This is a genomic window from Mediterraneibacter sp. (genome assembly GCF_030825015.1).
GTDB lineage: Bacteria > Bacillota > Clostridia > Lachnospirales > Lachnospiraceae > Mediterraneibacter.
Genome location: NZ_JAPJQP010000005.1, coordinates 74,263 through 131,933 on the forward strand (window position 1 = coordinate 74,263; position 57,671 = coordinate 131,933).

Below are 57,671 nucleotides of genomic sequence, written 5' to 3' on the forward strand. Positions count from 1 at the left end.
TCTGCTCCTGTGCTGCTGTCTGCACATCCGCCACCTTTTGTTCCTCTGCTTCCGTCTGCACATCCATCGTCTCTGCACTTACCGGAAGTCCTGCCGGAACGATCATAGCCGCTGTGGTCAGAACAACCAGCCATTTCTTAATAAATTTGTTTTTCATTTTAATCTCCTTTCCCACTTTGCACAATCGTCATACAGAAAGTGTTTTTTTCTTTAATAATACGATAATTTCCCCGCTTCTTCAATATATTTTCAGTAAATTTCCGCCGTATTCTCCCGACATATTTATATGTTTGTATTTGTTTTACCTTTTCTCAAAAATAACTTTATTTTTTCTTGACAAATCCAACATAAACAGGTATGATATACAAGTGACTTGCGATAAGCAGTCAAACATACATAGGGGATTGGTCAAATGGTATGATAGGGGTCTCCAAAACCTTTGGTGGGAGTTCGATTCTCTCATCCCCTGCTGTTGAAAAGTCTTGGAAATGGCGTAAAATCGCTATTTTTCAAGACTTTTGTTTTTATCAAAATACAGAAGGTAATCAAACATACATTTGGCAGAAAATTCTTTACAGATAATTTAATTAATACAGAAAGTTTCCGCCAAAATGCAGAGAAGAAAATATTTTATTTACCAAAATTAAGGATTGCAGCTTTTACACGGACTATATCCCTCTTCAAGAAGCTCCGACCGTTTTCCTTTATATGTTTTTCTATTTTTTGCTTTCATATCTTTCACACCTGCACAATCCGGTTTGTGAAATTTATGCGTATTCGTATTCAGAACATACTCCTTCTTTGCTTCTTTTTCATCCGAATCGGCAGACTCCGTCCGGTCTTTCTTTTCAGTTTCTTCTGCCCGATTATCCCCTGTTTCATAATCTATAACAATGTCCGGCTGAATATTATAGACATAGACGTTAAACTTAACTCCTTTTCCGTTATCTTCTACAGATTCTGCTTCCATCTGCACTCCTGAAGCAACAAGATTATCATTTTCAAACACCGGAGTGACGCGATACATCACATGATGATCCGTTTCATGGACATATTCTGCCACGAGATTCTCAAACGGAAGCATCCCTTCTGTATTCATATACCGTGTTCCGGTGATCAGATTTTCTTCATTCGCATTTTCTCCCGAAAGCTGATATGCGATCAAATGACAGCGGTTATAAAGAGAGCCGCCTTCCACATTTTCATAACGGGCAGACTGCCATCCCGTCGGCTTCACACTGCTGATATCACCACGTTTCTCATCAGGCATCAGCTCTTCTCCAACGCAGGCTTCCGCTGTTCCGCATCGCCCGTAACGATCCAATGGACTGTACTCTTCATAGGCAGTCGTCGTCATCTCCTCCTCTGTAAACGACGGTTCGTTTCCGTCCAATATAACATACGGTTCTCCTTCATATTCCGGCACTTCGGCAACAGAGACATAACTTTCTTTACTGCCTGTATCTCCTCCGATCACCACTTCGGCAATCACTGCCGCTCCTACCAATAACGAACATATACTTGTAATGATAACCCCTTTTTTCTTCTTCGCCATATTTATAACTCCCTTATCTTTTTATAGAGAATCATTGTACCACAGAAGCTTCTTTCCTGCAAAAACCGTCTTAAACCTCCGCTTCCTTATACCCTGTCATAAATTCTTTCCCGCCTAATGTGTGAATGCGTTCTTCCCAAACATATAATACGTTCCAAGCATATGCACACTTTCTTTCCAGACATGTGCATACTGCATCTTGAAAATCTTTCAGACAATCGTTATTATTGAAGTACACACTATTTATGGAAAGCAGGAACAAATTTATGCCTAATGAATGTTTTGACGAAAAGCAAGAACCGATAGAACCTAAAAAAGAAACTTCTTCCAATAGCGAATTTTTTCAATGGATACTGACATTTGCCATTGCAGTTGTGATCGCTCTTTGTGTCAATCACTTTGTCCTCGTAAACGCCGAGATTCCTTCCGGTTCTATGGAAAATACGATCATGACCGGAGACCGGGTTTTCGGCAATCGGCTATCCTACACTTTCAGTGAACCAGAACGTTTTGATATCATTATTTTCCGCTATCCCGATGACGAAAGTCAGCTTTTTATCAAACGTATCATCGGTCTTCCCGGGGAAACAGTAGAGATCCATAACGGGCAGATCTTCATCGATGGTTCTGCCACTCCCCTTGAAGATGTAGAGACAAAAGAATTTATGCAAGGTTCTTTCGGTCCATACACTGTACCTGACAACTGCTATTTTGTCATGGGAGATAACAGAAACAACTCGAAAGACTCCCGTTACTGGGAACACACTTTTGTCACGAAAGACGAAATCATAGGAAAAGCATTCCTTCGTTATTGGCCGTTAAACAAACTGAAGTTTCTTGAATAAAAACAGTTTCACTCAACTGGATGTGCTTCTTCAATTAGAAGTCCATCCAGTTTTTTCATATCCTCTGAGCGGATCTCATAACTTCCCCCTCGCTCTTTTTCGATATGAAGCGTCACATCCTCTGCCCTTCCATACAGCATTCCGGCCTCAATCTGCTGCTTTAGCACTTCATAATAAATACCGTAAATTTCTTTCTGCATCTCTTCATCTGTTGGCATCTGCGCTCCCTTTGTCACGCGGTCTGTCACTTCTTTTGCATACTCTTCGGCACGAGTCAGAAATGTCTCATATGTATCTGTAAAAAGTGTAACAGGCTTTACTTTTACCTGTACAGTATACGTTCCATCTTTCTCCTTCTGCGCTTCACCCACTGTATAATTTACATTTTTCGCAATTTCCCCAAACAGTTCTCGATATTGTTCCCTCAAAGATTCCGGCATATCAGACGTTTCAAATCCCTCCATCGTAGCGTCAAGATTTTCTTGAAATACCGCTTTTGCTTCTTTCTCGGACACATCTGCCACTTCCTCATACAACTCCGTTTTATTTTTGTAAGACACATCGAGCACTGCCTGTACATATTCTGACGCATCAAATCTGTTTACATACAAATACATCCCCACCGTCACAACTATCAAAAGTATGCTTATTGCTGCGATCGGCATCCATTTTTTATTGTGTTCTTTTTTCTCCATTCCATGCCTCCTGTTTGTTATTTCGCCACAGTATAGCACTTCCGAAGTAAAAAAAAAGAAGAATTCTGTCGCCCCGGACAAAATCCTCCTTTCAAAATCTTGTTTTCTTACAATTTCAAAATACACTTTACTTTTACATAAGACGCTGTTTCCTCATCACATACGACCGCCTCTGCGTTTCGAGACCGATCCATCGGACAGAGCACCTGCTGGACATCAAAAACTTTCGGGAACAATCTATCCTTCCACTGATCTACCTCCTCAGGTTCTTCATAGAAATGTACATAACTCCCTCCGCTTACGCCTGCCGGAACTGCGGAAGTTTCTTTTATTTCCACAGATTCAACAGGATAATCTTTTAGCTGTTTTTTCAGATCGATCCCGTTGTTTTCAAGAAACTCACATGTTCTTTCAAAAAACGGATAGATGATCAATTCGGTTTCTCCGCCATCTAACGAAGACGAAACCTCAAGAATCCCACAAGGAAGCGCTTCCGTAAGCTGCTCCATCCGAAATTCGAAAACGTCTTCCTTATACCGCTTTAAAAGTTCCTCTTTTTCCTCTGCTTTTATTTTCATAATTTGCGAAAAAATGCCGTCGTTCCAACTCAGCTTATCTGCTCCCACCTTCTCAAGTAAAACGCCCTCATAAGCAAGCGTCTTATACTCTTTTGTTTCATAAACAAGAGAAAACTGCCGAAGCTTTTCTTCCGTCACCGGATAGGTACGATAATGCCTGCTCCCGCTTTTTGTCTCATAGCAAACAGTCGCTTGCGTCACCTCTGATTTTCCTTCCGGCTTCTTTCTGCCGCCCATAGTATCCGTCAAACCTTTCGCCCATTGAAGCGCCGTAGCCTTCCCTTCTCCGGTCATCCGGTAATGATACAAATATTTCTCTGTCACTGTGTTTTCCCGCCCGTCAAGCAGTCCATACTCATCGTGGCTCATCCCCACTCCCTCGATCACAACGCTTACTGCTTCCGCCTCTTTCGGAAAATATCCGTCATAAGAACGTGCGCCAAACATCATAGCCGGACCTATACATGCCGCAGCAATGCTTACTGCCGCTAACTGCCCTTTCCTTCGGAACATATGAATTCCCTGCCTCTTTACAGAAAGCTCTATCAGACAAGATACAAAAAGAGCTGCCGCCGCCCCGCACAGGCTTTCTGCAAGCCCGAAAAACAAACCTTTTGTTTTCATCAGCTCCGCCACAAATGCCGCAAACCACGCTCCTGCCAAAAAAGAAAGCAAAATTTCTGTAAGCCGCTGCACCGCGCGAAACATGAAAAATGTTCCTACATATTCCGGTTTGCGCTTCTTTTGAGCAAAGAAAAACAATACGAACAGCGCTGCCGCCCACACAACCGCTGCTATTACAGAAGTTACCGGAAGCGGATACTGCAAAGCGACCCTCTTTTCATACACTCCGATTCCTGTAAGCTGTCTTGCCACTCCAAAAGGAGATAGTATATTAATTAATTTCTTAAATAATTCTATTTTATAATAAGTAACAAAATAATTTTTTGCAAATACTGTGATCACATTCTCAATAAACAGGGACGAATAAACGATAAGCGAAACACAGAGCAAAACCGCACATATAAAATTACCGCATACCGAAATACACAAAATCCCGATATGATAAAAAATCAAAAAAGTCAGTCCGAATGCAAGAATACTTTTTGACGTATAGCTTCCGACAACGGGTGCAAATTCCGGATCGATCATCGCCTGCCATATTCCGCATATTGAGATCATAAGCAGAAACGGCAGAAAGAAATGAATCATCCCATGCACATATCTCGACCAAAAAATCATCTCTTTTTTCACCGGAAGACTGTAATAAAAATCCTGTTTCTTCTGCTGCAGCAAATAAAAGAACTCCAAAAAAGAAAAAAGCAATCCCAAACCAACGCTCATCCAAAGCAGAACAATATTCCCGATCCCGAAAAATGTATAAGACGTATCAAGGCTCAAACGCATCACAAGAAGAACGGCATAAATAAAAAATGCCATCCAGCCAAACAAAGCGGTAAGGTGTCCTCTCCCGGCTTCTTTCAACCAATTACTGAAGCACTTTACGGATGTCATAGTCTTTCCCCTCCATTTCCGCTATAAAGATTTCTTCTAACGTCATCGGAACTTCTTGCATAAAAACAGGCGAAAAGCTGTTTAAACGCGAAATTGTTTCCGGCTGCATGCGAACGATGACCGTCACAAAATATCCGTCCACATGAAAACGGATCAGATCGACTGCCCTTTTTACTTCTTCTAAATCTGTCTGATCCGGAAATACGCACTGATATTTGCATATATTTCCTGCCCGGCGCTTCATATCTCCCGAAGTAAGAACTCCGCCCTTATGAAGGATTGCTATACTCTGACAGATATCTTCCAGTTCCTGAAGTTTATGAGACGCCACGATCACAGTAAGCTTCCGCTCTCTCATCTCCTGACGGAACAGATTTTTCATTACCTCTGCCACGATCGGATCAAGTCCGTCAAACACCTCGTCACATAGAAGATATTTTGTTCCGGCACAAAGTGCAAGAATAAGGAATGCCTGACGCTTCATTCCTTTTGAGAATGTGCGAAGAGGACGTTTCATTTCCAAATCCAGTTTTTCCGCCATATATGCCGCCGCTTCAACATCCATGCAACGATAATGTTTCTTATAAAACGAAGCCATTTCTTCCATGGAAGCATTTGGAAAAAAATAAGGATCATCAGGAAGATAAAAGATCTCTTCAGACACCTGCCCTGACGTGATTTCAGTGTCATCGACAACAATCTTGCCGTCATCTGCTTCCAACACGCCTGCAATCATACGAAGAAGCGTCGTCTTTCCGGCTCCATTCGTTCCGAGAATACCAAACATCTCTCCTTCAGGAATAGTAAGAGTCACCTTGTTTACCGCACATACATCATCAAAATTTTTCAAAAGTTTCTCCACACGGATCATATGACTCCTCTTTTCTTAAACAACCTTCCACGGATCTTCCTTGCCCTGTTCCTGAAAGATACAGCTTTCTATCGAATGTTTTACCATATCGCTCACTGCCTGATCCGTATAAAACGCCATATGCGGCGTTACGATCACATTCGGAAATCCGCGCAGAATATATAGATCACGCTTCGAAAGGACGTCTGATTTTCTGTCATAATAATACATACCGAACTCATCTTCAATGACATCCAGTCCTGCTGCGCCGACTTTTCCAGATTCCAAAGCCTCGATCAGCGCTTTCGTATCGATCAGACTTCCCCGTGCCGTATTGATAAGAACAACTCCGTCTTTCATCTGCTCCATTGCCGATGCATCCAGAAGATGGAAATTCTCTTCCGAAAGAGGCATATGCAAAGTGATCAGGTCACATTTTTCATAGATCGTCTGAAGTTTTGTATACTGTGCATACTGCTTCACCGACTCGTTCTCATACTTATCATACGCATAAATCTTACATCCAAATCCTGACAGATCACGGATTACCGCCTGTCCGATCCGTCCTGTACCAAGAACACCTACTGTAAAATTCGGAAGTTCACGCCCTTGAATTCCGGGAAGGGAGAAATCATTCAGCTCTTCCCTTTGCATGATCCGCTTCATCTTTCTGACAGACATCAAAATGAGCATCATCGTATAATCTGCCACGCACTCCGGCGAATACGAAACATTGCTCACGCGGATTCCAAGCTGCCGTGCAGCCTCTATGTCCACATGATCATATCCGATCGTCCTTGTCGATATCATTTTCACTCCCAGTTCCTGAAACTTCTCCAAAAGCGGTCTGTCGATCTTTGTCGTAAGAATACTTACATATTCATATCCTTTTGCCAGACATGCATTGTCAAGTGACGGAGCTTCTGTGCAAATACCAAGCTCCACATGATACTCCCTGGAAAACTTTTCAAAATACTCTGCCTCGTCAAACTCTCTGTAACTATATACAAAAATCTTCATTTTCATCACCTCTTACGCTATATATTTGCCTCATTTTACTCCCCTTTCCTTAAAATGTCCACCTCTCTTTTCTCATATTCTTTCCAAATCATTCATATAAATATGACAAAACTTAAGGGGTTTATATACTGATGCATTCTAAATTTTCTAAAAAAAGTTTTTTCTTTCTCCTGGCTCTTTTTCTATCATCCTATGTGATCGGCGCCGGAGCAGGAAGCCTCACTTCTGCCGCTTCGGACGGAAACTGGGGGCTGAGTTTCCACGAAGAAAATACTCCGCCGACTGCCAACGCCTCCGCCGAAGAACTTGCAAAATATGACGCTTATTATATGCAGGAAACCGAAGAAAAAGTTCTTTATCTTACTTTTGACGCCGGATACGAAAACGGAAATACCGGAAAAATTTTAGACGCATTAAAAAAGCATAACGCATCTGCCACCTTTTTCGTTGTCGGAACTTATATCGAATCAAATCCTGAACTGGTCAAAAGAATGCAAAAGGAAGGACATATCGTAGGAAACCATACGTGGCATCATCCCGATATGTCCCAAATCTCAACACTTGAAACCTTTCAAAAAGAACTGACAGATGTGGAGAATATATATAAAGAAACAACCGGAAAAGAAATGGTTCGTTTCTACCGTCCACCGCAAGGAAAATATAGCGAAAAAAATTTAAAAATGGCGCAGGAGCTCGGATATAAGACCTTTTTCTGGAGTCTTGCCTATGTTGACTGGTATGATACCGATCAGCCGACCAAAGAAGAAGCTTTTGATAAACTGCTGAAACGCATTCATCCCGGCGCCATCGTCCTGCTTCACAGCACTTCAAGAACAAATGCCGAAATACTGGATGAGTTATTAACAAAATGGGAAGAAATGGGATATCAGATCAAACCTTTAACTCAACTTCCCTGAACTTACGCTTACCCTAACGCTACATCAAGCACCATCATTAACACAAAGCCTGCCGCTACTCCGATCGTCCCGATATTAGAATGTTCTCCGCTCTGTGATTCCGGGATCAATTCTTCTACGACAACATAAATCATCGCACCTGCCGCAAAAGACAAAAGATAAGGAAGGAGAGGCACTGCAATCCCCGTCAGGAAGATTGTTATTATCGCCGCAACCGGCTCTACAATACCGGACATTGCCCCATAGAAAAATGCCTTTCCTTTTGACAGTCCCTGCCCTTTCAAAGGCATCGATATGATCGCCCCTTCCGGGAAATTCTGGATTGCAATCCCGATTGAAAGCGCCAGCGCTCCGGCAAGAGAGATTACAGTGTTTTCAGTCATCACGCCTGCAAATGTCACTCCGACCGCCATTCCTTCCGGAATATTATGAAGCGTCACCGCCAGGACAAGCATCGTCGTTTTTTTTAACTGTGCCGGAACACCTTCCGGCTTTTCTTCTGTAAAATGAAGATGCGGAATTAATGTATCCAAAAGAAGAAGGAAACCCATTCCAAATAAAAATCCGACCGCCGGAGGCAGCCATGAGATCCCGCCCGATTGTTCGGACATATCGATTGCCGGAATCAAAAGCGACCAAACAGATGCTGCAATCATCACTCCTGACGCAAATCCAAGAAGCATCTTCTGAAGCCGAACGTTCATCTCTTTTTTCATGCAAAGCACCATCGCAGAACCAAGTGCTGTTCCAAGAAACGGAATCATGATTCCGAATAAAATATTACTGTTCATTTTCATCCCTCCGATTTCTATACTGCAGACATCCTTTTTTCTCTTCCCTTTTCCGCAGCCTTTAGTTATAAAATTTCACCGATACTTTATCATATGCATCTGCCAGGAATCTGCTCACTTTATATACCGGATCATAACACACATCATTTTATATTTCAAGAAATTTGATATCAATTCTCATTATCCCTTTCATCATTTTTCTTTTATGGTAATATTGTTTAATTTTTTTTAGTTTTTTATCCTTTTTTTAGTTGTTTCACACATAGAATTAGTGTATAATGGATTTATCACATTTGAGAGGTGAGATTCTCAAACAATACTTACATAAAGGAGAGATTCGCCATGGTATATTTAGTAACAGGCCCAAGAGGCAGCGGAAAAACCCAGCAGATGATCGATCTTGCTAACGAGAAAGTAAAAACATCCAACGGTAATGTAGTATTTATCAAAAAAAGTCATAAAGATACTTACACGGTTGACTTCAACATCCGTGTAATCCGTATGGCAGATTATCCGGACATTCTGACACTCGAAGAATTCGTAGGTTTTCTCTATGGCATGGCAGCCGGAAACCACGATATCGAAGCAGTCTTTATTGACAGCGTTTTAAAACAGGCAAACATCACTCTTGAAAGTCTTGCCGCTTTCCTTCACAAATTAAACAAAATTTCAACAGAAAATAATATTGATTTTTATCTCAGCATCAGCGCAGATAAGAAAGATATTCCGGGGATTGATTCCTCTGATTGTACAGTTGTCAGCTAACTTATAAAACTTAATTTGTATCGATACCGCTAAGCACCGGAAGTGCCAAAAGGCACATTTGGGGATTGCAAGCGGTCGCCATTGCAAAAAACGAGTGAAGTCCGCTTTTCGGATCTCACTCGTTTTTTAAGATTATTCATTCGCCGTATCGCTATTTTGCAGATCTGCTTTATTTTTCACTCCGTTCAACGACATAACTGTATTGCTCTTTTCGCCTTCTTTATATTCGATCGTCACTTCATCTCCTACGTTATAACGAATAATGTCTATGAAATCGACAACAGATACATCGAAAATAGCATCTGAACCTTCCACCATAACATAATAATGGGAATTTCCGTCTACAACACCTTGTGCGATCTTTGTGATCGGAGCTGTGATCGTCTGCACTTCCCTCGTATCTTTCTCTTTTTCCTTGATGCCGTTTTCATACATTAAGTCTGTATAAACGCTTTCACACTCACTTACCGTATCTCCGATGGCAACGATCTGATATTTCTGAACATTAACCATCGCATATTTTTTCACAAGTCCGGCATCATCTTTCAACGCAATAAAATAAGTCGGCTCCCCTGAAATATTGAGCAAGAGCGGGAATGTAGCGACGTACTTCAGGTTCTGCACCTGACCTTCCGCAGAAGACATCGCCGATGCCTCGGTCGCTCCCTCAACTCCGTAAAACTTGGTCTCCATCGTCCGCTGGTTCATCAGCACAAATCCAACGTTCGACTGGTCGCCTGTGATCGATGTAACTCCTGTATAAACCCATACGTCGTCGTTGATTGCCAAATAATTGTATCCGTCTGTTGTTGCCAGACAATCTTTCTGTCCGAGCACACTGTTAAAATATCCATGTTTCAGTGTTCCATAATAATCATACAACTGAACGAGCAAATCTGCCGAATATACCCGGTCAACCCACTGAGGAACATCTTTCACTTTATAATCGATCGTTTCTCCGGTCACCGCGTTACAGAGCACGACTCTGTCTACCGTCACGCCGCCGAACAGCCCGATATTATATTTCTTTACAGGACATACCCAATAAGGAGTACCTTCTTCATCCACCTCAAAACTAAGATTGTCAAAAATATACGTCGGATATTTAAACCTCAGGTGACGATAAATATTTCTGTTAAAGTGGTCGCTTGTCGTATACTTCATTCCTTTTTCGAGTTTCACAAGTTCTGTATTCTGTGTTGCCATATCGATTTTGATATACGCCGGAATTCCCTCATCCTGATTCGTAAACCACTTGATAACGCTGGCGTACTTCAAAGGAGAAACACGCACCGGGCGATCCTGATAATTGATCTGAGAATAAAGTTCATCCACTTCAAACTGTGAAACCATATCAACCATACTTCCCATCTTCCTGTTTCCGAGAAGTGTTGCCGAATCCCGATCAAGAAGCGGAATCTGATCAAAGGAAAGTTCCTCAATATCCTTCGTAAACTCCCCTGTCTCCACATTCATAAGCTGCTGATATTTCTTTGCATTTACGATCGGGGATGACAAAAGAGAGCCCAACAGATAAACAACAATAATCAGCACAAGAACCCCAAGGATCGACTTCAGTCCTTTTGATTCCTTCATTTCATACCGGTTTAATTTTTTCTTTCTGATGTAGATCAACGCCGCCGCTGCTGCAAGGATCACTAAAAAGATCCAAAATTCTGTTGAATGAATATTAATTGCCGGAAGCGCCGCATAGTAATAAATGCCAAGCAGCACGATTACTGCCAGCACAGCCAAGATCTTTTTGCTTACTTTCTTCATATTTTTATTACCTTTCTAAAATCTTTTTCTCCAAAGATCCGGTGATAAGATCAGAAGATACGGGAATATTTCCAACCTTCCGAACAACATATCGAAACTAAATACAATCTTTGACAACGCAGAAAATGCATGGAAGTTATCCGTCGGACCGACTTGAGAAATTCCGGGTCCTACATTATTTATTGTTGTCAAAACTCCGCTGAATGATGTAGCAAAATCAAAATTATCAAGTGAAACGATCAATACCGAAACAATCAGAATAAATATATATGCCGAAAAATAAATATTAATACTTCTCATCGTATCTGCGCCCACTTTTTTGCCGTTCATCCGCACCATCGTCACCGCATTCGGATGAAGCATCTTGTGGACTTCCTGACGGATTGATTTGCAAAGGATCATAAAACGGCTTACTTTGATACCGCCGCCTGTCGATCCGCCGCATGCCCCAATCACCATAAGCATCAATAGGATCGTCTTAGAAAGTTCGGGCCAATATTCAAAATCTGCCGTACAAAATCCCGTTGTCGTGATGATTGCCGCCACCTGGAAGGAAGCATAACGGAACGCATGGGCAATCGTTTCATACATATTCAATATATTGATCGTAATCGTCACAATCGCAGCCGCAATTACTCCAAGATATACTCTGAGTTCTTCATTTTTCAATACGCTCTTCCAATCTTTAAGTAATAGAAGGAAATAAAGATTGAAATTAATTCCGAACAAGATCATGAACACCGTGATCACACCGTCAATATAGGCGCTGTCATAAAATGCAACGCTTGCATTTCTATTCGAGAATCCTCCTGTTCCCGCCGTACTGAACGAATGGACAATCGCATCGTACAAGTTCATTCCGCCAAACATCAGGAAGATCACTTCTGCAATCGTCAAAACAAAGTACATCTGATACAGCAGTTTTGCAGTATGACGCACCTTCGGTACAAGTTTATCCGTCTCCGGTCCCGGTACTTCGGCACGCATAAGAGACATGGAATTATCCGTATCAAGCGAAGTGATCATCATAACGAATACAAGCACTCCCATTCCGCCGATCCAGTGTGTAAAGCACCGCCAAAAATTAATTCCTTTCGGCAGCGCTTCTATGTTCTGCAAAATTGTAGAACCGGTCGTTGTAAAACCTGATACCGTCTCAAAAACAGCGTCAATATAATTCGGAATGCAATCCGAAAGGAAAAACGGAAGCGCCCCGAAAAGCGACCATAAAACCCACGCAAGACCGACAATCACGAATCCTTCTTTTCCATAGATCCGCTTGTTTTCCGGCTTTTTCCGCCCAAAGCAAAGATAGAACGCCATAAGCACCGCCGCCACTATCAGAAAATAGATAAACGTCTTTTCCTTATAAAGCAATGAAACGATCGCAGGTATGAGCAGCAAAAGGCCTTCTGTCCCGAGCATTTTCCCGAGAATATATAAGATCATTTTTTTATTCATGGCACTACACCCGCTTTATAATATCCGAAAGATCTTCCAGATGTTTTTCCATCGTTACAACAATCACGCTGTCTCCGACTTGTATACTGTCATCACCGTTCGGTATAATGATCTGACGTTTTCTTACAATACACGCGATCAGATTATTCGGTTTTACCTGCAGATCTTTCAGTGTAATGCCTGTATAATTCGTTTCATTTTTCACGATAAATTCCAACGCTTCCACTTTCTCGTCCACAAGCTGGTACATTGTTTCAACATTAGCGCTCTTCTGCGAATTTTTTCTCGCCCTGACATAGCTTAAGATCGCATCTGCCGTCGCCGTTTTCGCCGAAACGATACTGTCGATTCCAAAATCATCTACCATTCTCGCCCGTCTGTCTTCATTCACTTTTGCAATAATCTTTCCTGCGCCCTGACTTTTGGCATAAAGAGCAAGAATAATATTCTCTTCATCGATTCCGGTCAGCGCGACAAAGGCATCTACGTTCTCCACTCCTTCTTCATTCAGAAGATCATGGTCAGTCGCATCCCCATGAATCACAGTCACTTTCGGGAGACAGTCGCATAACTCTTCACAGCGATTCTCATCTTTCTCGATAATCTTTACATTCATTCCCATTTTGCAAAGTTTTGCCGCAAGATAATATGCAACACGACCGCCGCCGCAAATGAGAACTTTTTTAATCTTCGTCTGCATCTGACGATTTCCATGCATTTTGAAAAATACTTCTGTTGCCTCATGAGAACCTGTCACATGAAGCCGGTCTCCTGCCCGCAGCACATAATCTCCGTCAGGAATAAACACCTGTTCCTCGTGCTCAACAGCACAGACAAGAGTCTTAATCTGAAATTTTCTATAGATTGCAGCAAGAGACATTCCTACAAGACGGTTGTCCTCTGCAACGGTAAACTCTACCAATTCTACCCTGCCTTTTACAAATGTTTCAATCTTACTTGCGGCCGGGAACAGCAGCAGACGGCTAATGTCGTTTGCCACGATCAATTCCGGATTAACAGCCATACTAAGATGGAGTTCTTCTTTTAAAAAACCAATCTGCTTATAATAGATCGGATTACGCACACGCGCGATCGTGTGACGCGCTCCAAGTTTTCTTGCGATGAGGCAGCTCAGCATATTACATTCATCTGCTGATGTACAGGCTATTACAAGATCCGCATGCGGCACATCTGCCGCAATCTGTACATCTGCATCCACTCCGTTGCCCTGAACACAGATAATATCAAGCCGGTCGATGGCAAACCGAAGTTTCTTCTCATTGCTGTCGATCATCACTATGTCATAATCATCCGCCGAAAGCTGACGAGCCAGTTTATAACCAACTTTCCCGTCGCCTATAATCACAATTTTCATTCTCTTTCCCTCTAAATAATTTTTTTAAACATTCTTGATTTTCAGGTTTTTTATCTTTACCTTTCTTAACAGCAGAGCAATTATAGCACCTTTACACATAAAGTACAATGACCTTTGTGAATTCTTAGCATAAACAGAGCAATACCGCACACTTTAAGAAGTGTGCGGTATCTGATCTTCATTTTCTTTTCTATCTTACTCTTCCGCTCTTGCCGCAATCTCTCTTTCCTGCACATCAGACGGAGCCTGCTCATATCTTGCAAATTCATACGCATAAGTTCCTCTTCCGCCTGTCATAGAACGAAGGACTGTACAATATCCGAATAATCCTGTCATCGGAATATCTGCCTCGATCACCTGCTTGCCGCCTGCAATCGGATTCATTCCGAGTACGCGTCCGCGTCTCTTATTCAGATCACCCATTACATCGCCTGTATAATCATCTGGAACAGTTACTTTCAAAGAAGCAATCGGCTCAAGAAGTACCGGGGACGCTTCAAGGAAACCTTTCTTAAACGCCTGTACTGTAGCAGTCTTAAATGCCATCTCCGATGAATCCACCGGATGATAAGATCCGTCATATAATGTAGCCTTCACACCGACTACCGGATATCCTGCCAAAGGTCCTTTGAGAACAGACTCCTGCAGACCTTTTTCCACAGCCGGGAAATAGTTCTTCGGAACTGCTCCGCCAACTACGCACTCTTCAAATACATACGGTGTATCAAGATCATGTGAAGGTTCAAATTTCATTTTAACGTGTCCATACTGTCCGTGACCTCCGGTCTGTTTCTTATATTTCATATCCACATCCGAATTCTTACGGATCGTCTCACGGAACGCAACTTTCGGAGTCTCAAGTGTAATCTCTACTTTATATCTTGCTGCAAGTTTACTTGCCGCAATCTCAAGATGCTGATCTCCCATTCCGTAAAGAAGCGTCTGTCGATTCTCACTGTCATTTACTGATTTCAGAGTAACATCTTCTGCCGTCATCTTCGCAAGCGCCTGTGAAACCTTATCTTCATCGCCTTTTGTTTTCACCGTATATTTCATATAAGTATACGGAACAGAGTAATCTGTCTTCGCATAGGACACCGGATTTGCCTTTGTAGATAATGTATCGCCTGTGCGTGTATTGCCCAGTTTTGCAATCGCGCCGATATCTCCTGCAAAAAGTTCGGATACTTCCGCCGGTTTATTTCCGCACATTGTATAAAGTTTTCCGGGTTTCTCCTCTACATCTGTATCTGCGTTGTACAGCACATCGTCACCTTTGAGCACTCCGGAGCACACTTTAATGAAAGAATACTTTCCGATAAACGGATCGACCATTGTCTTAAACACATATGCCGTCTTTGCCTTTGAGAATTCATAATTTCCTTCAAAAATCTCATTTGTTCTGCGGTTGATGCCCGCACAGTTTCTCTTATCCGGGCTCGGGAAGAATCTTACGATATCAGAAAGCAGGTTTGCAACACCCTGCGCCTGCACGTTCGATCCCATAGCAACCGGAACAATATCTCCATCCATTACTTCCGTACGCATCGCCGCACGAATCTCTTCTACAGAGAATTCCTCGCCGTTAAAATAGCGCTCCATAAACTCTTCACTTGTCTCGGCAACAGCTTCCATAAGGGAATCTCTCAAGATCTCAAGGTTCGGTTTACAATAATCAGGAATCTCACACTCTTCTCTCTGTCCGATCTCCGTATATCTTCTTCCTGCGTTCTTAATGACGTTAATATAACCTACAAGCTTTTCATTCTCGCGGATCGGCTGGAAATGAGGCGCAATCTTTTTGCCGTAACGTGCAGTCAGATCCTCAACTACCTGACGAAAACTTGCATCGTCAACATCCATCTCTGTCACATAGATCATTCTCGGAAGGTTATACTTATCACACAGCTCCCACGCTTTCTCTGTACCTACCTGAACTCCTGCCTTACCGGAAACAACGATGACCGCCGCATCTGCCGCGCTTACCGCCTCTTCCACTTCTCCTACGAAATCAAAATATCCCGGCGTGTCAAGAATATTGATCTTCGCCTTTTCCCACTCGATCGGAACAAGACTTGTGCTGATGGAAAAACCACGTTTCTGCTCTTCTTTATCAAAATCACTAACCGTGTTAGATTCTGTCACTTTCCCCATTCGGTTCGTAGCGCCTGATACATACAGCATTGCCTCAACAAGACTGGTCTTTCCGCTTCCGCCATGTCCGAGCAATACCACATTTCTAATTTCGTCCGTTCTGTAAACTTTCATGCTGCTGCCTCCTTGATATGTAGTTATTTTGCATGTAAATATTTTCTCTTGTCATGCACATCATAGGTATATTGTACTAAAATTTTTCATAAATTACAACTATTTTATGTATTTTTCACATATGACTTGTAACAATTCAGCCATAACATCCAGCATTAACTGTTTCACAGTCTTTTTCTATGTTATTGCACTCAAATTCTCTCTTATAGCAGAACATCATATGCAAAATTATAAAATTCCTTCTTTATAGACAAGTTTATGCTCCGTTTTTTTCAACTTTGTGTATAGACAACCTATTACGATCACTTTGTTTGTTTACTCTTTCGAGTCAACGTGTTAAAATACACCTATATTATTATAAGGAAAGGATTTTACTTTTATGATTTCAGACAGCACTCCTGCAAAAATCGGCTTTATCGGACTCGGACTCATCGGCGGATCTGTCGCAAAGGCGATCCGGACATACTATCCAGACTATGAGCTGATTGCATTTGACAAAAATAAAGAAACACTTGCACTGGCAGTTCAGGAAGGCATCATTGATATCTCCTGCTCTGCGATTGACGACAATTTTAAGGGATGCAGCTATATTTTCTTATGCGCTCCTGTTTCATACAACACAGCCTATCTTACCCAACTGAAAAGTTTACTTAATCCCAACTGCATTTTAACAGATGTTGGAAGTGTCAAAACTTCAATCCACGAAGAAGTAATCGCTCTTGGTCTGGAAGCAAACTTTATAGGCGGTCATCCGATGGCAGGTTCAGAGAAAAACGGATTTGCTAATTCAAAAGCACATTTGATTGAAAACGCTTACTATATCCTTACACCTTCCGCTAAGGTTTCCGCCGAAAAGGTCGATGCCTACCGCGATTTTATTTCTTCTTTAAAAGCGCTCCCTATCGTCCTGGACTACAGGCAGCACGACTGTATAACCGGAACGATCAGTCATCTGCCGCATATCATTGCGTCTACACTTGTGAACTTCGTGCGCGATACGGATACAAAAGACGAACTAATGAAAGCTCTTGCCGCAGGCGGATTTAAAGACATTACAAGGATTGCATCTTCCTCTCCTGTTATGTGGCAGCAGATCTGCCTGAAAAACAAAGGAAATATATCTCACATTTTAGGGCAATATATCGAAGCGCTCACACAAGCCAAAGCTTCCGTAGATGCAGAAGACGAAAACGCGCTTTATACTTTGTTTGAATCTTCCCGCGACTACCGCAATTCCATGCCGAACACTTCGGCAGGCCCGATCAAGAAACAATTCGCCGTATACTGTGATATCATTGACGAAGCCGGAGGAATCGCAACAATCGCAACCATACTGGCAAGCAACAATATCAGCATCAAAAACATCGGCATTATCCACAACCGGGAATTCGAAGAAGGGGTGCTCCGAATTGAATTTTATGATGAATCTTCCTCTTCCAAAGCTTCTGCGCTGCTGAAAAAATACCGATATATCGTATATGAGATCTAACAGAGAGGAAAAGTCAAACAGGAGGAAAAGAAAAATGGAATTAGCCAGTATTCAAGGATTAAAAGGAAAGGTTTCCGTCCCCGGAGATAAATCAATCTCCCATCGATGCATCATGTTCGGATCGATCGCAAACGGAACGACTGAGATCCACAATTTTCTGAAAGGAGCAGACTGTCTCGCCACGATCCGCTGCTTTCAGGCAATGGGCATTAATATAGAAGAAACAGATCACACAATTACAGTTCACGGAAACGGACTGCACGGATTATCTGCTCCGTCCAACATTCTTGATGTCGGAAACAGCGGCACTACGACCCGCCTTTTATCAGGCATTCTCGCAGGACAGAAGTTTGAATCAAAGTTATCAGGCGACGAGTCTTTGAACTCCCGTCCTATGAAACGGATCATTGAACCGCTTACAATGATGGGGGCAAACATCTCAAGTGTTCTCAGAAACGGCTGCGCTCCGCTGTACATCACTCCTGGAGATCTGCACGGAATACACTATAACTCTCCTGTCTCTTCCGCACAGGTAAAATCATGTGTTCTTCTTGCCGGATTGTACGCAGACGGAGAAACTTCAGTTACAGAGCCGTCCCTTTCCAGAAACCATACTGAATTAATGCTCAGAGAATTTGGAGCCGATATCCGAACACTCCACTCCTTATCGGGTACAGAAGCAACTGCATATATAAAACCATGCCCCGAATTATACGGGCAGAAAATTACTGTTCCGGGAGATATTTCCTCCGCAGCATATTTTATCGCAGCAGGTCTGATCGTTCCCGACTCAGAAATTTTGATCGAAAATGCAGGAATCAATCCGACCCGCTCCGGCATCTTAAAAGTATGCGAAGATATGGGCGGAGATATCACTCTTCTTAACGAACGCTGCGAAGGCGGCGAAAAAATTGCCGATATCCTCGTCCGCACAAGCAGTCTGCATGGAATCACGATCGAGGGCGATATCATCCCGACATTGATCGATGAAATTCCGATCATCGCAGTCATGGCTGCCGTCGCAGACGGAACGACTGTCATTAAAGATGCCGCCGAACTGAAAGTAAAAGAAACTGACCGCATTGAAACTGTGACAGATAATTTAAAAGCAATGGGATGCAGCGTCACCCCTACAGAAGACGGAATGATCATCACAGGCGGAACACTTCACGGGGCATCGATCCATACTCTTCTCGATCACAGAATCGCAATGGCGTTCAGCATCGCGGCTCTTGTCGCTGACGGAACAACAAAAATCCTTGACAGCAAATGTGTGGACGTATCGTATCCTGCCTTTTATGATACATTTGAACAATTATTGTAACTTTTGAGAAGATCCTAAGTTTTAATGGTAAGTTGAAAATCATCTGAATTTTGTTACATATCCTTTAGAATTTCACGATTTTTAAGAGAAAAAAGCGAGGGAAGTTTATGATTAAAAAACTAATAAAAAAAGAAAAGAAGCAGCTTATCGCCTTATTCATATCACTTATATCTCTTATTATATTTTCTTTGATGGACAATAAAATAGATAAACTTTTTCTGTTTTTCTTTATTGGGGATTTAATTATTATATTTATCGACGTTTGTTTGGAACTTAAAAGGTATTGGAAAGATAAAAAGTAGCATTTTAAAAGAGACATCCATCGATCGCACAGTTTTCATTCGATTAGAAACCGTAAGATCATCTGATGTCTCTTTTTTGTGACGGCGATTGCTTTTTACAGCATCTCTTTTCTTAATTCTTCTCCGCTTTTTGCGCTTAAATATGCCGGTGCGATATCGAATACTGTCTTGCATCCGCTCTGACCTTCCGCAGCAAGTCTGTAGGCTGCGCGGGCATATGCAACGATCACGGAAGACGTAAACTCAGGATTGGAGTCTAATTTCAAGCTGTACTCGATCAAATGACTGTTTTCTCCATCCCAGCCTGTCTTTCCGCTTCTGAGTACGAAACCGCCGTGCGGGATTCCGCTGTGATCGCGTTTCAACTCTTCTTCGCTTATAAAATGAACTGTCGTATCATAATCGGCAAAATAGTTCGGCATTGATTTGATCTCTGCTTCTACTTTTGCCGCATCTGCGCCTTCTTCAAGGACAACAAAGCACTCTCTTGTATGTTTCTGCCGTGTCGTAAGATCCGGGTTTTCTCCGTTTCGCACTGCCTCAAGAGCTGCTTCTGACGGAATCGTATACTGTTTTCCGTCTTTTACGCCTTCTACTCTTCTGATCGCATCGGAATGACCCTGGCTTACTCCTTTTCCCCAGAACGTATAATCTTTTCCGTCAGGAAGGATTGCGTTTGCATACAATCTGTTCAAAGAGAACATACCCGGATCCCAGCCTACGGAAATAATTCCGACTTTTCCGCTCTCTTTTGCCGCCTCGTCTACATTCGCAAAATGCTCCGGAATACGGGCGTGTGTATCAAAACTGTCAATAACATTGAACAGCTTTGCAAACTCCGGTGTCTGTTTCGGAAGATCCGTCGCACTTCCTCCGCAAAGGATCAAGACGTCGATCTTATCTTTCCAGTCTGCGGCGTCATCTACACTGCATACCGGAACTCCTTCTGTCAAAATTGTCACGCCTGAAGGATCTCTTCTTGTAAATACTGCCGCAAGTTCCATATCATCATTTTGTTTTACTGCACATTCTACGCCTCTGCCTAAGTTACCATATCCTAAAATACCAACTCGAATACTCATTGTCTGCACTCTCCTTTTTGAATATTTTCGCATAGTCCTTCCCGTGACAACTCACGATTTTCAAACTATTACTTTGCTATTATACAATCGGCAGAATAAGTTTTCAATGTTATTTTTTTGAATGTTTTGTACTTATTTTATTCATTTTTGTTCATTTTTCTATTATTTTTCTGACAGACTATTGCTTGTTTGCCAGATAAGTTTCCGTCAATGCTACTGCATCCAAGATACACTGATCACAGCTTACTCTAGGTTTTCCGTCTGCGACGCCTTTCAATTCGCGGCAATAATACGTTCCGTTTTTCTCTTTAAATTTATTTGCATATTCTTTTACTTTCTTATATGTATCCGCTTTCGTAAGTTTTCCGTTATCAGGATTTCCAACACTGTTATCCAATCCCATTACCATAAACATACCGGTAACTGCACCGCATATATCCATCATCCCCATACCGAAACCGAACCCTTCCGAGATCCGAAACATCGTCTCTTCATCTACTCCAAACTCTTCGCAGAAAGAACACGCCACAGCCTGAGCGCAATTATATCCTTTCTTATGATACTCTAAAGCTTTTTTTGCTCTTTCATTCATTTCTTGCATTTCCTTCATTTCTGTACTCATTTTTTACTCCTTTTCATCTGATTCTATCATACTGTTTCCGACTTTCAGTCTGCATATTGCCACGGCTGCCGCCATCTATACTCTCTTAATCACGGTACAGACAGCGTCTCGCCGAATTACTTCCGCGTAAAAGTATAACAGGTGAAGAAAAGATATGCAACCATTCCTGCGTCTTCACCTGTATAGCTTTCACTGTTTCGCCTCTCTGTATGCCTTTTTTCTGCCGTTCCTACAGTTTCTCCTTCTCTCCGATCTGCTCCTCGATGCGCAAAAGCCTGTTATATTTTGCAACCCTTTCAGACCGACACGGAGCTCCTGTCTTAATCTGCCCGGTATTAAACGCCACAGCAATGTCTGCGATAATCGTATCTTCTGTCTCCCCTGAACGATGCGACACAATCACATTATAACCTGCTTCCTGCGCCGTTTTGATCGTCTCAAACGTCTCAGTTAAAGTACCGATCTGATTTACTTTAATAAGGATTGCATTTGCCGCTCCAAGTTCGATCCCTTTCCGAAGTCTCTTAGCATTTGTAACAAAGAGATCATCCCCTACAAGCTGGACTCTGTCTCCGATCTTCTTCGTAAGCTTCTGCCATCCTTCCCAATCTTCTTCGTCAAGAGGATCTTCGATTGAAAAAATCGGAAATTCTTCAACAAGTTCCTCATAATAGGAGATCATTTCTTTCGTTGTCCGCACGACGGGTTCTCCTTTCTTTCCTTCCCCTGCAAAAACGTATCCGCCTTTTTCTTCGATATAAAGTTCTGACGCCGCCACATCAAGAGCAATCATAATATCCCGTCCCATGCGGTATCCTGCTCGCTCTGCTGCATCTCTTATCGTTCTGAGCGCTTCTTTCGTATCTGCAAGTTCAGGCGCAAAACCACCCTCGTCTCCAACGCCTGTCTGAAGCCCCTTTCCTTTCAGTACTGCCCGCAGCATATGATAAATTTCCGCACAGATACGCAGCCTCTCCCGAAAAGAAGTTTCCCTGACCGGTACAATCATAAACTCCTGTATATCCAACGGATTATCGGCATGTACGCCTCCATTTAAAATGTTCATCATCGGAATCGGCATTTTTTTCGCCTGAACCCCGCCCAAATAACGATACAGCGGAAGATTCAGTCCTTTTGCCGCCGCTCTCGCCGATGCCATAGACACTCCTAAGATCGCGTTTGCACCGAGATTACTTTTATTCTCTGTTCCATCAGCTTTACAAAGGGCACAATCTATTGCTTTTTGATCGAATACATTCATTCCGATCACAGCTCTTGCAAGACAACTGTTCACATTTTCGACTGCCTGCTCTACGCCTTTCCCTCCATAACGCTCTCCCTGATCGCGAAGCTCTGCCGCCTCATATTTTCCTGTAGAAGCGCCTGACGGAACGGCAGCGCGTCCGATGACATTTTCCCCTGCAAGCACTTCTGCTTCAATCGTAGGATTTCCCCGTGAATCTAATATTTCCCTTGCAAATATATCCCGAATCAACATCTCTTTATCCATTTTCTGTCTCCTTACCTGTTTTCTTTCTTGCAACTCTTTTATTAGTACATTATTTCCGCATTTTCCTACTTAATGCGTTGACTTTTCACATTTAGAATATTACAATTCGTTTAGAGTTGATCGACTTACCAAAAGAGTCGCTTCCATCTTGAACAGGTCAAATTTTTACTTCGGGAGAATTCAAAAATGAACAGATTGAAACACTTCTTTATGCTTACATTCAGTACGCTTCTGATCGCATGCGGAACGTACTTTTTTAAATTTACAAACAATTTCACTTTTGGCGGAATCACCGGTCTCGCTGTTCTTGTTGCTAAAACCGGACTCATTTCAGCCGGAGATTTCAACTTTATCGCAAGCATGCTCCTGCTCATCATCGGAATGTTTATCCTCGGGAAAAAATTCGCCGCAACTACTGCTTACTGCAGTATTCTTCTTTCCGTTTCGCTCTCGGTATTAGAAAGGCTTTTCCCTATGAACGCTCCTTTTACCGATGAACCGATGCTGGAATTATGCTTTGCCATCGCGCTGCCTGCTCTCGGATCGGCAATTTTGTTTAACATTGGGTCTTCCAGCGGCGGAACAGACATCATTGCCATGATCCTTAAGAAATATTCCAGCTTCGATATCGGAAAGGCATTACTCATTTCAGATGCATTGATCACAGCCGCAGGTTTTTTCATTTTCGACATAGAAACCGGACTGTTTTCCCTGCTCGGTCTTTCTATCCGCTCTTTTATGATCGATACGTTCATCGAAAGCTTTAACTTGTCCAAATATTTTAACGTCGTATGCGACAATCCCGAGCCAATCTGCGATTATATCGTACATACGCTGGGACGAAGCGCAAGCGTATGCCTTGCAAAAGGTGCGTATTCCGGCAAAGATAAATATATCATCCTGACAGCCTTAAACCGGATGCAGGCAGTCCATCTGCGCAACTTTATCCGCGAAAATGACAAAGAAGCCTTCATCCTTATCTCAAATACAAGCGAGATCATCGGAAAAGGCTTCCACAGTGTATAAAACAGCGGTCAGTCTCTGCTTCTGCCGACGACTGACCGCTCATAATATAGCGATAGATTTACAACTCGTGATAATGTGGAATAATATCTTCATAATTCCCATCATTCATTTCAAAGCCTCCGGGAATTATTCCCAGCCGGACAAACCCGAGCTTTTCATAAAGTTTCAATGCACTCTCGTTGCTTTTCACAACCGCATTAAACTGCAGAATACGAAATCCAGCTTCTTTTCCCATCTTCATACAGTGCTTTACAAGCAGCTCTCCTACATGCATTCCCCGCATCTGCTTTTGAACTGCAAAACTTGCATTACATATATGACCGCATCTGCCGATATTATTCGGATGCAGAATATACATTCCGACAATGTTTCTGCTCTGCTCGTCATAAGCAACTCCGGTAAATGTCTGCTCTTTAAAAAAGGCATCTCCTGATTCTTCCGTAAGCATTTCCTTCTGCGGAAACGCCTTCCCGTCTTTTACGACTTCGTTCCAAATTGCAATCGTTTCTTTTACATCCTTCGTTTCATACTGTCTGATCTTGATGTTCACCTTTTTTCCTTCTTTCGTATCTACACTTTGTATTTTCTTTATCTATTTCCGCGCCCTGCGATTAGTGAAAGAAATGATCTCCAATCTGCAATCCCCAGTTTCCGTTCCCAAACGAAAGACAGTCGCCAACCGGATTGCTTCCTGCAAGAGCATCTGCCGCAGCCTGCATCGCTGTCTGCGTATATCCGCCTGATGCAAGAACAGAATCAAGCCATCCTGTCATCGCCGGTCCAAACTGTCCCGACTGATAGATTACTTCACTGATCGTATTCGGATAAGAACCGCTTCTTACACGATTCATTACAACAGCGCCAACTGCAACCTGACCTTCGTAAGGCTGATTTCCCGCCTCGCAGTAAATAAGAGCGGCAAGAAGTTCCTGTTCCCCTGCCATAACATTCGCCGCTTCTGACTGCATTGTCTCCTGCGCTGCCGCCTGCATCGCCTGTTCTTCTGCGATTCTGGCTTCTTCCGCCAGCCTTGCTTCTTCTGCCCGGATTGCCTCTTCAATACGGACAGATTCTGTTTTCCACATATCCCCTGCCGTTTGAACGCCTTTTGAAATTTTTTCTGTTCCTTTGATGACGCCGATCGTATCATCTGCCACTATGCTGCTGACCTGAACAGCCGTTTCGCTTCCTGCATAACTAAAATTCTCAACAGAATTCCGGTTTCCCACAGGGCTTGTGAATCCAGTAAGTAACATGACACTTGACACTGTAATGTACAGCGCCGCAAAAATTCTTTTTTTATTATAATTCATATACTCCTCCTCGTAAACATTTGCAATATCTTCACAATATATTTTTAATAATTCCCTTTTAAAATATATGTTTTGTTTTCATGTTTATTACAGATATTACAAAAATGTTACGAACGAGATTGTACTACAAAGAATCGAAGTTGTCAACTTTTTTCTTTCTCTTTTTTTCGTCACCATTTTTCATCTTCTTTTTCCAGGCTTTCTCCAATGTTTTTTTCGATATTTTTTTAATATTTTTTTCAATATTTTTCTAATATATTTTCTGATCTTTCAAGCATGATCCCAAAGCAATTATTCTGCTCCTATAAGTACACATTACCTAAACGTTTAAATTAGACAAAAGCAAAATTTCCTATCCGATTCAATCACCGGAAGCTCCAAAAGGCGCATTCCTGGATTGCAAGCGGTCGCCAAGGTCTTGATCAAGCCCGTACTTAGGCTCGTCTCCAGTCAAAAAAGTCCCGTCTGTTTCCCCGCATAAAGCGAAGACACAGACAGGACTTTTTCCCGAAAATTATTTGCGGAGAAAACCCGCGATCCGTTTATACAAAAGGAAAGTAACTGCCCCGTTAATTCCTGCTTTTACCACATTGAAACCAACAATAAACGGCATCAGATCCCACACTACATCTCTTGGCACTCCCATAAACATCGGAGTGATCACCAAATTGGCTCCAACCATAGTGATTGCCATAGCTACCGTTCCGGCAGCCAGACCAAACACGGCTGTTCCACGAGTCTTTTTTCTGTTGTAAATTGTTCCCGATACAACAACAAGAACCCCCGTAGCGATCATGTGCATCAAAATACCATACAATCCGCTTCCTGCACTCACCGTCAGCCCCTGCACAACAGCCGTTACAACCGTCAAAACAAGTCCCGCCGTCGGTCCGAACGCAAACGTTCCGATCAAAATTGAAATGTCCGCCGGATCATACTCCAAAAACGGTACTGCCGGAAAAATCGGGAAATGCACAAGGTATACCATCGCTACCGATATCGCTACCATAGCGCCCAATTTCGCCATTTTCATCGTTTTCTTCTTGTTCATTACTGCATTCATTGTTCCTGTTTCTTCTTTCATTTTCCTTCTCCTTTTTTCCGTCTCTGCGGTTTTATGAAAAAGGTGATCTTCATTTTTTTACAACAAAAAATCCCGAACTTACCACGTTCGGGATAAACTGCAGTTGTGTAACTTATCGATCTTATCTGCTCAATAAGCGGCACTTTCTTCTCTCATCCAGACTGTAACTGTCGGTATCGGAATTCTTCCTTTAAAAGAAAGTCACCGATTCCACCGCATTGCTGCGGGTCGCGGACTATACCGCCGGTTGGGACTTGCACCCGACCCCGAAGATCGTATTCCTTTTTACGTTATCAATTATAAAACTGTCCTTTTGTATTTTCAAGGATTTTTTCTGCAATCTATTATTTTTTCTGTTTTTCATACTTGATTCAAAAGTTGCACACATTTTCTACACATTTTCTGTATATACTAAAAGTGTTCTCAGATGAGAACACTTTTTCATAAACTTTTTCCCCCATGAGCCGCAGAAATGTGGCTCATCCTTTTTTTATTCTGATTACTCGAAGCAAAGAAGATCCCGCATCTTTTCTACCCTTACGACATCACTCTTGCACGCATTTTTCCCCAAATATAAACTTGAACATAATCATAGGCTTTATCGTAGATAAGCAGACCAATCTGCCCGGCAATAATAATCACCGTCAAAACTGTTCCTGATACCGCTTTTGTAAACAGCATATTTCGAAAGATCAGAACAATCGGAATATACACAATATTAAAAATCACATATTTCGAAAGAAGAAAGACTGCTTTGCTCTTCTCCTGTCTCACATGCGCCGTAATCTGTCTCCAGGCAGCCTCTCTCCCCCATATGTAAAATCCCATCGCTGCAAATGTAAACACATAAAACTTATTCGGCGCTGCAGCAAATCCGAGTATTACTCCTGCCACATAAAACGCCGCCCCGGTTCTCAGACCAAATTCCCGGACAACAATCCCTACAAAAAAAGATGCCGCCGCAAGCAGAAACAGCGTACTCGTCTCAATCACACTGCCAAGTACCATGAAGATAACTGTCAGCGCCAAAAGAAGTCCGCCAAACGCCATTGTCTTTGCCTTTACATGCATGAACACAAATCTCCTCCCATACATTCACACAACGAATCTGCAACAAACAAGTCACAGCACATATTTCCTGTACCGCACGGAGTTGTGCCGCTGCTATAGCCGTTGCCATAAGAACTGTTCTGATAACGGCTGCTCGTATAATTCAACTGATTCAAAAGTTGTCTGTACTGCATATTGTTCGGTTCCATATTCACTGCCTGCGCCGCATGATCTCGCGCAAGCACATTATTTCCAAGACCCGCATTCGCACAGCCGCTTAAGTAATACCAGATTGCAGAACGCTCATTTATCTGGTCAAGCGTATTGAGCGCCTCACGAAATCTTCTGCTGTTGATATAATTCACAGCCGCCTGAAGTCTCGGATCCTGCTGCGCACTCTGATAATTTGCGCCGTATCCATTGTAAGAAGAACTTCCTGACGAAGAGCCGTATCCGTAAGAATATCCGCCGCCCGACGCTCTTTCTTTCATGATCATATCATACGCTTCCTGAACTTGTTTAAACTTTTCTTCTGCTAAATCCGCAAGAGGATTATCAATATTCGCATCCGGATGATACTTTCTGGTAAGATCGCGATATGCCTTTTTTATCTCATCATCCGACGCACTCGGAGAAACGCCGAGCACTTCATACGGGTTATTTATCATTTTTTCTGTTCCTCACTTTTCTTTCTCTGTATCTTATTATAACAATTCCACACTCCATCATACAATATATTCCGCAAAATGTCTATATCCGAAAGGCATGGGAGCTTCTCAAATTCTGCCGTACTCTCTGCAATCATCATACATAAAATCTGTTTCATTTTCTCTTCATATCCGGCTTCCTGTGCAATCTTCTTCAAAGGATTATAACGTCCCTTTTCCATGTCTTTTGGAAGATCTTCATAAGCATCCATCAGATAGATAAATTTTCCCATGAAAAATCCCATTCTGCGAAGCGTTCCTTCCCACTGATCTGTCTTATACAAAAAAAGTTCTTCCATCAGTTTCCCGAAACATCCTGCCGTTTTATCCAAATCCGTGCTCTCTTCCTTTTCACAAACAGACAATTCTTCCAGCGCCGATTGAATCACTTTACTCTGTCTCGGATATTGTTCAACAATCTTTTTCACCTTACCGTGCAGCATCGTTTTCGCTGCCAAGCCGGAAACTTTCCGGTCATCTTCCCAGTCGTCTTCCATATGATAATACGCCATCAAAACATTCATCGCCGCTCCATATGATGTAATCTCATTCGTCAACATCATCTGCTTTTTTACCGGATGCACTTTGCATCGATGCATATCAAGCCTTGCGTCACTTTCATATAGCGAAGATAACAAAATAATTGCGAATGTCATGTCATATGTAAGTGTCATCTGACCTGTAAATCCATACTCCTCTTTCAATACATGACACAAACCACAATAATATGCCTTGTATTTTTTCAAATCTTTTACCTTCAATTCCGGTTCACATACCGTCACATATCCAAACATAAATTCTTCTCCTCGGATGCCGCTTTCCCCGGGTGTCCACCCGCTGCTCACCGCTTGATTCACAGCAGATCTGACATCCTTATTCATATGGCATTATAACATGCATTGCCTCTGCTGTTTATAAAAATATCGTGAATTATAATAGACTCTCGCAAATATAATAGAAGTTTAATTGTAAACCTTTTTTTATTTTTAGTTGACTTTCTTTCTTTTTTCCATTATACTACGATCGGCAGCAATTATGAAAGAAACGTCTCTTCCTTATATAAAGCTGTACATTTTATAACAAAGGAGTAATCTTATGAATCAACCTATCACTGCCGATCAGACAAATACGACACGACAGCTCACTATGATCGGACTTATGACAGCAGTTACATGTATCCTTGGACCTCTTTCCATTCCTCTGCCGTTTAGTCCTGTACCGATCACACTGACAAACTTCGCCGTCTTTCTTTCCATTTATATTCTAGGAATGAAGCACGGGACGATCAGTCTTCTTATTTATCTTGCACTTGGAACAATCGGACTTCCTGTATTTTCTTCTTTTAGCGGCGGACTCGGAAAACTTGCCGGTCCAACCGGAGGATACTTATTCGGCTTTATTTTTCTTGCGCTCATCCACGGGTTTTTCATGCAGCGCTTTCCGAAAAAAACACTTGCCTCCGTTATCGGGATGAGTCTCGGTATGACTGTCTGCTATCTGTTCGGAACGATATGGCTTGCAGTACAGATGAACCTCACCTTTACTGCCGCCCTTGCTATCGGCGTCTTGCCTTACCTGATCGGAGATGCCGCTAAGATCATACTCGCAGCAATTATCGGACCAAAACTTGCAAATACAATACAGAAAATACAGAAATAATTCCATTTATTCTTAATCTCCTGTTTAGAATTTTTCGTATTCTTTTATGATTTAAACATACTTTTGACATATTTGTTCTTTATAATTTAGCCTAGATAGTTGAAAAACAACTATCTTCCCTCATAAAGCCGAAGTGCTTAAAGCACTCGCTTTAACTCTCATTCCTTTAGATAACTATAAAACAACGAAACCCGTTAGCCCTTGTGGTTAGCGGGTTTTCGCTGTCTGCATATTCAACAGTCTGCAATCACCGGAAGTGCCAAAAGACACATTCCGGGATTATAAACGGTCGTCATTCCCAAAAAAAGATCCTGCATCCGCAGGATCTTTCTCAAGTCTTCATAAACGCAAAATTTTGCTCTGTATAATCTTTTCTTACTCTGCCTGAAGGATTTTGTAAACTCCACCCTGAACGATTACAACTGTCGGCTCTTTTGTCGGCTCGCCGTCTTCATTCCATGTGATGGATTTTCCTGTCAGTCCGTCAACTGTGATCTCTGTCATCGCCTTCTTCATCGCATCATTCATTTCAGATATACTCATATCCGGTGTCAGGTTTGCTTTCTCTGCTGCTGCTTTGATTACATATACACAGTCATAAGCATCTGCCGCAAACTGATTCGGAGTTCCTTTGAACGCATCTTTGAAATCAGCTACAAAGGTCTGTGTCTCTTCATCTTCTGCATCTGCTGTAAACGGTGTAAGGAACATCAGATTCTCAGCCAAGGCTGCATCAAATCCGTCTAATGCAAGCAGTCCGTCCATACCGTCACATCCAAACCATTTCGGCGCAAATCCCATTTTGTTTGCCTGTGCAAGGATCAAAGATGCTTCCTGGTAATAAATCGGAAGGAAAACAAGTTCTGCTCCTGCATCTTTTGCTTTCTGAAGCTGAACAGAGAAGTCTGTCTTGCTGTCTGCCGTAAATGCTTCTGCTGCCACAATATCAAGTCCCAGTGACTTTGCTTCTTCTGTAAATTTCTGATAAATACCTGAGGAATATGTATCAGAACTGTTATAAATGATCGCGATCTTATTCGCAAGTTTGTTCTCTGCAATATAATCAGCGGATGCTTTTCCCTGATCAGGATCTGAGAAACACATACGGAATGCATTATCATACTGAATGCTGTCTACCGCTGTTGCAGATGGTGTAAGCTGGAACATGCTGTCCGCATGTGTCTCTTCTACAACCGCTGTACACGGTGTTGAAGTTGTCGTTCCTACTAACATCTGCATTCCCCAGTCTTTCAACGTATTATACGCGTTCACTGATTTTTCAGAATCAGACTGGTCATCCTCAAACTTAAATTCAATCTGATATCCGTTGATACCGCCCGCTTCATTAATCTCATCAACTGCAAGCTGGATACCATTTTGTACCGCCATACCGTAAATTGCCGCGTCACCTGTCGTAGGTCCGATACCGCCGATCTTAAATGTATCTGCATCAGCAGATCCTTTGTCACTTCCGCCGCCGTTTCCGCAAGCCGCCATTGATACTGTCAGAGCCGATACAAGCGCGATACTTGCTGCTTTTTTCCACATTTTCATAACTAAAACTCCTCCTTGCTAACTTACTGTGTTACTATGGTAACTTGCCAAAGAAGTTTTGTCAAGAGAAAAAACAGATTGTGCTCTGTTTTTTATTTGTTTTTATATCTCTAAAATTCTTTCTTTTTTAAAATATGCTGACTGGACAGCCAGGAAACGATCGTAATCCCGATTGCTGCTCCTGCGATGATCAAAATGCCTCCCCAAATCCCCACTTTAGAAATAAGGGTAAAAATCTCTGCTTTTGTCTCTTCCGGCAATCGCTGAAAGCCCTTTACCGCAATCACTGCCACAATCGCCGTTCCACCGAACACGATCGGGATCGCAAAACGGCTTTTCTCTGCTTCGAATTTTAATTTCAACGGGATAAGAATCGCATTCATAGCAAGCATAATAGCTGCGTAAGCGCCATAAATCATAAGAATATCCGCATAACTTCCCTCTGATTCAAAAAATAATATCTGAACTGCTCCTACCAGCGCCCCAATTCCAAAAGAGAGTGCAACTAAAATAAATACAAATAAATATTTTTCATTCACATACTGTTTTCTCGTAATGGGAAGAGTAAACAAAAATGGATAGCCATTATCATATTCATCATAACTGATCGTACTTACCGTAAACATCGTGAAAATGAAAAATGCATATCCGACTGACATATAAACATTTTTCATCACGATTCCCATCGTCGCTCCTACAAATATAAGGATCAAAAATAATGACTTCCCGTTATTTTTCATCAGTTTTATATCTTTAATTAAAAGTCCTCTCACAGCGTTTCCCCTCCTATCATCATCGCAATCAATTCATCCAATGTGCCTTTTTCCACTACAACATTGGGATAATTCTCTATATAATATCGTTTTTCATTTGTCAGACAGGCATATCCATAATGCTCTTTCCTTATTTTCAATAAATATTTGCGGTCTATCTGATCAAATTGATTTTCATCTATCTTCAGCAGACCATATTGATTCAGAAGTACATCCGTCTCCTCATGTAATATAATTCTGCCTTCATGGATCATATAAATGTCATCGCATAAACCTTCCAAATCCGAAGAAATATGAGAACTGATCAAAATAGTTCTCTCTTCATCTTCTTCCATGTATTCTCTCAGAAGATTTAAAATACTTTCTCTTGCCATGACATCCAGACCTGCCGTCGGTTCATCAAGAAGAAGGAACTTTGCTTTATGGGTCAGCGCGCAAAGCACTTTCAGTTTTGCCTTCATTCCCGTTGAAAATTCTCTGATCGTTTTATTGAGCGGAACATCAAACCTGGCACACAGATCCAAAAAGTGTGAACGGTCAAACTCTTTGTAGAGTGACTCCAAAACCGGAACAATATCTTTCACCTTTAAATATCCGCTGAATCCCGAATCCGTCAAAACAATCCCCATCTTTGCCCGATCTTCCACTGTCAGATCCGACGGGTTTTTTCCGAATATGGATACCTCTCCGCTGTCCGCCTGTATAAGACCGAGAAGCGCTTTAAATGTTGTACTCTTCCCTGCTCCGTTTTCACCGACAAGCGCCGTAATATATCCTCTCTTCACCTGCATCGAACAGTTCAGTTCGAAATTATTATACTTCTTTTGTAATTTATTAATTTCCAGCATCGTCTACTCCTCCATGATCAACTCTAACATTTCTCTGATCTGATCGTCTTCCAAGCCACATCCCCGCGCTTTTTCAACCACTTTTTCCAGATCACTTTCCACTTCCCGTTTCAATTCTTCCAAAATACGCTCCTTATTCGAAGCTGTCACATAACTCCCCTTTCCGTGAACTGTCACTGTAAACCCTTCCTGTTCAAGATTGTCATATGCTTTCTTTACAGTAAGAGCGCTGATCTTCAGCTCCTTTGCAAGCGTCCGCACGGAAGGAAGCGCGTCATTCTCTTTCAGATCTCCGCCTGTGATAAGCGATTTGATCTGATCCATAATCTGCTCATAAATCGGTATCATCGATGAACTGTTTATTATAATCTTCATATGTTTCCTCCTCTTTATAAACAGTATATAACAGTATTTAACTGTTGTCAACTGTTATATACTGTTTGTTTTAAAATAATTATAATTGTTCAGATATAACAATCCAAATCAGATATTTTATACGCAAAAAAGGCGAAACCGATCGTTTTTCAACTATCGATTCCACCTTCAGTCCTTTTATTACAAATAATGTATTTTCTTCCCGAATTATCGTTCCATCATACTGATTGATTCGATCCCGACACTTCCTCCGCGGACAACTTCAATCGTTTTAAACTCTTCTTTCATCAGTTTCACAACTGCATCATTTTTCGTAGCAGTCTGAACAAACTCAACAAGAACGCTGTCTTTCCCGTAATCAATCACTTTTGCTTTAAACGTCTCTGCGATCTGGAACACTTCGACTTTATCTTCAGGAGTACATTTAAATACTTTGACATATAAAATTTCTTTCATACGCACAAAGATATCTGTAAAATCAATCACCTTGATCACTTCGACCATTCGGTTCAACTGCTTTTTGATCTGTTCAAATGTTTCGTCATCGCTGACCGTTGCGATCGTCATTCGCGATACAGTCGGATCTTCTGTCGTTCCAACAGTCAGGCTGTCCAGGTTATACGTTTTTCCTGAAAAAAGCCCTGTAATTTTAGAAAGTACGCCGACCTGATTTTCAACATAAAGAGAAATCCATCTTTTTTTCATTTTATTTTCCATTCTCACGCGCTCCTTTCTAACATTCCACGATCATCTCTTCCAATGTACCGCCCGGTTTTATCATCGGATAAACCATCTCCTCCGGATCGATAATAAACTCGATCAGAGTCGGCGTATGTGTATTCTTCTTCGCCTCTTCAAAAGCTTCCTTAATCTCTTCTTTCTTTGTCACACGGATTCCTTTCGCTCCGTAGCTCTCTGCCAAACGCACGAAATCCGGTGTGTATTCCGGCATCTCTTCTCCGTTCGTTCTTCGGAACAACGCCCCTGAACGCAGATTCGTCATTCCGTAGCGCTTCCCATAAAACAGTTTCTGCCACTGACGAACCATGCCGAGATACTCATTGTTAAACACACAAAGGATCAACGGAAGTTCTTCCAAAACAGCAGTCGCAAATTCCTGAATATTCATCTGCATTCCGCCGTCCCCGGAGATTGCGATCACGGTTCTGTCTGGATTTCCGATCTTCGCACCGATGGCAGCCGGAAAGCCATATCCCATCGTTCCAAGTCCACCGGATGTAACAAGCTGTTTCTTTTCCGTTATTTCTGCATACTGTGTCACAAACATCTGATGCTGTCCTACATCTGTCGTAATGATCGCTTCATCAAACTGTCTGTTCATCTCTTCAATAATATCTTTCGGTCCGATCGATCCATGAACTTTCATTGTAAGAGGATGTTCTTCTTTCCATTCTGCGATCTGCTCCAGCCATGACTGTGTATCACATGCTTCCACATACTCTCTCATCTTCGTTACCGCTTCTTTTGCATCGGCAACGATCGGCACATGAACATGAATATTTCTCGAAATAGATGCTGTATCGATATCTATATGCACAATCTGTGCATTCGGCGCAAATTCATGAAGCTTTCCTGTGATCCGATCGTTAAAACGAGTACCGATAGAAAACAGAAGATCACATTCACTCACTGCCATATTCGCGGCATACGCTCCATGCATTCCGAGGTTTCCAATAAACAGCGGGTGATTCGTCGGAATCGCCCCTCTTCCCATAATTGTCGTAACAACCGGAACCTTTGTAATATCAACCACTTCTGTAAACGCCTTGTTCGCTCTTGCAATATTCACGCCGCCTCCTGCAAGAAACAGGGGCTTTTTCGCCTTATTCAACATCTTCAGCGCACGTTTGAGCTGTCCCATATGTACGCTTGTATTCGGCTTATATCCGCGGATATTCACTGCTTTTGGATATTCCGGACTTCCAAGTTCCGCCATCACATCTTTCGGCAGGTCGATCAGCACGGGGCCGGGTCTTCCCGTCCGTGCAATATAAAATGCTTCCTTAATAATCCTTCCGAGATCTTCCCTCTTGCTCACCGTCACACCATACTTCGTAATACTGCGTGTGATCCCGACAATATCCACTTCCTGGAACGCATCATTTCCGATCAAATGACGGGCCACCTGCCCTGTAAAACAAACTAACGGCACACTGTCATAGTTCGCCGTCGCCAGTCCTGTAACAAGATTCGTCGCTCCCGGGCCGCTCGTCACAAGACAAACGCCTACTTTCCCTGTTGTACGTGCATAAGCATCCGCAGCATGTACAAGAGCCTGCTCATGCCTCGGCAAGATTACCTTAATCTCATCCTGCCTGTATAACTCATCACTAATGTCGATCGTGCATGCTCCCGGATATCCGAAAATCGTATCGACTCCTTCTTCTTTTAATGCTCTTACGAGCAGCTTATTTCCTGTAATCTGTCTCAAAATCTTACCTCCTCAAAACAAAGGTCTGTTTCTCATACTCTCATCACTTGAAAGAAAACAACATCTCCGAATCCACGCCTCTATCCCGGCATCTCTTCGTCTTATTATGAATAATATAAGAGAAATCTTAAACAATATGATACTTTGTATCAAGCCTCTTGTCAATTTCTTATGCTTGATCTTTTTTATCTATGGCATACTTATCTGCGCCGTACCGCTCCGACTATGGAATAAACTGCAAGAGCCGCGGCATTTACCATCACGACGCTGGCTCCTGCCGGAGTTGCCCATACATAAGAAACCGCGATCCCTACAATAAGACATACAACCGAAATAACAGCAGAATTTAGGATCACTGTTCGAAAAGTCCTGCACACACGCATGGAGGTAAGCGCCGGAAAGATAATCAGACTTGAGATCAGAAGGGCTCCCATCATCCTCATCCCAAGCACGATCGTCACCGCCGTCAGCACAGCAATCATCGTATTGTACAAATTTGCTTTTACTCCGGTTGCCTGTGCAAAAGTTTCATCAAACGTAACCGCAAAAATCTTATTATAAAAAAAGAAATAAAGGATCAAAACAATGCCTGCCAGCACAACACTAAGCCGTACATCTTCTTCACTCATCGCCAGAATACTTCCAAACATATAGTTGTACACATCGGTATTCATTCCGGTCGTCATCGAAATAACCATCACTCCAAGTGCAAGAGACGTCGTCGATATAAGAGCGATCGCTGCGTCACCTTTCATTTTCCCCGTTCCCTTTATCCGAAGGATCAAAACAGCGGCAAGCACAACAACCGGAATCGCCACAGAAAGAGGCGCCGCCTGAAACGCCGTTGCAACAGCAAGCGCTCCGAACCCTACATGAGACAATCCATCCCCTATCATGGAATATTGTTTCAGCACGAGGCTGACGCCAAGCAAGGCGGCACAAAGCGCAACCAAAGAACCGACAACAAACGCCCGCACCATAAAAGGATAAGAAAACATCTCCACGATCATATCAAACATGTTCTTCACCTCCGAGAAATTTTCTTCCGATCCGGCTTTTTCGGTATTCTTCTGCCGTCCCGAAAAATTTGGCGCTCTCCTGCAAATGCAGAATATGACTTGCATTTTCTACAGCCGTTTCGATATCATGGGACACCATCACAACCGCGATTTTGGAGTCGCGATTGATTTTTCTGATCAATTCATAAAATTCACCTGTCACGATAGGATCGAGTCCCGTCACCGGCTCGTCAAGCAAAAGAAGACTTTTTGTAGCGCAAAGCGCTCTTGCAAGAAGCGCTCTTTGCTGCTGTCCGCCGGAAAGATCCCGAAAACACTGCCTCGCCAGTCCTTTAATCCCAAGCATTTCCATCTTCTCCAGCGCAGCCGCTTTATCTTCTTTTGTATAAAACGGCTTCCATCCTCGGCTGTTCAGTCTTCCTGACAAAACAACTTCATAAACGCTTGCCGGAAAACCTTTCTGTGTTTCGCTTTTCTGCGGAAGATATCCGATTTCATTTTTCTTCAGGCCATCGCCGTAGACAATCTGTCCGTGCTCCACACTTTTAAGTCCAAGTAAACTTTTGACAAGAGTACTCTTCCCTGATCCATTCTCCCCGACAATACAAAGATAATCTCCTCTGTCGATCGAAAAGCTCAATTCCTTCACAACGGTCTGTCCCTCATATCCTATAGAAACTTTTTCGCACGTTATCAACGCCATCAGTTCAAAACCTCCTTTAACGTCTCTACGTTCTTTTCCATCATTGTAAGGTATGTCTCACCTTTTTCAAAATCTTCTGCCGAAAGATTATGACAGCTATAGAACACTTTAACTTCCGTGCCGGACGCTTCGGCAATAGCATTCGCAATATCTGCATTGCTCAATTCCATCTTCAGGATCACCGGAACTTTTTCAGATTTTGCCTTTTCGATCAAAAACACCATTGTAGCCGCGCTCGGTTCTGTATCCCCCGCACACCCCGGAAACGCCGCATAATATTCCAAACCATATTCTTCTGCAAAATATCGAAACGGAAAACGATCTCCGAATATTAATAAGTTTCTTTTTGATTGTCCGACAACTTCTCTTATCTCTTCATCCAACTTTAAAAGTTCCGCCTGATACCGCTTTGCGTTCGCCTCATATATCGCTTTATTTTCGGCATCCTTCTGCACGAGAACCTGCTTGATCTTCTCTGCGATCAAAGAAGCATTCACCGGAGATGTCCATACATGTTCGTCAATCTCATGAACAGATTCCTCTTCCCCGTCAGTTTCATCAGACGTTTCGTCATGTGCGTCATGCGCGTCATGATGCGATTCTCCTGCCGGCTCTTTCATTCCTTCCACATGTTCTTCTTCCACTGTTTCAACACAGTCCAGAAGTTTGATCGTCACCCGGTCACTTTTCGGCATAGAACTTAAAATATCTTCAATCCATACGTCATTCTCCCCACCTACATAAAGAAACACATCGCTGTTTTCAATCGCGATCATGTCTTGCGGCGTAGGTTCATAAGAATGACTTTCCTCTCCGGGTTTTAAGAGCATTTTAAGATCTACATAATCTCCGGCGATCTCTCGCACAAAATCATACGGTGGAAAAATTGTCGTCACAACGCGAAGACGTTTCTCGCCGTCTTCTTGTTGTCCTTCCCCGCTCTTTCCTCCGCCATTATCCGTTCCGCTTCCCGCACATCCCTGCACAAGAACAGCAAAGCACAGGACGAGAACTGCCAGTCCCCGCCTGCGCCGCATTTTTTTCTTAACATCTTTCATATGTTGTAAAACGAAATTCCAGATCAAAACAAGTCTGCTCCTCACTTTCCTGCGTCATCTTCCACTCACTCATCTCATCAAGATTCGGGAAAAAAGTATCCGCCTGAAACCCACGCTCAACTTTTGTCACATAAACTTTATCGCAGTGCGAAAGCATCATTTTGTAAACGCTTTCCCCGCCGATAATATAAACCCGATCCGTATCGTATTTTTCAAGTTCTCTCATCAGTTCTTCTTCATTATGCACAGTTGCTGCATCTTTCACCTGATAATTCTTATCTCGCGTAAGTACGATATTTGTCCTGTTTTTAAGCGGCATTCCATTCGGGAAACTTTCCAGTGTCTTACGACCCATAACAATGACATTTCCAGTCGTAGTTTCTCTAAAAAACTTCATATCTGATGGAATACTTACAAGAAGTTTGTTCTTATATCCGATTCCCCAATTTTTATCGGCACATACGATCGCTCTCATATACAGCTTGCTCCTTTCTTATCTCGACTCTTTTTAATCTATATACTCTGTACAATCTGTCTATTGTCTTGTTCTACATCCTCATCCGGTCTTCTTGTCCCGTTCCTCTTCTTAATCTGTCCGTCTTCTTATCTTTTATGTTTTCTTATCCTGTCTGCCTTCTTATTCTGCCGTTTTTCAAAGCTACACCGCGATCGGAATATTTTTAATCTGCGGATGTGTCTCATAACCATCCAATCTGACATCATCCGGTGTAAAGTCATAAAAATCCGTAACATCCGGATTCAGCCAAAACGTCGGCGCCGGAAGAGGTTCTCTGGAAATAAGCTCTTCGATCATCGGAACATGGCGATCATAAATATGTGCATCTGCAATGACATGTACGAATTCTCCTGCCTTCATCCCGCATACTTGCGCAAGCATATGAACAAGTGCCGCATATTGGCATACATTCCAGTTGTTTGCCGCGAGCACATCCTGAGACCGTTGATTTAATATACCGTTCAGAGTCAGTTTATCGCTGTCCTTTTCTTTCGTTACATTAAACGTCATACTGTACGCACATGGATAAAGATTCATCTCATGCAGATCACTGTGCACATAAATATTCGTCATAATACGCCTGCTGTACGGATTATTTTTCAGATCAAAGATCACCCGATCCGTCTGATCCATCAGCCCTTCCTTATACTCATGTTTCACGCCCATCTGATAGCCATACGCTTTTCCGATGGATCCCGTTTCATCCGCCCAGCTATCCCATATATGACTCTTCAATTCATTTACATTATTTGATTTTTTCTGCCAGATCCAGAGCAGCTCGTCCACACAGCTTTTAATCGCCGTGCGGCGCAATGTCAGCGCCGGAAATTCTTTTGACAGATCATAGCGATTTACAACCCCGAACTTCTTGATCGTATATGCAGACGTTCCGTCTTCCCATACCGGACGCACTTTTTCTCCTTCTGTACTCGTGCCGTTATCAATGATATCCCGACACATATCAATAAAGACTTTATCCGCGTAACTCATATCCGCTCTCCTTTTACCGTTATTTTCCTGTGATTCTGCCCCTCATCTATCTGTATCTTACGGCTCTGCTATATTATTCAAAACTTTATCCAAGTTTTTTCTAAGCGCCTCAATCTCGCGCTTTGTCATGCCCCGCGTCAGTTCTCTGTCCAGCTTACGTCTGTCAGTTTCCATTTTTCTTCTGATATCATAAGCCTTTTCCGTAAGATAGATCGTCTTTTTCCTTTTATCATTCGCATTCGGCACACAGAAAATATATCCTTTTTCATCTAAACGTTTCAATATTCCTGTCACGGTCGGATTTTTCAGATTCAGATTTTTCTCTACATCTCTCTGACTCACTTCTTCCTTGCTTGTACGAAACAAATAATCAAGTACTGCACACTGGGATGATGTAATACCGATATTTTTCAACCGTTCATTAAGATCTTTTTCATATACATTATTGATCTGTTTTATAACAAAACCGATCGGCAGACTCCGCTTTTCCATCTGTACTCCTTATCCGACATTCCAAACCTTCCGCAAGATCTTCCCCGGTCAAGACGTAAGATCTGCTTTATCAATACTCTCTGATCACGCTGCTCACTTCAAAAATACTTTTCATTTCTTTCAGTTCACGCAGCGCGCTTTCCATGTGTTTTTCCTTTACTTTTTCTGTTACGATGACAAGTTCCGCTCTGTCCGTCTCTGCGTTTTTCTGCACGACTCTCGCAATACTTACTTTATGTTCTCCAAACACTTTGGCGATCTGTGCCAATACGCCAGGGCAGTTTTCCACCTGCATTCTCAGGAAAAATTTATTCTTCACATCTCCGAAATCTTTTACTGCAAGTTCCCGATAACATGTACAACTGATTCTTCCGCTGCAGCCATACTCAATATTTCTCGCCTCATCGATCACATCTCCTACAACTGCACTTGCCGTCGGCATCTCTCCTGCGCCTCTTCCGTAAAACATTGCGTCGTCTACCGCATCTCCATGGATAAACACTGCATTAAAAGAATCTCTTACAGATGCAAGCGGATGATCTTTCGCGATCATAACCGGATATACCCCGACTTCGATTCCTTCCGGTGTATTTCCCGCCACGCCAAGCAGCTTGATCACACTGTCAAATTCTCTTGCATAAGCGATGTCTGCCGCTGTAATCTTCGTAATTCCTTCCGTATACACATCTGCAAACACAACTCTTGAGTGAAACGCGATGGAAGCCATGATCGCCATCTTTCTTCCGGCATCCAGTCCTTCTACATCTGCCGTAGGATCTGCCTCCGCATAACCGAGTTCCTGTGCCTTTTTCAAAGCATCGGCGAACTCCATGCCGTCCTCAAACATTTTCGTTAAAATATAGTTCGTCGTTCCGTTCACAATTCCAAGTACATCTGTCAGCTCATTTCCTGCAAGACACTGTTTCAGCGGACGAATGATCGGAATACCTCCTGCCACAGCCGCCTCAAACAGAAAATCTTTCCCTGCTGCCTGCGCCGTATCAAAAATCTCTTTTCCTTCTTCCGCGATCAGATCCTTATTCGCAGACACAACATTTTTCCCAGCCTTCAACGCTTCCAAAATCATTGTTTTTGCCGGCTCGATCCCGCCGATCACCTCGACAACAATCTCAATTTCATCGTCTTCTATAATCTCTTTCCAATTATCAGTAAGAAGCGTTTCATCTACTCCTTCTCTTTTTTTATTTTTATTATGGACAAGAATCTTTTTGATCTCCACCTGTGCTCCGACCGTTTGAGTCATCGTATCCGCACGCCTCTGAAGAAGCTTGTACACACCCATTCCGACAGTTCCAAGTCCGAGAAGTCCTACTTTTATTTTCCGCATATTGAAACCTCACTTTTCTTTTTTATTTTCTGACCATTGTGATTTCTAAGATACATGTTATTTATTATACTTGGAAAGAGAGAAATTGTAAAAGACTTTTTAATGTTTGTGATATAATGCAAAAAGCACTCGCATCTCTTCTGAGATATCAAGTGCTTCTTAAGAGCGACAGACGGGGTTCGAACCCGCGACCCCGACCTTGGCAAGGTCGTACTCTACCAGCTGAGCCACTGTCGCGTTTTTTATTCTGTTCCGTCAACCGGAACAATACATACTATACTACGATCCCAAAGAAATGTCAACAACTTTTTTAATTTTTTTCAATTTTTTCAATTTCACTTTCAATTTATTCAATTCACTCTCTTTAAAACCTTTTCAGGAAGTTTTCACATTGCGTCCTATCGGCTTCAATGCTATACTTTCTATGTACTGCTTTAGTATGTACTATTTTAGAAAGGAGCTGTCTCGTTATGAAATTCATATATCCTGCGGTCTTCCGCAAAAATGAAAACGGCGGATACAACGCCTTTTTCCCTGATCTTGAATGCTGCGAAGCGACAGGCGATACGCTCGACGATGCGATCGACAACGCCAATGAAGCAGCCCGCAACTGGATCATGGTAGAATTCGAAGAGGAAAACCCTGTCTTCCCTTATGTTTCTGACATCAGTGATATTGAGACGGAAGCAGATGATATCGTCCGCAATATTTCTGTAAACATCCGCTTCTATGAAGGCTGGGATGAATAACGAAACCTGAAGGAACTTTGAATCTTTCTAAGTTTCTTCCTATAGAAAGAAAAGAACCCCTCCGCTATATGCCTCCTTGTCTTTTGACCGGTGTATAGCGAAGGGGTTTTTATCTTAGATCTGACGAAGTCTACTCTTCTGTTTCCGAAGTTGTCTCAAGACCAAGTTCATTCAACTGTTTCACATCAACCACACTTGGAGCTTCTGTCATCAGACAGGACGCATCTTTCACCTTCGGGAATGCGATCACATCACGGATGCTGTCCTGTTTTGCCATCAGCATCACAAGACGATCTAATCCATACGCAAGTCCTGCGTGAGGCGGAACGCCGTATTTAAATGCATCCAAAAGGAATCCGAACTGGCTGTATGCCTGTTCTTTTGTAAATCCAAGCACTTCAAACATCTTCTCCTGAATGTCATCCTGGAAAATTCTGACGCTTCCTCCGCCGATCTCATTTCCATTCAAGACGATATCATATGCTTTCGCGCGTACTTTTCCCGGCTCGCTGTCGATCAACGGAAGATCCTCTTCCATCGGCATCGTAAACGGATGATGCATCGCTACATAGCGGTTCTGTTCCTCGCTCCACTCAAGAAGCGGGAATTCTGTGATCCATACGAAGCGGAATTCATTTTTATCAAGCAGTTCAAGCTGTTTTGCCAATTCCACACGAAGCGCGCCAAGACTATCCCATACAACTTTATTCTTATCTGCCGCAAAAAGCAGTAAATCGCCGGCTTCTCCGCCCATTGCTTTGATCAGCGCAGCCATCTCTTCTTCTGTCATGAATTTTGCAAAAGAAGATTTGATGCTTCCGTCTTCCTGGATCGCAATATAGGCGAGTCCTTTTGCGCCGTAATCTTTCACAAACGCTGTCAGTTTGTCGATCTTCTTTCTTGGCATCGCGCCCTGACCTTTTGCATTAATACCACGCACGCTTCCGCCATTTTCAACCGCTCCTGTAAATACAGAGAAACCACAGTTTTTCACAACGTCTGTCACATCTGTAAGTTCCATACCGAAACGAAGATCCGGTTTATCAGAACCGAAACGATCCATTGCTTCCTGCCATGTCATTCTCTGGATCGGAAGGGGTACTTCTACACCAAGAACTTCTTTGAATATTCTTGCAAGATAACGTTCATTTACATCGATCACTTCATCAACATCAACAAAAGAAAGCTCCATATCGATCTGTGTAAACTCCGGCTGTCTGTCCGCACGGAGATCTTCATCGCGGAAACATCTCGCGATCTGGATATAGCGATCAAATCCTGAACACATTAAAAGCTGTTTATACAGCTGCGGAGACTGAGGAAGTCCGTAAAAATTCCCCGGATGTACACGGCTCGGCACAAGATAGTCTCTCGCTCCTTCCGGCGTACTTTTTCCAAGCATCGGAGTCTCCACTTCAAGAAATCCTTCTTCAGAGAAAAACTGTCTCGTCAGCGTCATCACCTGACTTTTCATCATCAGATTTCTCTGCAGATCCGCTCTTCTAAGGTCAAGGTAACGATATTTTAAACGCACCTCTTCTTTTGTCTTAGAATTTTCTTCAATCGGAAACGGCGGTGTCAGTGCCTCGGAAAGAATTCGAAGCTCACTTGGAATCACCTCGATCTCTCCTGTCGCGATCTTATCATTTACTGCTCCTGAACGTTTCGCTACTTCTCCGACGATCGCAACTACATATTCCGAGCGAAGTCCTGCTGCCTTCTCAATCAGCGCCGCATCCGTCTTTCCTTCTTCACATACGACCTGAATGATACCGGAACGGTCTCTCACATCGATAAACACAAGTCCGCCTTTATTTCTGTTCTTCTGGACCCATCCCATGATCGTTACTTTTTCTCCTGCGTTTGCGGCAGACAATTCCCCGCATCTGTGGGTTCTCTTAAGCCCCTGCATTGATTCAGCCATTGTACACCTCCGTAATATCTGTATATCCCTGTTCTGCAAGCTGTTCCTTTTGGAACTTCTTATTTTTCTTCATATTTACTATCATTACCTGCTTACCGGACTCACGCGCTTCACGCGCTTCTTTCAGCACCTCGAGAAGTTTCTCCTGCGGAAGTTTTTTCTCGATCAGAAATGCTTTTTTCGGTTTGCTCGTCGGAACTTTATATCCGCGTTCCAAAAGCAGCATGACGATCCGTTCAAATCCGATAGAAAATCCGACCGCAGGCGTATCCTGCCCGGTGAATTTTCCGATCATCTTATCATAACGTCCGCCGCCTCCGACACTTCCTCCGAATTCATCCATAGATATCTCAAAAATCGTTCCTGTATAGTAAGACATTCCCCGCACAAGCGTCGGATCGAAGCTCATCTTAAACTCTGCTTCTTTCTGACTCTCCACGCTCGTAATGATCATTTCCAGCGAATCCGCCGCTTCAGGCGCAAGATAGCCTTGTAATTTTTCTTTGCAGAGACGGACGCCTTCCACATCATTCGTAATCTCTTCAAAAAGCGCGAGGTATTTTTCCACCGATTCTTCCGCATATCCGTTTCCTTTCAGCTCTTCCGCCACGCCGTCCAGTCCGATCTTGTCCATCTTGTCGAGCGTAATAAACACACTGTCATAATCTTCTTCCTGAAATCCGCTGTATGCTGCCATTGCCTTCAAAAAACGACGATCATTGATACGGATCGTAAAATTCTTAAAGTCCAGTTTCCCAAGCAGCGCCGTTGTCGCAAGGATCAGTTCGATCTCTGCAAGATTCGACGGTTCTCCGAGAATATCGATATCGCACTGCATAAACTGACGGAAACGTCCTCTCTGCGGACGATCCGCTCTCCATACATTTCCCATCTGAAGCGCTTTAAACGGTGACGGCAGTTCATTTGCATGATTTGCATAATACCTTGAAAGCGGAACAGTCAGATCGTAACGCAGTCCGCCGTCTACAAGGTCTGCCTCCTCTTTCGCCGTATCAAGTTTTAATTTTTCTCCTCTTTTTAAAATCTTGAAAATCAGCTTTTCATTATCTCCGCCCTGCTTGCTGCACAAGTTTTCAATATGCTCCACACAGGGAGTTTCCATAGAGGAAAATCCAAATGTTTTATACGTCTCTTTAATGAGACTGATGACATAATCCCGAACTTCCATTTCCGCCGGCATCATGTCTTTCATGCCTGTAACCGGTTTCTTTTTCAGCGCCATAACCATTCTCCTTTTCGTTCTATCATTTCATCGATCCTGCTGATATATTCTGTAATATTTTTCACATTTTCACAGCGGACTAAATTAATCTCTTTTCCGCTTTCGGTCCGAATCGGATCTTTGAGCAATATCTTTGTCGATGCTCCCGCTCCGGCAGCCAGTATCGTCTGTTTTTCTTCCATAATCAGTATATTGTATATTCCGGCTTTGTCAAGTTCTGCATAACCGACATTTTCAAAATTTCCTGCAATATTCTTCTGTCGATACAAATAATACGGCTTCAACCCGATCCGCTCCGCGCAGCCTGCAGCCGATTCTACCATCTGAGAAATTTCAGAATGAAGATCCTGCTTTCTTCTTTCCTGTCCATACTTAGCCGCCCGCTTAATTGCCAGTGCATGAACTGTCAGACTGTCAGGATGAAGTTCTTCCACCTGCCGCAGCGTATCTTCCATATCGGCAGCATCTTCCCCCGGAAGCCCCGCGATCAGATCCATATTAATATTCTCAAATCCCATCTTCCGAGCCATATAAAACGCATCTTTCGTCTGTGATACTGTATGCTTTCTTCCGACCAGATCCAGTGTCTTTTGCTGCATAGTCTGCGGATTAATAGAAATCCTTGTCACCGGATATTTTCGGATCACTGCCAGCTTTTCTTCAGTAATACTATCCGGCCTTCCGGCTTCTACTGTAAACTCAAGTATATTTGACAGATCAAAATTGTCCACGATCGTCCGCAGAAGTCTGTCCAGCTGCCCTGCTTCTAAAGTAGTCGGCGTTCCCCCTCCGATATATACACTATCCGGTCTATGACCCTGCGCCATCTTCCCGATTGCCCTGATTTCTTTGAGAAGCGCAGAAAGATAACTTTCCACCTTGTCTTTCCACTCCGCGATCGGCGAAGAACTAAAAGAACAGTAAGAACATACGCTTGGACAAAACGGAATGCCTGCATATAAACTAAACCCATCCTTATAATCCAATTTGGACAAAAGTTTCTTTTCCCGCATTGCGATCTCACACGCAAGCTGCGCCTTTTCTTTACTGACAAAAAATTCGTCCTGAAACCATCCGGCAGCGATACGGGCCGCATCTGCTTGTTCCATAGAGTCACACTGTTCCAATTTTGTCATGGCAAGTTTTGTCGGCCGCACTCCTGTAAGCGTTCCCCACGCAAGAGCTGTTCCCGTCTGTTGTTCAAGATATCGGTATAACAGGCGGGTCAGTTCTTTTTTTATCGCCTGCTCTTTTGCTTCCTCCGTCTCAAATTCGGAAAGATCTCCAACAGACTCCTTTGCCTCCTCAGGCGCAATGGAAAAGCAAGACCCTCCGGGCAGCTTCAGCGCCACAAGAGATTCCTGCTTCTCGTCCACACTCTGTATGATCTCCTCATTTGGGAAAAAGGCTTTTACAAGATGATATACATTATATGTGTACTTGTTCTTCTTACTTGATATTTCAATCATCGTCTCTTCCCATTTCCTACTATTTCTAACTGTTTATCTTTCCTATATAAAAGGATTATGTCTCTTCTCATAACCGATCGTCGTCTCTTCCATATGCCCCGGATACACCTTCGTCTCTTCCGGGAGGATCATAAGTCGCTCTCTTACGGAACGAACGAGTCTGCTTCCGCTTCCTGTCGGAAGATCTGTCCTTCCGATAGAACCGTAAAAAAGTGTATCTCCGCTGAACAGCACATTCTCTTTCTCAAGATAATAGCAGCATCCGCCTTCTGTATGTCCGGGTGTTGGGATCACATCCACTTCAAAACCCGCAGCCTCTATCTTCGCGCCCGCCTTTACATATTCTGCTTTTTGAAACACATACGGCTGTCCAAGCATCGTTGCCGACGCATTCAGCATCGAATCGCACAAAATATTTTCTTCCGCTTCATATGCGTATACCGGACATTCGAAATTTTCCACAAAATGATCTAATCCCATAATATGATCAAAATGTCCATGTGTCAAAAGCACTGCTTTCACACAAAGTCCGGCATCTTTTATCTTCTTTACAAACTCTGTCGGACAATCTGCCATATCTACAACGAAACATTCTGAGGCAGCTTCGTTTATCACTAAATAGCAGTTCGTCCCAACCGGTCCGAGTACAAATCTTTCAATGCGCATGATCTGTCTCTCCTTCTTATTCATTCTGACACTTGTCAAACGATCTGTTTAAACAATCGTTTTATTCCTGCTGCTTCTGCATAGAGCCGCTTCTCTTTCTGCTCATATCCGCTCGGAATCAGCCGGTTGTTCTCTCGATATCCAGAACTCCCTGGAGCTGACGCAGCTTCTCGATTATTGCATGGAGTTCTTCTCTTCCATTTACAATAAATCCCATATCGATCGTCGCAGTTCCTTTTTTGCTTGTACGGACGTTCATAGACTTCACATCGATCTTCGCTTCTGTAAATACTTTTGAAATATCCATAAGAAATCCCTGTCTGTCATTTGCGTACATCTTAAGTTCCGCCAGATATTTTCCGCCTCCTTCAGTCTCAGACGGATCTTCCCATTCCGCATCAATCAGGCGCGCCCTCTCTGCATCGGAAAGATGAAGCATATTGATACAGTCCGTCCTGTGGATTGACATGCCCCTTCCTCTTGTAACAAACCCGACAATCTCATCTCCGGGAACAGGATTGCAGCATTTTGAAAAACGTACCGCCATATCATTGATCCCTTTTACAACAATGCCGCTCTTTGATTTCGCAATATGAACTTTTTGAGAATTTGCTTCTGAAATCTTCTCAAGGATCGTCTCGTCCGTGATCTCTTTCTTATGCTCTTTCTCATATTCTTCAAAAAGTCTGTTTACAACCTGACCTTCTTTTAAGCCTCCGTGACCGATTGCCGCCAAAACAGCGTCCCAATCCCGGAATCCGTACTTTTTCTGTACGATCTGCTGATACTTTGGTTTCAAAATATTCAGAAGATTAATTGATTTTCCTCTGCAATACGAAACGATCAGCTCTTTTCCCCGAATAATATTATCTTCTTTAAATTCCTTCTTGAACCATTGATTGATCTTATTTTTCGCCTGTGTGCTCTTGACAATATTCAGCCAGTCTCTGCTTGGCCCTTTTGAATTCTGTGAAGTAAGGATCTCAATCCTGTCTCCGTTTTGTATCTTATAGTCGATATTGACAAGTTTTCCATTCACCCTCGCGCCGACCATTTTATTTCCCACGGCGCTGTGTATCGCATAGGCAAAGTCCACCGGAGTAGAACCGTTCGGCAGATTCTTCACATCCCCGTTCGGCGTAAAACAATAGACATCTTCAGCGAACAGATCCAGATCTCCTTTTAACAGACTTAGAAACTCCCGATTATCGGACATATCTCTCTGCCATTCCAAAATCTGACGAAGCCAGTTCAGTTTCGCCTCCTGAGATTCCATACTCTTTGCCGAATCTCCGCCTTCTTTGTATTTCCAGTGAGCCGCAATACCATATTCTGCCGTCTTATGCATCTCCTCTGTCCTGATCTGAATCTCAAACGGCTGTCCTGAAGGACCCATAAGCGTCGTATGGAGAGACTGATACATATTCGGTTTCGGCATTGCAATATAATCTTTGAAACGTCCCGGGATCGGCGTATACATCTCATGGATCACGCCAAGCGCCGCATAACAGTCTTTTACGGAATCAACAATAATACGCACCGCAAACAGGTCATACACCTGATCCAGCGTTTTATTTTGATTCACCATTTTCTTATAAATACTGAAGAAATGTTTCACACGCCCATATACTTTTGCCTCAATATGCGCGTTTTTCATATGTTTGGAAACTTCGGCAACAATCTGCTGTACGAACTCTTCCCGCTCGGTTTTTCTGCGGTTCAGATCCCGCACAAGATTATGATAAACCTCCGGTTTCCAATACTTTAAGGACAGGTCATCCAGTTCTGTCTTGATCTTCGAAATACCGAGCCTTTGTGCGATCGGCGCATAAATATCCATCGTCTCCCGCGCTTTCTCCTGCTGCTTTGCCGGAGTCATAAATTCAAGCGTGCGCATGTTATGCAGTCGGTCTGCCAGTTTAATGATAATGACACGGATATCCTTCGCCATTGCCAAAAACATCTTTCGCAGATTCTCTGCCTGAACTTCTAATTTATCCTGCGAATAATTCAACTGACCAAGCTTTGTAACGCCGTCAACAAGAAGTGCAACTTCCTCTCCAAACTCGCGGGATACATCGTCCAGCGTCATATCTGTATCTTCCACCGCGTCATGCAGCATTCCTGCCACGATCGTCTCTTTATCCATCTCGAGATCCGCCAGTATAATCCCTACCCAGAGAGGATGGATAATGTACGGTTCACCTGATTTTCTCGTCTGGTCGTGATGCGCTTCTTTGCCGATCTGATAGGCTTTTTCGATCATTGTGATATCTGCCGATGGATGATACTTTCTGACCCTTTCGATAAGCACATTATAAAGCTGCTCCGGATTCTGATAATCTTCCGGCGCTTTTACCGCATGACCGTCCACGATCTCTAAATTTTTATTTAATTCCTCATATTCCGCCGTTCCTGCCATAGCAAAGCCCCCTTATCTCCTGCAGCTTATTTAACAAAGTTATAATATCGTTTAATTATATCATTTCTTCTGGTAATTTACAATCTTAAGCTGTATGCTTCGTGTTCCCTTATATTCATTAATTAACGGAAAATAAGTAACGGCCGTCACTTTTCCGGTCTGCATATCTTCCAGACACGTTTCCACATCCCCGTAATAGACCGCCCTCATACGATTTCCCTGCTTATCTTCTAAAGTGCACTGTAAAACATTCCTATTCTTTCCGACAATTTTCGGCCAAAGCACTTTCAAATCTTTCTCCGCAAACAGCGGTCTTCTGTTCCCTTGTCCAAAAGGCTCAAGCACCTCGAACTGCTCGATCAGAGATTCTGTCAAATACGGAAACGGTACTTGCATATCAATAAAAACTTTCGTTTGAAGATCTTCTTCCGTCAATGTGCAGAGAGAATTGATCGTATCTCTGAAACGCTGGATATTCTCCTCTTTCAAAGATACGCCCGCCGCCTGCCTGTGTCCTCCGAATTTTGTAAACAGAGCCTGACATTTACACAACTCGGTAAACATATCATATTCTTCTATCGAACGTCCCGATCCTTTTACGCCTTCCTCCGCCTTCGTCAAAATAATCGTCGGACGTCCATATCGTTCCCGAATCCTTCCCGCGATAATCCCTGCAATACTTTCATGGCTGTCCGGCAAATAGACTACAAGCACTTTGTCTTCTTTCAGAGATGTACTCTCAATAATCTCTACCGCTTCTTTGATGCCTCTTTCCGTCATTTCTTTCCGGCTGTCATTTAATGCTTTTAAATCTTCAGCCAGCATGACCGCATCACGCCTTGTCCGCGCACTTAAAAGCTCCAGCGCCCGTTTCGCAGTATCTAACCTTCCGCTTGCATTAATACACGGTCCGATAACAAATCCAAGATGATAGGAATTCAGTCCTTCCGGCTTGATGCCCGTACATTCAATCAACGCTTTTAACCCTTCATTTTTTGTACGCTTCAGCATCTCAATCCCTTGTTTCACAAAAATACGGTTTTCTCCTTTTAAATCCACCACATCGCCGACTGTCGCAATCGCCACATTTTCCATAAGATAATCCACATCTTCAGGATCGCGGAGCATAACATTATACAACGCTTCAATGAGTTTATAGGCTACCGCCGCACCGCATAAATTTTTAAACGGATACTCACAGTCAAAACGCTTTGGATCTACTACCGCATCAGCCTGCGGCAATATGTATTCCCGCTCTCCGTTCATATCGACAAAAGGAACCTGATGATGGTCTGTCACGATCACAGTAAGCCCCCTTTTTTTGCCGTAAGCGATCTCCTCGGCAGCAGCAATCCCGTTATCGCACGTAATAATCGTATCAATCCCGTCTTCCAACGCCCTGTCGATCAACATTTTATTCAGACCGTATCCATCTTTGATCCTGTCCGGAATATCCGTATCCACATCCGCGCCGAGTCCGCTCAGTCCTTCTCTTAATATGTAGGAGGCATTCACACCGTCAATATCATAATCTCCGATAACACGAATCGGTTTTTCTTCCCGGATCTTCTCTGATAAGATCTCAATGGCTTTATCCATATCCTTCATCAGCATCCCGTCATACAGATCGGCAATCGTTCCATTTAAATAAAAATCGATCTCATTCTCTTCTATAATATCTCTGTTTCTGATTAGACGGGCAATGATCGGAGAAAGATTGTACTTTGCTCCAATCCGGGCAAAATCTGCCTTTTTCATCGTTATATACCAACGTTCCATCATCGGTTCCTCCATTATAACCAGCGCATTTTCTTGTATTATAGTATCACAGATCAACAAAAATCGCCATAGAGAAAACCGGTCTCAAAACGCTGCTGTTTCGAAACCGGTTTCTTTATTTTCCTTAAAGAGCTTTTCACTCTTTTTCACTTTTTAATGTTTTCTTTTTTTCTTCTTTTTTGTTTTTGCAGTTTTCTGACCTGCATTATTCTGAGCTGTTCCGTCTTCTTTTTCTGATTTTGAATCTTCAATCTGTTTTGCCGGCGCTTTGGATGCTGTCTGAACTTTCACGCTCTTTCCGGTCTTCATAATATACCAGAGAGCTCCTGTAATGCATACAGATGAATACGCTCCGCAAACGATTCCTGCCATAAGCGGAAGTGCGAACTCCTTAATTGAGCTTACTCCCATCACATAAAGAACTGCTACCATAACAAATGTTGTCAGGGAAGTATATATGCTTCGTGTCAATGTCTGTGTGATACAACGGTTTACAAGCTCTTTCAGATCTGCATTTTTGGAGCTGTTCTTCATCTCCTCACGGATACGGTCAAAGATAACGATCGTCGCGTTGATTGAATATCCGACGATTGTCAGCATACATGCGATAAACGTATTTCCTACAGAAACACGGGCAACCGCATAAAATGCAAGTACAATAAGCACATCATGCAGAAGAGCCGCTACCGCACTCGTAGCGAAACGGATATCTTTAAATCTGAACCAAATGTACAAAAGCATAAAGATCGTTGCGAAAACAACCGCGATCACTGCATCCATTCTCATCTCAGAACTTACCGTTGAGCTGATATTTTCTGTCGTGATCTCTTCTGTCACTCCAAAATCATTCTGCATATAAGATTCAAACGCTTCTCTCTTCTCAAGATCAAGTGTCTGTGTTTTAAATACAACTTGATTTGTTCCTTTTACAGTCTGTACCTGTACATTCTTGTCGCCTGTAATTTTCTCAAGTTCAGGTACCATCTGACTGTCAACTTCTTCTAACGTATACTCTTTATCGAATGTAACGGTTGTCGCTGTACCACCTACGAAATCAAGGCTGTAGTTAAGCGCTCCGACACCTCGTGCAGAATTGATTCCCATAACAACAAATCCGCTGAGACAAAGTGCAATAGAAATCGCGAAGAATACTTTCTTCTTTCCAAGGAAATCGATTGGTTTTCTCGGTTCTTTTACTCTGCCGTATACTTTTGGATTGCGGATGCCGATCGCATAGAAAGAATAAACAAGAAGTCTTGTCACAACAAGCGCCGTAAACATGGAAACAACGATACCAAGCGCCAATGTCTGGGCGAATCCTTTTACCGGACCGCTTCCTCTAAGCCACAATACCGCTGCAGCAATCAACGTTGTAATATTACCGTCAAGGATTGCTGACATTGCCTTATGGAATCCTGAACGAAGGGCAGAATGAACCGATGCTCCTGCCGACAATTCTTCTTTCACACGGGCAAAGATAATAACATTCGCGTCTACCGCCATACCGATACCAAGAATAATACCGGCAATACCTGGAAGTGTCAGCGTAATATCAAATGCATTTAACAAAAGTAAAATTAATCCTGTATAAATTACAAGCGCGATACTTGATGCAAATCCCGGAAGCAGGTATACAAAGATCATAAACAAACATACGATTGCAAGACCGATTGCTCCTGCCATAAGGCTTGTGCTGATCGCTTCCTCACCAAGCTGTGCTCCGACAACTTTTGAACTGATTTCTTCCAGTTCCAAATTTAACCCTCCGATACGGATTGTAGATGCAATATTATCTGCTTCTTCATAGGATGCCGATCCCGTAATCTGAGCCTGTCCGTTCTCAATAATTGCGTTTACACTCGGAACGCTGATCAGCTCACCGTCATAATATATCGCGATCGTATCGTTGCCGTTATTGTAAGCTTCTGTCGTAGCTGTCGCAAATGCTTCTGTTCCGTCTGCATTTAATGTAAGATCTACTCCGTACTCTTTTTTGCCTGTCTGCTGGTTCTCCCATGTACCTGCCGTAGCAGATTTCACTTCTGAACCTGTTAAAACGATAGAACCGTTTGCTTTCAGCTCATCGATCGTTTTATTTAATACATATCCTTCTGCTCCAAGTGTGTAGTTTTCATTTCCATCTGCATCTTTATGCTTGATGAAATACAGTGATCCCGGCTGTCCTAATTCTTCAAGGATTGTGTTTGCGTCTTCTACTCCCGGAATCTCGATACTGATCCGATTGTCGCCTTCCTGATATGCCTGTGCCTCTGTACTGTACTGTTCTACACGACGCTGCATCTTATATACAGTGTCATCCATGTCTTCCTGTGACGGTTTGTCGCCTTTTACCTGATATGTAATGCTGACTCCACCCTCAAGATCCAGTCCCAAATTAATATTTTTCGCTGCGCCCATTCCTTCAGAATCTAATCCGTGGATTGTAGTCACACCGAGCAGGACTGAAAGTGCTGCCACGAGAATAAGGCTTAATATACCTCTGCTCTTTTTCATGACTTTTTTCCTTTCTTACTTTTCTTTTTTATCTACATTTATGCAGACGCTTTTACGCGTCCGCTCATGTACTTTTTCTGTGTTTCGTACCTACTGCCGATTATCGGATGCCTGCATCTGCCAATGCCGCCTTGATCATAATCGCGCACTCAACACGTTTTCTCTCCATCTCACAACTTACTTCATATGTATCATTGATCGAGTGATGGAACTTATAAGAATTTGCCATACAGCCTCCGCTGCAATAAAATCTTGCGAAACATTTTCTGCAGCTTTCTTTTGAATATACGCTGCATCCTCTGAATTCGTCTGCTATCTCAGGGCGTGTGATCCCTTCATCAACATTTCCCATAAGGAACTCTTCCTGTCCGACAAACTGATGGCACGGGTATAAATCTCCCCACGGGGTTACCGCAAGATACTCTGTTCCTGAACCACATCCTGACAATCGCTTAGAAACGCACGGTCCGCCTTCCAGATCAATCATAAAGTGGAAGAACGTAAATCCTCGTCCGCTTTTTTCGCGTTCGACCATGATCTTCGCCAGCTTATCATACTCTTCAAAAATCTGAGGAAGATCTTCTTTACGGATCGCATACGGATCAGTATCTTCTCCTACAACCGGTTCAATCGAAATCTGTTCGAATCCAAGATCTGCAAAATGAAGCACATCGTTGGAGAAGTCCAGATTATTTCTCGTAAATGTTCCTCTGATATAATACTTTTCCTGATTCCGGCTCTCTGCAAGTTTCTGGAATTTCGGCACGATCAGATCATAACTTCCCTTTCCGTTTCTAAACGGACGCATCTTATCATTGACTTCTTTTCTTCCGTCCAAACTGAGTACGACATTATCCATCTCTTTATTGACAAACTCTTGGATCTCATCATTCAGAAGAACGCCGTTTGTCGTTACCGTGAAACGGAAATGTTTATCATGAAGCTTCTCCTGCTCCCGTCCATAAGCGACAAGATCTTTTACAACCTGCCAGTTCATAAGCGGTTCGCCACCGAAGAAATCAACTTCAAGATTTCTTCTCTTACCGGAATTGGCAATCAGAAAATCAAGCGCCTTTTTCCCAACTTCATATGACATCAATGCCCGGCGTCCATGATACTCGCCTTCCTCTGCGAAACAATATCTGCATGCCAAATTGCAGTCATGTGCGATATGAAGACAAAGCGCTTTAACAACTGTTTTTCTTTCCTTTACTTCATCGATATAATCTTCGTAAATATCTTTTGTGAAAAGTCTTCCTTCTTCTGTAAGCGTTATAACAGCTTCCAAGATATCCTTTATATCTTCTTCTGAATAACTACTTTCAAACTTTGATTTTAAAAATGCAAAAGTTTCTTCTTTTTTTAATGTCTCTGCCGTATGGAATTCATTTTGCTCTTCCAGTGCACCAATGACATCATATGCTTCTTTATCAACAACATGTACTGCTCCGCTGTTGACATCCAGCACAATATTATATCCATTATTCTGATACAAATGTATCACGAAAAGTACCTCTCTTTCATTTCGTTCAAACAAGTATAAGGCAGCGGCTTTTAAAGACCGCTGCCTTTTTCACCTTATTGCCCCATATTCTTACGATATTTTAATTATTTCTTCTGCTCGCAAGTCTGGTTTCCAACAGTACAAGACGTCTTACATGCTGACTGGCATGATGTCTGACATTCTCCGCATCCGCCTTTCTTTACTGTGTTATTAAGTGTCTGTGTATTTAACGTTTTGATATGTTTCATGTCCTGTCCTCCTAATTTTCTGAACATTATTATGCTCATAAAATTATAGCACAGTATGCTTCATTTTTAAAGAGTTTTTTGACCTTTCCGAAAGATTACCTCCCTCCCCGCTTCAACACTGCCTCCCCTCCGCTTTCACTCACCTTCTGCAGTTCATTTTCAGGCGATCATTCCGCCCAGCATTCCTCCTCCGGCACACAGGAGAAATGTCACAAGAACATTTCGCACATCACCTTGAAAAGCATGGTATATTCCAAGAGTAATGAGCATAAGCAGCAGGAAATATGCCATTCCCGCAAGCAGACCCCATAAAAATTTTTTCGTTCCTGAAAGCTTCCCCAGCACAAACCCTGCTGAAAACGTCGAAATCACATAGATCAAAACAATTCCCGCATTGACGTTTTGCTCATTCAGTCCAAACTTATAAAGCATAAGTGCCAATATCAGGAGTAAAAGTCCTGTCACAATATATCCGCACAAAAGTGATTTTACGAACCATATTGCCCTTTTTCCTGCATTTCCATATTCTTTTGCTTCCATCTCAAACCTCCCGTTTCGGATCATCCGCCATATTTTCCGTTTTTTCTGAAAATACAGCCTGCATATGCGTTCATTCTACATTTTTAACTAATAAAGCATATGTTTGTCCGTCACGATTTATGCCTGCACTTTCCTGTCTTTTCCGAGAGCTTTCTCTATTCCATCTGTTTTCCCAAAAAATCCGCCGCACTGCAAGCGACCCTTTGCTCAACTTCTCCAAATTGCTTCTTCTTATCTTTATTCAGCAAAACGACTGCGCCTATTACATCTCCGGCACTGATAATGGGAGAAATAACTTCATCTTCATACTCTTTCATTTCTTCCGTAACTTTTATATATCCGCTCTCTCCTACCTGTGCCGTCACTGATTCTCTTTCTCTTAAAACCTGAAGAAATTCTTTGCTTACAAACCGATCTTCCAGCTCTTTCTTCCCTGATCCCGAAACAGCCACAATCTGATCTGTATCTGTAATACATACTGTGCATCCCATCGTTTGCGATAAGCTTTCTGCATATAATTTTGCAGGCATTCCAAATTCGCCTATAGGAGAATATTTTTTTAAAATAACTTCCCCTTCTCTGTCGGTAAATATTTCTAATGGATCTCCTTCGCGTATACGAAGCGTTCTTCTAATCTCTTTCGGAATTACAACTCGCCCGAGATCATCAATTCTGCGTACAATCCCTGTTGCTTTCATATTCTCTTCTCCTTATTCTAGTTTCTATTGATCATAATCTGCTCTTGTATTTTTATTGCCACCACACATCCTCATCCTGTTTTGAAAAGTAAAAAAATGTAGTGATTTTCTTCTATTAGTATCGCTCATTTTTTAGAAATTATGAATTTATTTACCAGTTTTCTAGAGAAGTTTATCTGTCTTGACTTTACAGGCTTCTTCATT

51 protein-coding genes, 2 tRNA genes and 1 riboswitch are annotated in these 57,671 nt (G+C 42.6%); of the genes, 9 read left to right on the plus strand and 44 right to left on the minus strand.

Annotated features, from left to right (window positions below):
• Positions 1-398: 398 nt before the first annotated feature.
• A tRNA-Trp gene (locus RCH61_RS04365) sits at positions 399-469 on the plus strand.
• 174 nt (positions 470-643) lie between these two features.
• Here the strand turns inward: RCH61_RS04365 and RCH61_RS04370 are convergent.
• Positions 644-1,555 (minus strand): DNA/RNA non-specific endonuclease, encoded by a 912-nt coding sequence (locus tag RCH61_RS04370; RefSeq protein WP_178006461.1) that lies wholly within the window; start codon positions 1,553-1,555, stop codon positions 644-646.
• A gap of 266 nt (positions 1,556-1,821) precedes the next feature.
• Between RCH61_RS04370 and lepB the strand changes: the two genes are divergently transcribed.
• A complete protein-coding gene (lepB, locus tag RCH61_RS04375; RefSeq protein WP_178006460.1) occupies positions 1,822-2,400 on the plus strand; it encodes a signal peptidase I in 579 nt (192 codons plus the stop codon).
• An 8-nt stretch (positions 2,401-2,408) separates the two neighbouring features.
• Here the strand turns inward: lepB and RCH61_RS04380 are convergent, their stop codons facing one another.
• The 4 genes from RCH61_RS04380 to RCH61_RS04395 all read right to left on the minus strand — a co-directional run bounded on the left by RCH61_RS04380 (position 2,409) and on the right by RCH61_RS04395 (position 7,058).
• Positions 2,409-3,095, minus strand: coding sequence for a hypothetical protein (locus RCH61_RS04380; RefSeq protein WP_178006459.1), 687 nt, complete (start codon positions 3,093-3,095; stop codon positions 2,409-2,411).
• 107 nt (positions 3,096-3,202) lie between these two features.
• Complete coding sequence (locus tag RCH61_RS04385; RefSeq protein ID WP_306479996.1) at positions 3,203-5,188, minus strand: DUF6449 domain-containing protein; 1,986 nt, start codon at positions 5,186-5,188, stop codon at positions 3,203-3,205.
• Positions 5,163-6,059: an ABC transporter ATP-binding protein gene (locus RCH61_RS04390; protein WP_306479997.1), complete on the minus strand. Its 897-nt coding sequence runs from the start codon at positions 6,057-6,059 to the stop codon at positions 5,163-5,165. Before RCH61_RS04390 ends, RCH61_RS04385 begins: the two co-directional genes overlap by 26 nt.
• A gap of 15 nt (positions 6,060-6,074) precedes the next feature.
• Entirely contained in the window at positions 6,075-7,058 is a 984-nt protein-coding gene (locus RCH61_RS04395) for a D-isomer specific 2-hydroxyacid dehydrogenase family protein (RefSeq protein WP_178007437.1), read from the minus strand.
• A 131-nt stretch (positions 7,059-7,189) separates the two neighbouring features.
• Between RCH61_RS04395 and pdaA the strand changes: the two genes are divergently transcribed.
• Complete coding sequence (gene pdaA, locus RCH61_RS04400) at positions 7,190-7,975, plus strand: delta-lactam-biosynthetic de-N-acetylase (RefSeq protein WP_178007436.1); 786 nt, start codon at positions 7,190-7,192, stop codon at positions 7,973-7,975.
• An 8-nt stretch (positions 7,976-7,983) separates the two neighbouring features.
• Here pdaA and RCH61_RS04405 read toward each other — a convergent pair whose 3' ends face one another.
• Positions 7,984-8,766 (minus strand): ZIP family metal transporter, encoded by a 783-nt coding sequence (locus RCH61_RS04405; RefSeq protein WP_178007434.1) that lies wholly within the window; start codon positions 8,764-8,766, stop codon positions 7,984-7,986.
• Positions 8,767-9,108: 342 nt separating this feature from the next.
• Between RCH61_RS04405 and RCH61_RS04410 the strand changes: the two genes are divergently transcribed.
• On the plus strand, positions 9,109-9,531 hold the full coding sequence (locus RCH61_RS04410; RefSeq protein WP_178007433.1) for a hypothetical protein: 423 nt from the start codon (positions 9,109-9,111) through the stop codon (positions 9,529-9,531).
• A 132-nt stretch (positions 9,532-9,663) separates the two neighbouring features.
• On the opposite strand, the gene RCH61_RS04415 is transcribed toward RCH61_RS04410, so the two are convergent.
• The 4 genes from RCH61_RS04415 to RCH61_RS04430 all read right to left on the minus strand — a co-directional run bounded on the left by RCH61_RS04415 (position 9,664) and on the right by RCH61_RS04430 (position 16,414).
• A complete protein-coding gene (locus RCH61_RS04415) occupies positions 9,664-11,310 on the minus strand; it encodes a CvpA family protein (protein WP_178007431.1) in 1,647 nt (548 codons plus the stop codon).
• A gap of 15 nt (positions 11,311-11,325) precedes the next feature.
• Positions 11,326-12,771: a TrkH family potassium uptake protein gene (locus RCH61_RS04420; protein WP_178007430.1), complete on the minus strand. Its 1,446-nt coding sequence runs from the start codon at positions 12,769-12,771 to the stop codon at positions 11,326-11,328.
• Between the two features lie 4 nt (positions 12,772-12,775).
• Positions 12,776-14,146, minus strand: a complete 1,371-nt coding sequence (gene trkA, locus RCH61_RS04425) for a Trk system potassium transporter TrkA (protein ID WP_306479998.1) — start codon at positions 14,144-14,146, stop codon at positions 12,776-12,778.
• A gap of 195 nt (positions 14,147-14,341) precedes the next feature.
• Positions 14,342-16,414 (minus strand): elongation factor G, encoded by a 2,073-nt coding sequence (locus tag RCH61_RS04430; RefSeq protein WP_306479999.1) that lies wholly within the window; start codon positions 16,412-16,414, stop codon positions 14,342-14,344.
• Between the two features lie 379 nt (positions 16,415-16,793).
• Between RCH61_RS04430 and RCH61_RS04435 the strand changes: the two genes are divergently transcribed.
• Complete coding sequence (locus RCH61_RS04435; RefSeq protein ID WP_178006712.1) at positions 16,794-17,903, plus strand: prephenate dehydrogenase; 1,110 nt, start codon at positions 16,794-16,796, stop codon at positions 17,901-17,903.
• A gap of 34 nt (positions 17,904-17,937) precedes the next feature.
• Positions 17,938-19,227: a 3-phosphoshikimate 1-carboxyvinyltransferase gene (aroA, locus tag RCH61_RS04440; RefSeq protein WP_306480000.1), complete on the plus strand. Its 1,290-nt coding sequence runs from the start codon at positions 17,938-17,940 to the stop codon at positions 19,225-19,227.
• Positions 19,228-19,624: 397 nt separating this feature from the next.
• Here the strand turns inward: aroA and RCH61_RS04445 are convergent, their stop codons facing one another.
• The 3 genes from RCH61_RS04445 to eno all read right to left on the minus strand — a co-directional run bounded on the left by RCH61_RS04445 (position 19,625) and on the right by eno (position 22,743).
• Positions 19,625-20,611, minus strand: a complete 987-nt coding sequence (locus tag RCH61_RS04445; RefSeq protein ID WP_306480001.1) for a diaminopimelate dehydrogenase — start codon at positions 20,609-20,611, stop codon at positions 19,625-19,627.
• A gap of 178 nt (positions 20,612-20,789) precedes the next feature.
• Positions 20,790-21,233: a C-GCAxxG-C-C family protein gene (locus tag RCH61_RS04450; protein WP_306480002.1), complete on the minus strand. Its 444-nt coding sequence runs from the start codon at positions 21,231-21,233 to the stop codon at positions 20,790-20,792.
• Between the two features lie 229 nt (positions 21,234-21,462).
• Positions 21,463-22,743, minus strand: a complete 1,281-nt coding sequence (gene eno / locus RCH61_RS04455) for a phosphopyruvate hydratase (protein ID WP_306480003.1) — start codon at positions 22,741-22,743, stop codon at positions 21,463-21,465.
• 186 nt (positions 22,744-22,929) lie between these two features.
• Here eno and RCH61_RS04460 point away from each other — a divergent pair, with 186 nt between their 5' ends.
• Entirely contained in the window at positions 22,930-23,769 is an 840-nt protein-coding gene (locus tag RCH61_RS04460; protein ID WP_306480004.1) for a YitT family protein, read from the plus strand.
• 58 nt (positions 23,770-23,827) lie between these two features.
• On the opposite strand, the gene RCH61_RS04465 is transcribed toward RCH61_RS04460, so the two are convergent.
• The 6 genes from RCH61_RS04465 to RCH61_RS04490 form a co-directional block, all read right to left on the minus strand.
• Positions 23,828-24,319: a GNAT family N-acetyltransferase gene (locus RCH61_RS04465; RefSeq protein ID WP_306480005.1), complete on the minus strand. Its 492-nt coding sequence runs from the start codon at positions 24,317-24,319 to the stop codon at positions 23,828-23,830.
• A 61-nt stretch (positions 24,320-24,380) separates the two neighbouring features.
• A complete protein-coding gene (locus RCH61_RS04470) occupies positions 24,381-25,082 on the minus strand; it encodes a cell wall hydrolase (RefSeq protein WP_306480006.1) in 702 nt (233 codons plus the stop codon).
• 514 nt (positions 25,083-25,596) lie between these two features.
• Positions 25,597-26,166, minus strand: coding sequence for an ECF transporter S component (locus RCH61_RS04475; protein WP_306480007.1), 570 nt, complete (start codon positions 26,164-26,166; stop codon positions 25,597-25,599).
• 140 nt (positions 26,167-26,306) lie between these two features.
• Positions 26,307-26,444, minus strand: a riboswitch (FMN riboswitch).
• 259 nt (positions 26,445-26,703) lie between these two features.
• Positions 26,704-27,237, minus strand: coding sequence for a hypothetical protein (locus RCH61_RS04480; RefSeq protein ID WP_306480008.1), 534 nt, complete (start codon positions 27,235-27,237; stop codon positions 26,704-26,706).
• Entirely contained in the window at positions 27,228-27,884 is a 657-nt protein-coding gene (locus RCH61_RS04485; protein ID WP_306480009.1) for a J domain-containing protein, read from the minus strand. The genes RCH61_RS04480 and RCH61_RS04485 overlap by 10 nt, the downstream gene beginning before the upstream one ends.
• Positions 27,881-28,717, minus strand: a complete 837-nt coding sequence (locus RCH61_RS04490) for a DUF5685 family protein (RefSeq protein ID WP_306480022.1) — start codon at positions 28,715-28,717, stop codon at positions 27,881-27,883. The genes RCH61_RS04485 and RCH61_RS04490 overlap by 4 nt, the downstream gene beginning before the upstream one ends.
• A 301-nt stretch (positions 28,718-29,018) precedes the next feature.
• On the opposite strand from RCH61_RS04490, the gene RCH61_RS04495 reads away from it, so the two are divergent.
• Positions 29,019-29,582, plus strand: coding sequence for a biotin transporter BioY (locus RCH61_RS04495; protein WP_306480010.1), 564 nt, complete (start codon positions 29,019-29,021; stop codon positions 29,580-29,582).
• 375 nt (positions 29,583-29,957) lie between these two features.
• On the opposite strand, the gene RCH61_RS04500 is transcribed toward RCH61_RS04495, so the two are convergent.
• The 14 genes from RCH61_RS04500 to RCH61_RS04565 form a co-directional block, all read right to left on the minus strand.
• Positions 29,958-31,136 (minus strand): ABC transporter substrate-binding protein, encoded by a 1,179-nt coding sequence (locus RCH61_RS04500; protein WP_306480011.1) that lies wholly within the window; start codon positions 31,134-31,136, stop codon positions 29,958-29,960.
• A gap of 110 nt (positions 31,137-31,246) precedes the next feature.
• Entirely contained in the window at positions 31,247-31,909 is a 663-nt protein-coding gene (locus tag RCH61_RS04505; RefSeq protein ID WP_178006433.1) for an ABC-2 transporter permease, read from the minus strand.
• Positions 31,906-32,757 carry an ABC transporter ATP-binding protein gene (locus RCH61_RS04510; RefSeq protein WP_178006434.1) on the minus strand — a complete coding sequence of 284 codons (852 nt, stop codon included), beginning with the start codon at positions 32,755-32,757 and terminating at the stop codon, positions 31,906-31,908. The genes RCH61_RS04505 and RCH61_RS04510 overlap by 4 nt, the downstream gene beginning before the upstream one ends.
• 3 nt (positions 32,758-32,760) lie before the next feature.
• Entirely contained in the window at positions 32,761-33,132 is a 372-nt protein-coding gene (locus RCH61_RS04515; protein WP_178006435.1) for a GntR family transcriptional regulator, read from the minus strand.
• Between the two features lie 207 nt (positions 33,133-33,339).
• Complete coding sequence (gene ilvN, locus RCH61_RS04520) at positions 33,340-33,849, minus strand: acetolactate synthase small subunit (protein WP_178006436.1); 510 nt, start codon at positions 33,847-33,849, stop codon at positions 33,340-33,342.
• Between the two features lie 16 nt (positions 33,850-33,865).
• Positions 33,866-35,584 (minus strand): biosynthetic-type acetolactate synthase large subunit, encoded by a 1,719-nt coding sequence (gene ilvB / locus RCH61_RS04525; protein ID WP_178006437.1) that lies wholly within the window; start codon positions 35,582-35,584, stop codon positions 33,866-33,868.
• A 200-nt stretch (positions 35,585-35,784) separates the two neighbouring features.
• Positions 35,785-36,603, minus strand: a complete 819-nt coding sequence (locus RCH61_RS04530) for a metal ABC transporter permease (RefSeq protein ID WP_178006438.1) — start codon at positions 36,601-36,603, stop codon at positions 35,785-35,787.
• Positions 36,596-37,306: a metal ABC transporter ATP-binding protein gene (locus RCH61_RS04535; protein WP_178006439.1), complete on the minus strand. Its 711-nt coding sequence runs from the start codon at positions 37,304-37,306 to the stop codon at positions 36,596-36,598. The genes RCH61_RS04530 and RCH61_RS04535 overlap by 8 nt, the downstream gene beginning before the upstream one ends.
• Positions 37,306-38,364 (minus strand): metal ABC transporter solute-binding protein, Zn/Mn family, encoded by a 1,059-nt coding sequence (locus tag RCH61_RS04540; RefSeq protein ID WP_442920444.1) that lies wholly within the window; start codon positions 38,362-38,364, stop codon positions 37,306-37,308. Before RCH61_RS04540 ends, RCH61_RS04535 begins: the two co-directional genes overlap by 1 nt.
• Positions 38,351-38,839 carry a dihydrofolate reductase gene (locus tag RCH61_RS04545; RefSeq protein ID WP_178007296.1) on the minus strand — a complete coding sequence of 163 codons (489 nt, stop codon included), beginning with the start codon at positions 38,837-38,839 and terminating at the stop codon, positions 38,351-38,353. Before RCH61_RS04545 ends, RCH61_RS04540 begins: the two co-directional genes overlap by 14 nt.
• 183 nt (positions 38,840-39,022) lie before the next feature.
• Positions 39,023-39,871, minus strand: a complete 849-nt coding sequence (gene thyA, locus RCH61_RS04550) for a thymidylate synthase (RefSeq protein ID WP_178007298.1) — start codon at positions 39,869-39,871, stop codon at positions 39,023-39,025.
• 57 nt (positions 39,872-39,928) lie between these two features.
• Positions 39,929-40,363 (minus strand): MarR family winged helix-turn-helix transcriptional regulator, encoded by a 435-nt coding sequence (locus RCH61_RS04555; protein WP_178007300.1) that lies wholly within the window; start codon positions 40,361-40,363, stop codon positions 39,929-39,931.
• Between the two features lie 70 nt (positions 40,364-40,433).
• The gene (locus RCH61_RS04560; RefSeq protein ID WP_178007302.1) at positions 40,434-41,711 is read right to left on the minus strand and encodes a homoserine dehydrogenase; all 1,278 of its coding nucleotides are present in this window, start codon (positions 41,709-41,711) and stop codon (positions 40,434-40,436) included.
• A gap of 164 nt (positions 41,712-41,875) precedes the next feature.
• Positions 41,876-41,948 (minus strand) — tRNA-Gly (locus tag RCH61_RS04565).
• A gap of 233 nt (positions 41,949-42,181) precedes the next feature.
• Between RCH61_RS04565 and RCH61_RS04570 the strand changes: the two genes are divergently transcribed.
• Positions 42,182-42,460: a type II toxin-antitoxin system HicB family antitoxin gene (locus RCH61_RS04570; RefSeq protein ID WP_178007304.1), complete on the plus strand. Its 279-nt coding sequence runs from the start codon at positions 42,182-42,184 to the stop codon at positions 42,458-42,460.
• Positions 42,461-42,590: 130 nt separating this feature from the next.
• On the opposite strand, the gene aspS is transcribed toward RCH61_RS04570, so the two are convergent.
• The 11 genes from aspS to spoVT all read right to left on the minus strand — a co-directional run bounded on the left by aspS (position 42,591) and on the right by spoVT (position 57,467).
• Positions 42,591-44,384: an aspartate--tRNA ligase gene (gene aspS / locus RCH61_RS04575; RefSeq protein WP_178007305.1), complete on the minus strand. Its 1,794-nt coding sequence runs from the start codon at positions 44,382-44,384 to the stop codon at positions 42,591-42,593.
• On the minus strand, positions 44,377-45,627 hold the full coding sequence (gene hisS, locus RCH61_RS04580) for a histidine--tRNA ligase (RefSeq protein WP_306480013.1): 1,251 nt from the start codon (positions 45,625-45,627) through the stop codon (positions 44,377-44,379). The genes aspS and hisS overlap by 8 nt, the downstream gene beginning before the upstream one ends.
• Complete coding sequence (gene hemZ / locus RCH61_RS04585) at positions 45,618-47,096, minus strand: coproporphyrinogen dehydrogenase HemZ (protein ID WP_178007266.1); 1,479 nt, start codon at positions 47,094-47,096, stop codon at positions 45,618-45,620. The genes hisS and hemZ overlap by 10 nt, the downstream gene beginning before the upstream one ends.
• A 42-nt stretch (positions 47,097-47,138) precedes the next feature.
• Complete coding sequence (locus tag RCH61_RS04590; protein ID WP_178007264.1) at positions 47,139-47,762, minus strand: MBL fold metallo-hydrolase; 624 nt, start codon at positions 47,760-47,762, stop codon at positions 47,139-47,141.
• 118 nt (positions 47,763-47,880) lie between these two features.
• The gene (locus RCH61_RS04595; protein WP_178007263.1) at positions 47,881-50,184 is read right to left on the minus strand and encodes a RelA/SpoT family protein; all 2,304 of its coding nucleotides are present in this window, start codon (positions 50,182-50,184) and stop codon (positions 47,881-47,883) included.
• Between the two features lie 60 nt (positions 50,185-50,244).
• Positions 50,245-51,963, minus strand: coding sequence for a single-stranded-DNA-specific exonuclease RecJ (gene recJ / locus RCH61_RS04600; RefSeq protein ID WP_306480023.1), 1,719 nt, complete (start codon positions 51,961-51,963; stop codon positions 50,245-50,247).
• Between the two features lie 153 nt (positions 51,964-52,116).
• Complete coding sequence (gene secD / locus RCH61_RS04605) at positions 52,117-54,477, minus strand: protein translocase subunit SecD (protein WP_306480014.1); 2,361 nt, start codon at positions 54,475-54,477, stop codon at positions 52,117-52,119.
• 100 nt (positions 54,478-54,577) lie between these two features.
• Positions 54,578-55,981 (minus strand): thioether cross-link-forming SCIFF peptide maturase, encoded by a 1,404-nt coding sequence (scfB, locus tag RCH61_RS04610; RefSeq protein ID WP_306480015.1) that lies wholly within the window; start codon positions 55,979-55,981, stop codon positions 54,578-54,580.
• 104 nt (positions 55,982-56,085) lie between these two features.
• A complete protein-coding gene (gene scfA, locus RCH61_RS04615; RefSeq protein ID WP_306480016.1) occupies positions 56,086-56,229 on the minus strand; it encodes a six-cysteine ranthipeptide SCIFF in 144 nt (47 codons plus the stop codon).
• A 159-nt stretch (positions 56,230-56,388) separates the two neighbouring features.
• Entirely contained in the window at positions 56,389-56,769 is a 381-nt protein-coding gene (locus RCH61_RS04620) for a TIGR04086 family membrane protein (RefSeq protein ID WP_306480017.1), read from the minus strand.
• A gap of 155 nt (positions 56,770-56,924) precedes the next feature.
• Positions 56,925-57,467, minus strand: a complete 543-nt coding sequence (gene spoVT / locus RCH61_RS04625) for a stage V sporulation protein T (protein ID WP_306480018.1) — start codon at positions 57,465-57,467, stop codon at positions 56,925-56,927.
• Between the last annotated feature and the right edge of the window lie 204 nt (positions 57,468-57,671).

What these genes read in the sequence shown, in the direction of transcription:
- RCH61_RS04590 (WP_178007264.1), bottom strand. Translation starts at nt 47,762, where the DNA reads ATGCGCATTGAAAGATTTGTACTCGGACCGGTTGGGACGAACTGCTAT.
- hemZ (WP_178007266.1), bottom strand. Translation starts at nt 47,096, where the DNA reads ATGATTGAAATATCAAGTAAGAAGAACAAGTACACATATAATGTATAT.
- RCH61_RS04495 (WP_306480010.1), top strand. Translation starts at nt 29,019, where the DNA reads ATGAATCAACCTATCACTGCCGATCAGACAAATACGACACGACAGCTC.
- RCH61_RS04380 (WP_178006459.1), bottom strand. Translation starts at nt 3,095, where the DNA reads ATGGAGAAAAAAGAACACAATAAAAAATGGATGCCGATCGCAGCAATA.
- RCH61_RS04540 (WP_442920444.1), bottom strand. Translation starts at nt 38,364, where the DNA reads ATGAAAGATGTTAAGAAAAAAATGCGGCGCAGGCGGGGACTGGCAGTT.
- secD (WP_306480014.1), bottom strand. Translation starts at nt 54,477, where the DNA reads ATGAAAAAGAGCAGAGGTATATTAAGCCTTATTCTCGTGGCAGCACTT.
- RCH61_RS04530 (WP_178006438.1), bottom strand. Translation starts at nt 36,603, where the DNA reads ATGTTTGATATGATCGTGGAGATGTTTTCTTATCCTTTTATGGTGCGG.
- pdaA (WP_178007436.1), top strand. Translation starts at nt 7,190, where the DNA reads ATGCATTCTAAATTTTCTAAAAAAAGTTTTTTCTTTCTCCTGGCTCTT.
- aroA (WP_306480000.1), top strand. Translation starts at nt 17,938, where the DNA reads ATGGAATTAGCCAGTATTCAAGGATTAAAAGGAAAGGTTTCCGTCCCC.
- spoVT (WP_306480018.1), bottom strand. Translation starts at nt 57,467, where the DNA reads ATGAAAGCAACAGGGATTGTACGCAGAATTGATGATCTCGGGCGAGTT.
- RCH61_RS04460 (WP_306480004.1), top strand. Translation starts at nt 22,930, where the DNA reads ATGAACAGATTGAAACACTTCTTTATGCTTACATTCAGTACGCTTCTG.
- RCH61_RS04545 (WP_178007296.1), bottom strand. Translation starts at nt 38,839, where the DNA reads ATGAGAGCGATCGTATGTGCCGATAAAAATTGGGGAATCGGATATAAG.
- ilvN (WP_178006436.1), bottom strand. Translation starts at nt 33,849, where the DNA reads ATGGAAAATAAAATGAAAAAAAGATGGATTTCTCTTTATGTTGAAAAT.
- RCH61_RS04535 (WP_178006439.1), bottom strand. Translation starts at nt 37,306, where the DNA reads ATGGCGTTGATAACGTGCGAAAAAGTTTCTATAGGATATGAGGGACAG.
- trkA (WP_306479998.1), bottom strand. Translation starts at nt 14,146, where the DNA reads ATGAAAATTGTGATTATAGGCGACGGGAAAGTTGGTTATAAACTGGCT.
- thyA (WP_178007298.1), bottom strand. Translation starts at nt 39,871, where the DNA reads ATGAGTTACGCGGATAAAGTCTTTATTGATATGTGTCGGGATATCATT.
- RCH61_RS04485 (WP_306480009.1), bottom strand. Translation starts at nt 27,884, where the DNA reads ATGATAAATAACCCGTATGAAGTGCTCGGCGTTTCTCCGAGTGCGTCG.
- RCH61_RS04620 (WP_306480017.1), bottom strand. Translation starts at nt 56,769, where the DNA reads ATGGAAGCAAAAGAATATGGAAATGCAGGAAAAAGGGCAATATGGTTC.
- RCH61_RS04415 (WP_178007431.1), bottom strand. Translation starts at nt 11,310, where the DNA reads ATGAAGAAAGTAAGCAAAAAGATCTTGGCTGTGCTGGCAGTAATCGTG.
- RCH61_RS04570 (WP_178007304.1), top strand. Translation starts at nt 42,182, where the DNA reads ATGAAATTCATATATCCTGCGGTCTTCCGCAAAAATGAAAACGGCGGA.
- RCH61_RS04385 (WP_306479996.1), bottom strand. Translation starts at nt 5,188, where the DNA reads ATGACATCCGTAAAGTGCTTCAGTAATTGGTTGAAAGAAGCCGGGAGA.
- aspS (WP_178007305.1), bottom strand. Translation starts at nt 44,384, where the DNA reads ATGGCTGAATCAATGCAGGGGCTTAAGAGAACCCACAGATGCGGGGAA.
- RCH61_RS04390 (WP_306479997.1), bottom strand. Translation starts at nt 6,059, where the DNA reads ATGATCCGTGTGGAGAAACTTTTGAAAAATTTTGATGATGTATGTGCG.
- RCH61_RS04480 (WP_306480008.1), bottom strand. Translation starts at nt 27,237, where the DNA reads ATGCATGTAAAGGCAAAGACAATGGCGTTTGGCGGACTTCTTTTGGCG.
- RCH61_RS04435 (WP_178006712.1), top strand. Translation starts at nt 16,794, where the DNA reads ATGATTTCAGACAGCACTCCTGCAAAAATCGGCTTTATCGGACTCGGA.
- RCH61_RS04510 (WP_178006434.1), bottom strand. Translation starts at nt 32,757, where the DNA reads ATGCTGGAAATTAATAAATTACAAAAGAAGTATAATAATTTCGAACTG.
- RCH61_RS04490 (WP_306480022.1), bottom strand. Translation starts at nt 28,717, where the DNA reads ATGTTTGGATATGTGACGGTATGTGAACCGGAATTGAAGGTAAAAGAT.
- RCH61_RS04515 (WP_178006435.1), bottom strand. Translation starts at nt 33,132, where the DNA reads ATGAAGATTATAATAAACAGTTCATCGATGATACCGATTTATGAGCAG.
- scfA (WP_306480016.1), bottom strand. Translation starts at nt 56,229, where the DNA reads ATGAAACATATCAAAACGTTAAATACACAGACACTTAATAACACAGTA.
- RCH61_RS04475 (WP_306480007.1), bottom strand. Translation starts at nt 26,166, where the DNA reads ATGAAAGAAGAAACAGGAACAATGAATGCAGTAATGAACAAGAAGAAA.
- RCH61_RS04445 (WP_306480001.1), bottom strand. Translation starts at nt 20,611, where the DNA reads ATGAGTATTCGAGTTGGTATTTTAGGATATGGTAACTTAGGCAGAGGC.
- RCH61_RS04500 (WP_306480011.1), bottom strand. Translation starts at nt 31,136, where the DNA reads ATGAAAATGTGGAAAAAAGCAGCAAGTATCGCGCTTGTATCGGCTCTG.
- RCH61_RS04370 (WP_178006461.1), bottom strand. Translation starts at nt 1,555, where the DNA reads ATGGCGAAGAAGAAAAAAGGGGTTATCATTACAAGTATATGTTCGTTA.
- RCH61_RS04470 (WP_306480006.1), bottom strand. Translation starts at nt 25,082, where the DNA reads ATGAATTATAATAAAAAAAGAATTTTTGCGGCGCTGTACATTACAGTG.
- RCH61_RS04560 (WP_178007302.1), bottom strand. Translation starts at nt 41,711, where the DNA reads ATGCGGAAAATAAAAGTAGGACTTCTCGGACTTGGAACTGTCGGAATG.
- RCH61_RS04450 (WP_306480002.1), bottom strand. Translation starts at nt 21,233, where the DNA reads ATGAGTACAGAAATGAAGGAAATGCAAGAAATGAATGAAAGAGCAAAA.
- RCH61_RS04595 (WP_178007263.1), bottom strand. Translation starts at nt 50,184, where the DNA reads ATGGCAGGAACGGCGGAATATGAGGAATTAAATAAAAATTTAGAGATC.
- eno (WP_306480003.1), bottom strand. Translation starts at nt 22,743, where the DNA reads ATGGATAAAGAGATGTTGATTCGGGATATATTTGCAAGGGAAATATTA.
- recJ (WP_306480023.1), bottom strand. Translation starts at nt 51,963, where the DNA reads ATGGAACGTTGGTATATAACGATGAAAAAGGCAGATTTTGCCCGGATT.
- RCH61_RS04405 (WP_178007434.1), bottom strand. Translation starts at nt 8,766, where the DNA reads ATGAACAGTAATATTTTATTCGGAATCATGATTCCGTTTCTTGGAACA.
- RCH61_RS04395 (WP_178007437.1), bottom strand. Translation starts at nt 7,058, where the DNA reads ATGAAGATTTTTGTATATAGTTACAGAGAGTTTGACGAGGCAGAGTAT.
- hisS (WP_306480013.1), bottom strand. Translation starts at nt 45,627, where the DNA reads ATGGCGCTGAAAAAGAAACCGGTTACAGGCATGAAAGACATGATGCCG.
- lepB (WP_178006460.1), top strand. Translation starts at nt 1,822, where the DNA reads ATGCCTAATGAATGTTTTGACGAAAAGCAAGAACCGATAGAACCTAAA.
- RCH61_RS04410 (WP_178007433.1), top strand. Translation starts at nt 9,109, where the DNA reads ATGGTATATTTAGTAACAGGCCCAAGAGGCAGCGGAAAAACCCAGCAG.
- RCH61_RS04430 (WP_306479999.1), bottom strand. Translation starts at nt 16,414, where the DNA reads ATGAAAGTTTACAGAACGGACGAAATTAGAAATGTGGTATTGCTCGGA.
- RCH61_RS04555 (WP_178007300.1), bottom strand. Translation starts at nt 40,363, where the DNA reads ATGGAAAAGCGGAGTCTGCCGATCGGTTTTGTTATAAAACAGATCAAT.
- RCH61_RS04420 (WP_178007430.1), bottom strand. Translation starts at nt 12,771, where the DNA reads ATGAATAAAAAAATGATCTTATATATTCTCGGGAAAATGCTCGGGACA.